General features: G+C 59.5%; 55 protein-coding genes, 1 pseudogene and 1 riboswitch (1 of these 57 only partly in view). Of the genes and pseudogenes, 29 read left to right on the top strand and 27 right to left on the bottom strand.

Annotated features, from left to right (window positions below; genetic code table 11):
- Together mdoH and ABD720_RS15670 are read right to left on the bottom strand one after the other, a co-directional pair.
- Window positions 1-1,439: the 5' portion of a glucans biosynthesis glucosyltransferase MdoH gene (gene mdoH / locus ABD720_RS15675; protein ID WP_344764969.1), read on the bottom strand. It extends 1,180 nt beyond the left edge of the window; the window shows 1,439 of its 2,619 coding nt (coding positions 1-1,439); its start codon is at window positions 1,437-1,439; its stop codon lies beyond the left edge, outside the window.
- The gene (locus ABD720_RS15670; RefSeq protein WP_344764967.1) at window positions 1,412-2,929 is read right to left on the bottom strand and encodes a glucan biosynthesis protein G; all 1,518 of its coding nucleotides are present in this window, start codon (window positions 2,927-2,929) and stop codon (window positions 1,412-1,414) included. The genes mdoH and ABD720_RS15670 overlap by 28 nt, the downstream gene beginning before the upstream one ends.
- A 450-nt stretch (window positions 2,930-3,379) precedes the next feature.
- Here ABD720_RS15670 and ABD720_RS15665 point away from each other — a divergent pair, with 450 nt between their 5' ends.
- Window positions 3,380-3,667, top strand: a complete 288-nt coding sequence (locus tag ABD720_RS15665; protein WP_344764625.1) for a hypothetical protein — start codon at window positions 3,380-3,382, stop codon at window positions 3,665-3,667.
- Between the two features lie 521 nt (window positions 3,668-4,188).
- On the opposite strand, the gene ABD720_RS15660 is transcribed toward ABD720_RS15665, so the two are convergent.
- Both ABD720_RS15660 and ABD720_RS15655 read right to left on the bottom strand, forming a co-directional pair.
- Window positions 4,189-4,830: an NrsF family protein gene (locus tag ABD720_RS15660; protein WP_344764624.1), complete on the bottom strand. Its 642-nt coding sequence runs from the start codon at window positions 4,828-4,830 to the stop codon at window positions 4,189-4,191.
- Window positions 4,827-5,519 carry a sigma-70 family RNA polymerase sigma factor gene (locus ABD720_RS15655; RefSeq protein WP_344764622.1) on the bottom strand — a complete coding sequence of 231 codons (693 nt, stop codon included), beginning with the start codon at window positions 5,517-5,519 and terminating at the stop codon, window positions 4,827-4,829. Before ABD720_RS15655 ends, ABD720_RS15660 begins: the two co-directional genes overlap by 4 nt.
- A 1-nt stretch (window position 5,520) precedes the next feature.
- Here ABD720_RS15655 and ABD720_RS15650 point away from each other — a divergent pair, with 1 nt between their 5' ends.
- The 4 genes from ABD720_RS15650 to ABD720_RS15635 all read left to right on the top strand — a co-directional run bounded on the left by ABD720_RS15650 (window position 5,521) and on the right by ABD720_RS15635 (window position 8,055).
- The gene (locus ABD720_RS15650; RefSeq protein WP_344764620.1) at window positions 5,521-6,300 is read left to right on the top strand and encodes a DUF1223 domain-containing protein; all 780 of its coding nucleotides are present in this window, start codon (window positions 5,521-5,523) and stop codon (window positions 6,298-6,300) included.
- Window positions 6,300-6,893: a cytochrome b/b6 domain-containing protein gene (locus ABD720_RS15645; RefSeq protein WP_344764618.1), complete on the top strand. Its 594-nt coding sequence runs from the start codon at window positions 6,300-6,302 to the stop codon at window positions 6,891-6,893. Before ABD720_RS15650 ends, ABD720_RS15645 begins: the two co-directional genes overlap by 1 nt.
- A gap of 61 nt (window positions 6,894-6,954) precedes the next feature.
- Window positions 6,955-7,686 (top strand): molybdopterin-dependent oxidoreductase, encoded by a 732-nt coding sequence (locus ABD720_RS15640; RefSeq protein WP_344764965.1) that lies wholly within the window; start codon window positions 6,955-6,957, stop codon window positions 7,684-7,686.
- A 72-nt stretch (window positions 7,687-7,758) separates the two neighbouring features.
- Window positions 7,759-8,055 (top strand): pentapeptide MXKDX repeat protein, encoded by a 297-nt coding sequence (locus ABD720_RS15635; RefSeq protein ID WP_344764616.1) that lies wholly within the window; start codon window positions 7,759-7,761, stop codon window positions 8,053-8,055.
- Window positions 8,056-8,254: 199 nt separating this feature from the next.
- Here ABD720_RS15635 and ABD720_RS15630 read toward each other — a convergent pair whose 3' ends face one another.
- From ABD720_RS15630 to ABD720_RS15595, 8 genes are all read right to left on the bottom strand, one after another.
- Window positions 8,255-8,530, bottom strand: coding sequence for a hypothetical protein (locus ABD720_RS15630; protein WP_344764615.1), 276 nt, complete (start codon window positions 8,528-8,530; stop codon window positions 8,255-8,257).
- A gap of 319 nt (window positions 8,531-8,849) precedes the next feature.
- Window positions 8,850-9,398 carry a peroxiredoxin-like family protein gene (locus ABD720_RS15625; RefSeq protein ID WP_344764614.1) on the bottom strand — a complete coding sequence of 183 codons (549 nt, stop codon included), beginning with the start codon at window positions 9,396-9,398 and terminating at the stop codon, window positions 8,850-8,852.
- 108 nt (window positions 9,399-9,506) lie between these two features.
- On the bottom strand, window positions 9,507-9,890 hold the full coding sequence (locus ABD720_RS15620) for a sigma-70 RNA polymerase sigma factor region 4 domain-containing protein (protein WP_344764612.1): 384 nt from the start codon (window positions 9,888-9,890) through the stop codon (window positions 9,507-9,509).
- A gap of 79 nt (window positions 9,891-9,969) precedes the next feature.
- On the bottom strand, window positions 9,970-10,698 hold the full coding sequence (locus ABD720_RS15615; protein WP_344764610.1) for a cytochrome c biogenesis CcdA family protein: 729 nt from the start codon (window positions 10,696-10,698) through the stop codon (window positions 9,970-9,972).
- Window positions 10,698-11,084 (bottom strand): thioredoxin family protein, encoded by a 387-nt coding sequence (locus ABD720_RS15610; protein WP_344764609.1) that lies wholly within the window; start codon window positions 11,082-11,084, stop codon window positions 10,698-10,700. Before ABD720_RS15610 ends, ABD720_RS15615 begins: the two co-directional genes overlap by 1 nt.
- Before the next feature lie 477 nt (window positions 11,085-11,561).
- The gene (locus ABD720_RS15605; RefSeq protein ID WP_344764608.1) at window positions 11,562-12,251 is read right to left on the bottom strand and encodes a glutathione S-transferase family protein; all 690 of its coding nucleotides are present in this window, start codon (window positions 12,249-12,251) and stop codon (window positions 11,562-11,564) included.
- A gap of 126 nt (window positions 12,252-12,377) precedes the next feature.
- Window positions 12,378-13,892 (bottom strand): CYTH and CHAD domain-containing protein, encoded by a 1,515-nt coding sequence (locus tag ABD720_RS15600; RefSeq protein ID WP_344764607.1) that lies wholly within the window; start codon window positions 13,890-13,892, stop codon window positions 12,378-12,380.
- Window positions 13,893-14,063: 171 nt separating this feature from the next.
- The gene (locus ABD720_RS15595) at window positions 14,064-14,372 is read right to left on the bottom strand and encodes a high-potential iron-sulfur protein (protein WP_344764605.1); all 309 of its coding nucleotides are present in this window, start codon (window positions 14,370-14,372) and stop codon (window positions 14,064-14,066) included.
- Window positions 14,373-14,672: 300 nt separating this feature from the next.
- On the opposite strand from ABD720_RS15595, the gene ABD720_RS15590 reads away from it, so the two are divergent.
- Both ABD720_RS15590 and ABD720_RS15585 read left to right on the top strand, forming a co-directional pair.
- A complete protein-coding gene (locus ABD720_RS15590) occupies window positions 14,673-15,350 on the top strand; it encodes a type 1 glutamine amidotransferase domain-containing protein (RefSeq protein ID WP_344764603.1) in 678 nt (225 codons plus the stop codon).
- Between the two features lie 116 nt (window positions 15,351-15,466).
- Window positions 15,467-17,056, top strand: coding sequence for an amidase (locus tag ABD720_RS15585; protein ID WP_344764601.1), 1,590 nt, complete (start codon window positions 15,467-15,469; stop codon window positions 17,054-17,056).
- Window positions 17,057-17,154: 98 nt separating this feature from the next.
- Here the strand turns inward: ABD720_RS15585 and ABD720_RS15580 are convergent, their stop codons facing one another.
- Window positions 17,155-19,686 carry a cation-translocating P-type ATPase gene (locus ABD720_RS15580; RefSeq protein WP_344764599.1) on the bottom strand — a complete coding sequence of 844 codons (2,532 nt, stop codon included), beginning with the start codon at window positions 19,684-19,686 and terminating at the stop codon, window positions 17,155-17,157.
- Between the two features lie 107 nt (window positions 19,687-19,793).
- A complete protein-coding gene (locus ABD720_RS15575) occupies window positions 19,794-20,123 on the bottom strand; it encodes a BON domain-containing protein (RefSeq protein WP_344764597.1) in 330 nt (109 codons plus the stop codon).
- Between the two features lie 328 nt (window positions 20,124-20,451).
- Here ABD720_RS15575 and ABD720_RS15570 point away from each other — a divergent pair, with 328 nt between their 5' ends.
- On the top strand, window positions 20,452-20,661 hold the full coding sequence (locus ABD720_RS15570) for a hypothetical protein (protein WP_344764595.1): 210 nt from the start codon (window positions 20,452-20,454) through the stop codon (window positions 20,659-20,661).
- On the top strand, window positions 20,658-21,983 hold the full coding sequence (locus tag ABD720_RS15565; RefSeq protein ID WP_344764593.1) for a hypothetical protein: 1,326 nt from the start codon (window positions 20,658-20,660) through the stop codon (window positions 21,981-21,983). The genes ABD720_RS15570 and ABD720_RS15565 overlap by 4 nt, the downstream gene beginning before the upstream one ends.
- A gap of 50 nt (window positions 21,984-22,033) precedes the next feature.
- On the opposite strand, the gene ABD720_RS15560 is transcribed toward ABD720_RS15565, so the two are convergent.
- Window positions 22,034-22,390: a carboxymuconolactone decarboxylase family protein gene (locus ABD720_RS15560; RefSeq protein ID WP_344764592.1), complete on the bottom strand. Its 357-nt coding sequence runs from the start codon at window positions 22,388-22,390 to the stop codon at window positions 22,034-22,036.
- A 170-nt stretch (window positions 22,391-22,560) separates the two neighbouring features.
- On the bottom strand, window positions 22,561-23,436 hold the full coding sequence (locus ABD720_RS15555) for a c-type cytochrome (protein ID WP_344764590.1): 876 nt from the start codon (window positions 23,434-23,436) through the stop codon (window positions 22,561-22,563).
- Window positions 23,437-23,643: 207 nt separating this feature from the next.
- Between ABD720_RS15555 and ABD720_RS15550 the strand changes: the two genes are divergently transcribed.
- The 9 genes from ABD720_RS15550 to msrA all read left to right on the top strand — a co-directional run bounded on the left by ABD720_RS15550 (window position 23,644) and on the right by msrA (window position 32,298).
- On the top strand, window positions 23,644-23,973 hold the full coding sequence (locus ABD720_RS15550; RefSeq protein ID WP_344764588.1) for an ArsR/SmtB family transcription factor: 330 nt from the start codon (window positions 23,644-23,646) through the stop codon (window positions 23,971-23,973).
- Window positions 23,970-24,398, top strand: a complete 429-nt coding sequence (locus ABD720_RS15545; protein WP_425547988.1) for a YeeE/YedE family protein — start codon at window positions 23,970-23,972, stop codon at window positions 24,396-24,398. The genes ABD720_RS15550 and ABD720_RS15545 overlap by 4 nt, the downstream gene beginning before the upstream one ends.
- Before the next feature lie 10 nt (window positions 24,399-24,408).
- Entirely contained in the window at window positions 24,409-24,873 is a 465-nt protein-coding gene (locus tag ABD720_RS15540; protein WP_344764586.1) for a YeeE/YedE family protein, read from the top strand.
- 91 nt (window positions 24,874-24,964) lie between these two features.
- Window positions 24,965-25,333: a hypothetical protein gene (locus ABD720_RS15535; protein WP_344764584.1), complete on the top strand. Its 369-nt coding sequence runs from the start codon at window positions 24,965-24,967 to the stop codon at window positions 25,331-25,333.
- A gap of 74 nt (window positions 25,334-25,407) precedes the next feature.
- Window positions 25,408-26,697, top strand: a complete 1,290-nt coding sequence (locus ABD720_RS15530; RefSeq protein WP_344764582.1) for a TolC family protein — start codon at window positions 25,408-25,410, stop codon at window positions 26,695-26,697.
- Window positions 26,694-27,923, top strand: coding sequence for an efflux RND transporter periplasmic adaptor subunit (locus tag ABD720_RS15525; protein WP_344764580.1), 1,230 nt, complete (start codon window positions 26,694-26,696; stop codon window positions 27,921-27,923). Before ABD720_RS15530 ends, ABD720_RS15525 begins: the two co-directional genes overlap by 4 nt.
- Window positions 27,920-31,087 (top strand): efflux RND transporter permease subunit, encoded by a 3,168-nt coding sequence (locus ABD720_RS15520; RefSeq protein ID WP_344764578.1) that lies wholly within the window; start codon window positions 27,920-27,922, stop codon window positions 31,085-31,087. Before ABD720_RS15525 ends, ABD720_RS15520 begins: the two co-directional genes overlap by 4 nt.
- Before the next feature lie 99 nt (window positions 31,088-31,186).
- Complete coding sequence (gene msrB / locus ABD720_RS15515) at window positions 31,187-31,690, top strand: peptide-methionine (R)-S-oxide reductase MsrB (RefSeq protein ID WP_344764575.1); 504 nt, start codon at window positions 31,187-31,189, stop codon at window positions 31,688-31,690.
- A complete protein-coding gene (gene msrA, locus ABD720_RS15510; protein WP_344764573.1) occupies window positions 31,687-32,298 on the top strand; it encodes a peptide-methionine (S)-S-oxide reductase MsrA in 612 nt (203 codons plus the stop codon). The genes msrB and msrA overlap by 4 nt, the downstream gene beginning before the upstream one ends.
- A gap of 82 nt (window positions 32,299-32,380) precedes the next feature.
- Here the strand turns inward: msrA and ABD720_RS15505 are convergent, their stop codons facing one another.
- Window positions 32,381-33,298, bottom strand: coding sequence for a GlxA family transcriptional regulator (locus tag ABD720_RS15505; protein WP_344764571.1), 918 nt, complete (start codon window positions 33,296-33,298; stop codon window positions 32,381-32,383).
- A 240-nt stretch (window positions 33,299-33,538) separates the two neighbouring features.
- Between ABD720_RS15505 and ABD720_RS15500 the strand changes: the two genes are divergently transcribed.
- From ABD720_RS15500 to ABD720_RS15490, 3 genes and pseudogenes are all read left to right on the top strand, one after another.
- Complete coding sequence (locus ABD720_RS15500) at window positions 33,539-34,609, top strand: flavodoxin family protein (protein ID WP_344764569.1); 1,071 nt, start codon at window positions 33,539-33,541, stop codon at window positions 34,607-34,609.
- A gap of 227 nt (window positions 34,610-34,836) precedes the next feature.
- A pseudogene (locus tag ABD720_RS15495) lies at window positions 34,837-35,802 on the top strand (methyl-accepting chemotaxis protein); the annotation flags it as partial.
- Window positions 35,803-36,210: 408 nt separating this feature from the next.
- Window positions 36,211-36,642: a hypothetical protein gene (locus tag ABD720_RS15490; protein WP_344764567.1), complete on the top strand. Its 432-nt coding sequence runs from the start codon at window positions 36,211-36,213 to the stop codon at window positions 36,640-36,642.
- A gap of 5 nt (window positions 36,643-36,647) precedes the next feature.
- Here the strand turns inward: ABD720_RS15490 and ABD720_RS15485 are convergent, their stop codons facing one another.
- The 4 genes from ABD720_RS15485 to ABD720_RS15470 form a co-directional block, all read right to left on the bottom strand.
- A complete protein-coding gene (locus tag ABD720_RS15485; protein ID WP_344764566.1) occupies window positions 36,648-37,052 on the bottom strand; it encodes a hypothetical protein in 405 nt (134 codons plus the stop codon).
- Window positions 37,053-37,121: 69 nt separating this feature from the next.
- Complete coding sequence (locus tag ABD720_RS15480; RefSeq protein WP_344764564.1) at window positions 37,122-37,406, bottom strand: hypothetical protein; 285 nt, start codon at window positions 37,404-37,406, stop codon at window positions 37,122-37,124.
- 178 nt (window positions 37,407-37,584) lie between these two features.
- Window positions 37,585-38,592 (bottom strand): helix-turn-helix transcriptional regulator, encoded by a 1,008-nt coding sequence (locus tag ABD720_RS15475; RefSeq protein ID WP_344764562.1) that lies wholly within the window; start codon window positions 38,590-38,592, stop codon window positions 37,585-37,587.
- Window positions 38,593-38,723: 131 nt separating this feature from the next.
- Window positions 38,724-39,554, bottom strand: a complete 831-nt coding sequence (locus ABD720_RS15470; RefSeq protein WP_344764560.1) for an SIR2 family NAD-dependent protein deacylase — start codon at window positions 39,552-39,554, stop codon at window positions 38,724-38,726.
- A gap of 544 nt (window positions 39,555-40,098) precedes the next feature.
- Between ABD720_RS15470 and ABD720_RS15465 the strand changes: the two genes are divergently transcribed.
- From ABD720_RS15465 to ABD720_RS15455, 3 genes are all read left to right on the top strand, one after another.
- Window positions 40,099-41,649 carry a hypothetical protein gene (locus ABD720_RS15465; protein WP_344764558.1) on the top strand — a complete coding sequence of 517 codons (1,551 nt, stop codon included), beginning with the start codon at window positions 40,099-40,101 and terminating at the stop codon, window positions 41,647-41,649.
- Window positions 41,650-41,920: 271 nt separating this feature from the next.
- Window positions 41,921-42,988, top strand: coding sequence for an alpha/beta fold hydrolase (locus ABD720_RS15460; protein WP_344764556.1), 1,068 nt, complete (start codon window positions 41,921-41,923; stop codon window positions 42,986-42,988).
- Between the two features lie 66 nt (window positions 42,989-43,054).
- Window positions 43,055-43,612, top strand: coding sequence for a hypothetical protein (locus ABD720_RS15455; RefSeq protein ID WP_344764554.1), 558 nt, complete (start codon window positions 43,055-43,057; stop codon window positions 43,610-43,612).
- Between the two features lie 45 nt (window positions 43,613-43,657).
- Here the strand turns inward: ABD720_RS15455 and ABD720_RS15450 are convergent, their stop codons facing one another.
- Window positions 43,658-44,638, bottom strand: a complete 981-nt coding sequence (locus tag ABD720_RS15450; protein ID WP_344764553.1) for an MBL fold metallo-hydrolase — start codon at window positions 44,636-44,638, stop codon at window positions 43,658-43,660.
- A gap of 373 nt (window positions 44,639-45,011) precedes the next feature.
- Between ABD720_RS15450 and ABD720_RS15445 the strand changes: the two genes are divergently transcribed.
- On the top strand, window positions 45,012-46,760 hold the full coding sequence (locus tag ABD720_RS15445) for an ABC transporter substrate-binding protein (protein ID WP_344764552.1): 1,749 nt from the start codon (window positions 45,012-45,014) through the stop codon (window positions 46,758-46,760).
- Window positions 46,761-47,168: 408 nt separating this feature from the next.
- Here ABD720_RS15445 and ABD720_RS15440 read toward each other — a convergent pair whose 3' ends face one another.
- Window positions 47,169-48,059: a DMT family transporter gene (locus ABD720_RS15440; RefSeq protein ID WP_344764551.1), complete on the bottom strand. Its 891-nt coding sequence runs from the start codon at window positions 48,057-48,059 to the stop codon at window positions 47,169-47,171.
- Between the two features lie 218 nt (window positions 48,060-48,277).
- A riboswitch (cyclic di-GMP riboswitch) is annotated at window positions 48,278-48,355 on the top strand.
- A gap of 64 nt (window positions 48,356-48,419) precedes the next feature.
- Between ABD720_RS15440 and ABD720_RS15435 the strand changes: the two genes are divergently transcribed.
- On the top strand, window positions 48,420-49,223 hold the full coding sequence (locus ABD720_RS15435) for a spherulation-specific family 4 protein (protein ID WP_344764550.1): 804 nt from the start codon (window positions 48,420-48,422) through the stop codon (window positions 49,221-49,223).
- A 3-nt stretch (window positions 49,224-49,226) separates the two neighbouring features.
- On the opposite strand, the gene ABD720_RS15430 is transcribed toward ABD720_RS15435, so the two are convergent.
- The 3 genes from ABD720_RS15430 to ABD720_RS15420 all read right to left on the bottom strand — a co-directional run bounded on the left by ABD720_RS15430 (window position 49,227) and on the right by ABD720_RS15420 (window position 53,077).
- The gene (locus ABD720_RS15430; protein WP_425547991.1) at window positions 49,227-50,252 is read right to left on the bottom strand and encodes a DUF1338 domain-containing protein; all 1,026 of its coding nucleotides are present in this window, start codon (window positions 50,250-50,252) and stop codon (window positions 49,227-49,229) included.
- A 156-nt stretch (window positions 50,253-50,408) separates the two neighbouring features.
- Window positions 50,409-51,914 (bottom strand): L-piperidine-6-carboxylate dehydrogenase, encoded by a 1,506-nt coding sequence (gene amaB, locus ABD720_RS15425; RefSeq protein ID WP_344764548.1) that lies wholly within the window; start codon window positions 51,912-51,914, stop codon window positions 50,409-50,411.
- 71 nt (window positions 51,915-51,985) lie between these two features.
- Window positions 51,986-53,077, bottom strand: a complete 1,092-nt coding sequence (locus ABD720_RS15420; RefSeq protein ID WP_344764547.1) for a saccharopine dehydrogenase family protein — start codon at window positions 53,075-53,077, stop codon at window positions 51,986-51,988.
- A gap of 186 nt (window positions 53,078-53,263) precedes the next feature.
- Here ABD720_RS15420 and ABD720_RS15415 point away from each other — a divergent pair, with 186 nt between their 5' ends.
- Entirely contained in the window at window positions 53,264-53,716 is a 453-nt protein-coding gene (locus tag ABD720_RS15415; protein WP_344764546.1) for an Lrp/AsnC family transcriptional regulator, read from the top strand.
- 37 nt (window positions 53,717-53,753) lie between these two features.
- Entirely contained in the window at window positions 53,754-54,092 is a 339-nt protein-coding gene (locus ABD720_RS15410) for a hypothetical protein (RefSeq protein WP_344764544.1), read from the top strand.
- Between the two features lie 84 nt (window positions 54,093-54,176).
- Here the strand turns inward: ABD720_RS15410 and ABD720_RS15405 are convergent, their stop codons facing one another.
- A complete protein-coding gene (locus tag ABD720_RS15405; RefSeq protein ID WP_344764542.1) occupies window positions 54,177-54,791 on the bottom strand; it encodes an OmpW/AlkL family protein in 615 nt (204 codons plus the stop codon).
- A 229-nt stretch (window positions 54,792-55,020) separates the two neighbouring features.
- Between ABD720_RS15405 and ABD720_RS15400 the strand changes: the two genes are divergently transcribed.
- Entirely contained in the window at window positions 55,021-55,662 is a 642-nt protein-coding gene (locus ABD720_RS15400) for an SOUL family heme-binding protein (RefSeq protein ID WP_344764540.1), read from the top strand.
- Window positions 55,663-55,905: the final 243 nt, after the last annotated feature.

Raw genomic sequence — 55,905 nt, 5'->3', positions numbered from 1 at the left:
CCGGCGAAAACGCCACGCCCCGGTAGCGGCGCCAGCGCGCAATGGCGCATGAACGGCGCCATCCGGATGATGGCGTTATGCCCCCAGTAATGCGACTCGCCCAATTGCCAGTAATGCATCCCCGCGGTGAACAATGGCCCGTACACGCGCGAAGAAAACTGCTGAATGCGCGCATACAGGGTGTCGCGCCCGGATGCGCGCGGCGCTGTCTGGATGATGCCGCTGCCGGGATTGGCTTCCATCAGGCGTACCAGCCGTGTCAGGCAGTGACCGCTCATCACGCTGTCGGCATCGAGCACAATCATGTAGCGATAATTGCTGCCCCAGCGCCGACAAAAATTATCGATATTGCCGCTCTTGCGCTTGACCCGCAGCTGCCGGTGTCGATAAAAAATATGGCCGAAACCATCGAGCTCCTGGCACAACTGGTTCCATGCCGCCAGTTCGGCCACCAGCAGGTCGGGCTCGTTGCTGTCGCTCAGGACAAAGAAGTCGAACTGCGGCAATTCACCGCTGCGCTGCACCGACTCGATCGTTGCGCGCAGACCGGCAAATACACGGCAGACATCTTCATTGCAGATCGGCATCACGATCGCCGTGCGTGCCGCAGGATCGATGGCTGGCTCGACACCGCCATCCGGCACATGGGTCGAAATCAGATAGCGGTCACCTCCCCGCAACAGCACCAGAAATCCCGCCATCGCAGTCCAGAACCCGACCGACACCCAGCAAAAAAGGATCGCGAACAACGCCAGCATGCCCATTTCCAGCGGCTTTGCGCCGTGGTAAGGCAATACCGCGCTCATGAAATACGTGCCCAGCGCGCTCTGGCCAACCATCAGCACCAGCAGGGTCAGCCGGCGCCACAGTCCGCCACGCTGCCAGTTACCGCGCGGGTCCGGTGCGTCGATCGGCGCGGCACGCTTGCGCGCATCCTGGCCGGTGCGCTCAGGCAGGCCGGTCAGTGTGCGGAACCAGCGTATCAACGGGTTCAGTTCGCCCCACGGTTGCGGCACCATCGACGTACGGTTCAGCGGCGGCGTGGTCGTGGCAAGCCGACGTTGATTCTCGCGGGGTTGATGGCTGTGGCGACCGGCCCGGTCAATGTCAATGGCCGGCAGGGTTGGCGGCGGCGGCGGCGGCGGTGCCGCCGCGAACAAGGCCAGTCGCGACGCAATCGATGCGTAGGCGGAATCGTCCGGATGATCGGCACTGCTGGCACCGCTGGTACCGCTGGTACCGGCCAGCGCAGCATGCAACGCTTGCATTGCCTGCCGGGGTTGCTGGTCACATTGCGCGGTGACAGCCTCCAGGCGTTGCCGTTGCTCCGGTGTGAGGAGAAGCTGATCCAGGTAACCGGCGCAGGCCAGCGCCCCCGGTGACTCATGCCCGGTCCTGGCCGGGACGATGCTTAGTTGGGCGGTAATATGTAGCTCCAGGTTTCGGACACAGTGTCGGTGCCATTACGCAAACGGCCGCTCAGTTCCACGGGCTTGGTGTCATCGGTGCGGTTCAGCCGCACTGCCATGCGCCAGCCACCCGTAACGTCATTGCGGTAGGTATTGGCTTCCAGCAGTTTGCCATTGGCGTCAAGTGTCAGGACACCTGCAACCTTCGCATCGGCCGGTAATTTCTTCAACGCCGGGCCTTCAAAATCGACAATTAGCGCGATACTTTCATCCACTTTTTTGGTGTAGCCATGGCCACGCCGGGTCTGACTGACCCACGATAGCGGCGGCTGGGTATCGGCCTCTTTTTGCCAGGCCATACGGTATTCGATATCGAACGGCTGACCCGGTTTAGGCGTAGCCTCCGGGACCCAGAATGCCACCGCGTTGTCGTTGGTTTCGTCGGCAGTTGGAATCTGAATCAGCTCGATGCGGCCCTTGCCCCACTTGCCCTTGGGTTCGATCCAGACACTAGGCCGCTTTTCGTAGCGCGCCTCAAGATCCTGGTACGAAGAAAATTCCCGGTCGCGCTGCATCAGGCCGAAGCCCTTCGGGTTTTCCAGCGCGTATGACGTCACCAGCAACCGCTTCGGATTGACCAGTGGCCGCCAGATCCATTCGTCGGTACCGGTATGTACCGACAGGCCGTCCGAATCATGCACTTCAGGCCGATGGTCTTCGACCGCGGAACGCTGGTTCTCGCCAAAAAAGTACATGCTGGTCAGCGGCGCGATACCCAGCGTGGTGACGTTCTCGCGCAAGTACAGCTGCGACTTCACATCCACGGTGGTCTCGGCGCCCGGCTTGATCGTGAAGCGATAAGCGCCCGTCGCCCGAGGCGAATCCAGCAACGCATAGATGGTCATGTCCTTGTCATTGGCCTGCGGTCGCTCCAGCCAGAACTCGGTGAACTGCGGAAATTCTTCACCGGAGTTTTGTGCGGTATCCAGCGCCAGCCCGCGCGCCGACATGCCATACGCCTGCCCTTTGCCGAGTGCGCGGAAATAGCTCGCACCGAGAAACACCATCACCTCATCCTTGTAGTTTTTCGAATTCAATCCGGTATGGATGCGGAAACCAGCAAAACCGAGTTGCTGCAGCTGCTGCGGATCGATATTGTTCTTACCGTAATTGAAGCTGGCCGGATCGAACTTGATCTCCCGCACTTTTTTATCCACCAGTTCATTAATCTTGACCGGATGATCGTAAAACAAGCCCTGGTGAAAAAACGCCACCTCGAACGGCAGCCTGGCGCTGCGCCAGAGCGATTTGTCGGTGTTGAAGCGGATGTCGCGGTACTGGTCGTAAGTCAGGCTATCGATAGCCTTGGGTAAATTGTTAGCAGGCTTTTTATAGCTGCCTTGTGACAGTAACTTGGCGCGCTGGGTGATATCGTTGAAGCCGAAGGCGAATGCGCCGGTGCTGGTCAATGCGAGGCAGAAAGCGAGCAATGGTGTTATCAACGGTGTCAATAACGGCATCAACAGATGCCGCAACGAGCGCGACGACAGTGTCGCCAAGGTGTTTTTCAAATGCATTGGAATCCTGTTCTAATTGCCTGAGTAGTGATGACGCTTGATCGCTGATCGGTGTGGTGCTGGCTGGTTGCCTTGCGGATCAACGAGTTAGTTAGCGAAATGCGCTTTTTGTTCCGCACCGCAAGACCTTGGTGTATCGGGTATGCCATTCGACCAGATTGTTTTATACACAACTATGATGCAGATCGAATCTTCTGAACAAACTGTTACTTAATGCAACCGCATGGGCGATTACTGCCGCAACTGATTATCACCATCACACCAGATATCTTGATTGACTTTTAACAACTAGTTTTGGGTGTGGTGGTGATGGGACGTTGATCGTGTCCAGGCGATCTGTGGGGATGCCGCGGACGACGGACAGGCATCCCTGATTGCCAGTTAGCAATCACCTTGATTGAAGAAGTCGCCGCAAGCGGCTGTCGGCGAGCACTGGCATGCGCGGCCCTGATCATCAGCCTGCGCACCCACCAGAGCTGGACGCAGGAAGGTGGCATGAGCAGTGAGGATGGACGCAAGACAGCATCGCGCACCGCACCAGCCAACAAGCTCAGCGAAGATGAGCGTCAGGCAATTCTGGCCGTAATCAACAGTATGGAGTTTGGCAGTCTGCCACCGAGTCAGATTGTGCCGACGCTGGTGGACCGGGGCGGGGATCTGGCGGCCGAATCGACGGTGTAATGCGCAATGAAGGCGGACGGGCCAACACACCAACGCGCAGAGTCGTGCAGAGTCACTGTATGACCGAAGCCAATCTCATGTGGTCGTGCGACATTACCTGGCGGCCAACTGCCGTGAAGGTGCTGTATTTTTACTGGTAAACGGTGCTCGATGTAACTAGTCGCAAGATCGCGGCGCATGAAGTGCCGATCGCCGAACCGACCGATCGGCCGGCGCAGTTGATTTGCAAGGCAAGTCTGTCGGAAGGATCGGCAGTATCGCGTGTAGAACTCCATTCTGATCACGGGAGTGCGATGAAAGGAGTGACCGTGTTAGCGACCTTGGAAAAACTGGTCGTTGTTCCCTCGTTCAGTCGGGTGTCACCCGAAACGCTGGTCGGGTGACACGCGCAATTGGCAACTGAAGAACGAAGTGTGGATCAATCCGGAACGGGCTGAAACTCAAGCGCTAAAGATTGCGGCATGAATTGACGCGGCATTTTGATGGACAACTACCGCAACCACAAATCAACAGATATCGCATCACCACGCTAGTGCCCTGCGCCCAATAAGTGCACCGAATACAGTGGGCACCAAAATCCCCAGGACGTACCAGAAACCAATAAAACTAGATGCCGTTTCTGGGCAATGCAGCGTATATACAAGCGCCGCAGAAGAACCTGCCGCGAAGCCGGCGGCAGCGCCTGCCAACGTCAGCCGGGTCGGTGCCGTGCGCCGCAAGACCAACATTATTGCGCCGAAAATCGGTAGCGATAACATGGCGATCAAAGCTGGACAGTATTTCCAAGTCTGCCCCCAGAACAATTGGGCGCGTGCATCGGGTTCGGCGTTTATTATTGTGACGAGACCCAGCGTCCACATCATCACCAAAGGTGCCGCGATCAAAAATGGCAGGCTGCGGACTCGCACTCCCGGCAGCGAGAGTCGCTCGGTAGCTCGCCAACCAAAAAGCGCAAGCGCGAGCACGAAAGTAACTTTTATCCAAAACGCTGGCAACGCCACTGCTTGAATCAGGTCCGCTCGTACACCAAGTGTTGCGACCATCAGTACGGTACTAATCAGGATAGCGGCAACGACTAGCGCAACGCCTTCGATGTTGGGCCGTAACGGCAAATCCACATCTGGCCCAGTCGCCAGCATTGTAATCAGATCGTCTGTTTTCATATACCCGTCCGTAATTTGGTGGCCAGCGCTTTCAAGCCGCGATGGACTGCAACCTTGACGCTTGCTTCCGATATGTTCAGTGCGCTCGACGTCTCACGCACCGACCAACCATCGAGCTTTGTATGCGCGATCGCTGCTCTTTGTTTTTCTGGCAACAAGGCCAATAATTTTTGCAGATCACGAGTAGCTTCTGCGGCATCCGTATCCGCGCTTGAAAATAGTTCATGCGCGTCATCGAAAGGTTCATTTCGCATTTCGCGCCGTGCGTGACGCCTCATCCAATCAATCAACTTGTACTTTGCAATCGCATACATCCACGAGGTCAGAGGTACTTCCGAATCGTACGTCAGACGCTGATTGTGAATCGCTAACAGGCACTCCTGCACCAGATCCTCCACGTCATCAGGCCAACGGTGCATGCGGCGACGCAGGAAAGCACGCAAATGCGTCGCTGTCGCCTGCAAAAAATTGCGATATGCCTTCGAATCTCCTCCAAGACCCTCCTGTAACAATCCATACAGGCGAATCTCGACGGCGTGGAGACCATCACTTGTAGGTATTCGTTGCACACTCGCCTTTGGTAACTTGATTTGAAAAATAAATAGTAAATAAAAAAAGATTTTAATTCTGTAACCAAACCCGCGATGCGCTCGAACTATCAGGTACATCAACGCAAAACGGCAGCGCATCATGCACCAAAATAAATTACTCGTCCTCGGTATTAGCCTTGTGATAGCCGCGCCATCCTATGCCAACAAGGTATGTGAGGTAAAAAGCGGTACGGCGACAGCCGCGCTGATTGAGCTTTATACGAGCGAGGGCTGTTCGAGCTGTCCGCCTGCTGATCGCACATTGAATGATCTGCGCCGGCAAGTTGGATCCGAGGCTGTGGTGGTTCCGCTCGCCTTGCACGTAAGCTATTGGGACAGCATTGGCTGGATTGACTCGTTCGCACAAAAGACATTTGATAGCCGACAGAGAAAATTGCTAGAAAACCAGCAGCACCGGGTCGTCTACACGCCGCAGTTTTTCGTTAATGGCAGCGAATTGCGCAGCTGGAGCGCAGATTTACCCGCTGCGATACGCCGCATTAATGCAAAAACAGCACCCGTGGAGATCGGTCTCAAGTCGACTCCGTCAGCGAATGGCACTGTACTCCTGGACGCGAATGTCACGGCCAGAGACGCCCACATTTCTGGGATGTTATATGTGGCCGTCAGCGAAAGCGGACTTGTCCGACGTGTACTGCGCGGTGAAAACAGTGGTGCGACTTTGCAACACGACAACGCGGTACGTTTATTGTTTGGTCCAATTCCTCTCGAGCACGGTTCAGCAAACTTGAGCAAAGAAATCTCGCTGCCAGCATCCTGGAATCGGGAGCATTTAAAGGCATCTGCTTTCGTACAGGATGGAAGCCGTATCCTTCAGGCGGTCAGCACGGCGCAGTGTGACGCGCCACGGGGCCTGTGATGAAAAAATCTCAGACCATCCATCCTGCATGGCTACGGGCTACCCATTGGCTGAATGCACTGGCCGTAATTTTGTTAGCCAGCAGCGGCTGGCGCATTTATAACGCCGCGCCGTTCTACCCGTTCACACTCCCGTCATGGATCACTCTGGGCGGCTGGCTAGGCGGCGCATTGCAATGGCATTTTGCAGCGATGTGGCTTTTAGTCGGTAATGGCCTGCTCTACCTGCTTATCAATCTTTTCTCGGGACGCTTGAAACAACGATTTTTTCCTCTCGCGCCAACCCAATTTTTTCGTGATTTGGCTGAAGCGCTTAAGGGAAAACTGACGCACGCCGACCCGCAGCAGTACAACACCGTTCAACGGTCTGCCTACCTGTTCGTGATGATCGATTGCATTTTGCTCGTTCTGTCGGGGCTGGTGTTGTGGAAATCGGTACAGTTTCCGCTGCTACGTGAATTGTTAGGTGGTTATGAAAATACGCGTCGCGTGCACTTCATCGCCATGTCGGCGCTGGTTGGATTCGTGCTTGTGCATCTAGCGATGGTGGCATTGGTGCCGCGTACGTTTTTACCAATGATACGTGGTCGGTGAAAGTCAGGAAAACACTATGTTTAAGAAAAAAATAATTCCGATAAATACAATCGGCGCCGCCATGCTGGTGGATGCGATCCGCGACACCCCTGGTGCATCACGCCGCGCATTTTTGCAGCGCTCATTGACGCTGGGAGGCCTTACCCTTCTGACCGGCTGCTCACTTAATGATGCCGGCAGCATTGAAGCTGCGCTGGCCAGCGTATCGCGCTTTAACGACAAGGCTCAGGGCTTGCTGTTTGATCCGAGCCAACTGGCGCCTACGTATCCGGAATCCATGATCACACGGCCTTTTCCTTTCAATGCCTATTATGGTATCGACGAAGTCCGCGAAATTGACGGTGATACCTGGCGGCTCGAATTGAGCGGCTTGGTGGCAGATCGCAAACCATGGACGTTGGCGCGCTTACGTGCGATGCCCCAAACAGACCAAGTCACGCGGCATATCTGCGTCGAAGGTTGGAGCGCAATAGGCAAGTGGGGCGGTGTGCCATTTTCAACTTTTCTTCGACAGGTCGGCGCCGATCTCAGCGCTAAATATGTCGGCTTCAAATGTGCAGACGACTACTACACCAGCATCGACATGAGTACCGCACTGCATCCGCAGACCCTGATGGCCTTAACTTACGACGGTAAAGAACTGCCATCACGCTACGGTTACCCGATGAAGCTGCGAATGCCAACGAAACTTGGCTACAAAAATCCGAAGCACATACAGGCGATTTTCGTTACGAATACGTACCCCGGAGGCTACTGGGAAGATCAGGGGTACAACTGGTTCGGTGGCAGCTGAATAGCCAGCTGCTCTGAAGTTTCAGCACTTGTAATTTAACAGTACGACAAAACCCACTCAAAGGAAAATATTATGAAGATCACTACAGTTGTACTTTCTGCCTGCCTCTTAATGTCTGGCACTGCTTTTGCTCAAGACGCGATGAAAAAAGATGCCATGGCGCCGGATGCCATGAGTAAGAGTGAAATGAAAAAAGACGGAATGATGAAAAAAGACAATATGGCCAAAGATGGAATGATGAAAAAGGACCATATGGCCAAAGACGAAATGAAGAAAGATCACATGGCCAAAGACGACATGAAGAAGGATCCCATGGCCAAAGATGCAATGAAAAAAGATCACATGGCCAAGGATGAAATGGCAAAGTAAGTGCGTTAGTACACATTAAATTTGATCGGCATAGGGGGCGGTAGTTAGCCGCTCCCCTGCCACACCATCTGGCATGCAGATCCGCACCAGGTGGTCAGAGAAGTTGAGGCCATGTGAGTCAAGGTTTCGGACGCTGTCAACAAAGATGTCACGTCAAATTATGCAGCTTGCATGAGTAATTCCGTCAGCGCTTCATACACTACGGCCTGTTCGACATCTGCGTCAGCGGGTTAACTCCACCCCATGCAAATTCCACGTTAATAGTGCCTCGATCTCCTCCACCGTATAGACGCTGACAAATCACGCAGCACGCGTCGCAACCAGGGATACGGCGCAAGCCGTTGGCTTTGGCTTTGTCTTTGTCTTTGTCTTTGTCTTTGTCTTTGTCTTTGTCTTTGTCTTTGTCTTTGTCTTTGTCTTTGTCTTTGTCTTTGTCTTTGTCTTTGTCTTTGTCTTTGGCCTTTTGTACCAGCACATAAATCGGGCAAATTCAGCACTGTTGGCCACTGCCAGAATTTTCTGTCGCCCGGCGTGTCCGAAATTACTTGACCACGGCACTGCAGTCGGGAGCCATGCCGACCACCCCTTTCAGTGAGCGGGGATACAGCGACTGAGGTAGGCGCATACTGGACTACGTCTTGGCTCTGCAATGGATTTCGTGCCTGAGGAGAAGACGACGTCAAGCGTGGCAGTCAAGTGCCATTAAGCCTAATTCAACTTGTCGGGCGACTCGATGTTGTACACCTTCTCCCGATGCCCCCTGCTTTCCCCATAAATTTCTTGAATTTTAAATTTCAGACCTGTTCTGCGTATTCTCCGCGGGCGGGATAATCGTTTGCGATAGCGAAGTCGATAGCACCAAGGAGGTCCTGAAACTGTGGTCGAGCGAATGGCATGGTTTGCGTCGCGCCGTAATAGAGCGTTCCGTCCGGCTTTACCAGAAAAACACCCGGCTCGCTGAATAATGCGGGCTCCTCGATTCCGCTGGACGTAAGTCCGCGCCCGGAGCTGATATACAGACCCCATTGGCGCGCGACTGATAACTCAAGTCCGTAGCCAAATTTCACGACCTTGGCCGAGGCCTTGTCGGACATCTTTTGAGCACGATCTGCATCATCGCTGCTGATGGCTATCAAGTGAATGCCACGCTTTTCAAACTCGGGAGCAAGCCGCTCAAGCTCCAACAGGTATTTGGCACAAATAGGGCAATGCATACCGCGATAGAAGACCAGAAGGTCAAACTTTTCGGCGGGTGCGGAACCTAACTCGAATCGGTCGCCGACGGTCAATGCAACATTCAAAGCTGGAACTTTCTGGCGCGGCATCAAGGGTGTTGGTGTCATTTTTTTATCCTAGTAATAAAGTAATTCATGCGGAGTAGTTCTTGGGTTTCGCCTGTGGTCCGAGCATGTATTCGCACACGAGTTTGCGCGCCCGGTGTAACCGGCCTTTCACAGTACCGACTTGCTCGTCAAGTCGCTGTCCAATTTCTGAAATGGTGGCTTATCAAAGTCGCGCAATTGCACCAGATTCAGATAGCGGGCGGGAGCAGATTCAATAGCAGCGAAAAGGTCGATTCTCAACTCGTTATCGGTCTTGCTTGACATGTGGTGCTCGGCCAAATCTTCGTCGAGGGATTCCATCTTGAACATTTTGCGATCGAGCCTGCGGCAGTCACGCTTGGTGCGGGTGCTTAGCCAGCCAGAGCACGCGGCGACAATATCGAGACTCATCACTTTGCGAGAGATGACGAGCAACGATTCCTGGATTGCATCATCCGCGTGCCCGGCGTAGCAATGCTTGCGGGTGTGGCTGCGTGCATCCGCCTGGCACATGGCTAAAAAATAGCCGATCGCAGTCTGATCGCTCCTTTGCCGGTGTTACGCTCCGGTTCAATGCGCGGAGGCTCATAGATTAAAACCGGGTAGTCAGCTGCGTTAACCAGGCCGGTGATTGATCCACTAACCATGTTTCGATCGGCTTGTCGGCGCCAGTCAAGATCACCACCGACAGCGCGATCATGATGGCTCCAAGGATCATTTTGCCGGTCTTGCCCGCCACCATCAGTTTGCCGCGCATCTTGAGCATGGCTCCCCGCGAGACATAGGCTAGCGCCACCACAGGTAACGCCGCACCAAGGCCAAAAATCCCCATCAGCAAGGCGACTTGGGGAAGTTGCGAGCCCTGGCTGGCAAGCACCACGGCCGCGCCCAGTGTCGGCCCCACGCAAGGGCTCCAAACCACGCCAAGCACCAAGCCAATTGCAAATTGGCCCAACAAACCATCCAGTTGCATCCTTGAAATCAGGTTGTTGCCTGCGTCGCCAATACTGGAGGTTGCCGAGGCAAAGCGCTGCTGGAGGCTCCCCGAAATCAGCACGAGGCCCAGCAGTCCCAGGACGGCGGCTCCGATGCCACGAAATATCGAAGTATCCAAGCCGAGCGCGGAGCCTGCCCAAGCCAGCGTGGTTCCAATAATGGCGTAGGAGATAGCAAGGCCTCCCGCAAGCGCTAACGGCGCTTTCGGATGAGCGTTGGTGGCTGATCCCAGCAGAATGGGTATGATGGGCAAAACGCAAGGCGATAGCGTCGAGAGCAGCCCTGCCAGAAAACCAAATCCGTAAGAGCCGATCCCGAAATCCATCAATTCACCGTCTTTTTAACCAGTCCCTCGATGCCTGCGGGCGTTGTGTCACCAATCGTGCGGCCTACTTCCTTCTCTCCTTTGAAGGCGACCAGCGTGCTTTGCATGTTGACCTTGAAGGCCTTCAGTGTGGGTTTGGCACTGTCAAAGTCGATAGTCATCAGCGTCACATCTTTGTAGGCGGGCTGCTTCATCAAGCCGTCAATAATTGGCTTTTGCTGTTTGCAGGTGGGGCACCATGTGGCGCTGATATCCAGCACAACCGGTTTGCCCTCTTTGGTGAGCTGGTCGAACTCCTGTTGGCTGAAGGGTTTGATGTCGCCAGCCATGGCAATCGAGGCCAGGGATGTGAGGGCGATAGTGAAAACAGTTTTTGCGAGGTTCATGAGAAGTGTCTTGGTGATTAATTGGCGGGAAAGCTTAAAAGTCATTTACAAAAACTGCCGAATGAAAATTGCGGGTCTGGATCATGTCATCCAGATGGGTGGTCTTGCGGTCTAGCTGGTTCTTGGTTACCACCAAGAGGCGCGCCGGAACCAAGCGGGTTCGCGGTTTTGCAAACATATTTCTAATTGGTCGGTGTGATTGGCGTTTTCTTACAGTTATCGCTTTTTTCGATTTTTTCGATTTTTTTTGGTTCGGCGCGAACGCAGTCGGCTAGTCGAGGCCTATTTTAGGAAGACGCATCCAATCGTGCCCTCCATTTATCCCTCCACTACTGAGGACAACTTAGATGACATCGTTCACATTGGTCATCCTGGCAGCATTGATGGACGCTACCCTGGCTTCAGCCGATGTCGATACCGCCAGTAAGTTCGCGCAAAAGGCGCCACAGCGGTACTTCGGTGAAGCCGCCCCCAGACTCAAGCCGACATCATCACCGGCCCACCTTTTTCAATCGCACGCTGATACGCCGGTCGCGCCGTCATTTTCTTTTTATATGCGAGCAAGGCCGGAAACCGGTTCGCGCCCTCCACCCGCGACAGCGCTGCCTCGACCGCAAAACTCATCTGAAAATCGGCCATGGTCAACTGGTCACCGGAAAACCAGGCGTGCGTGGACAGATGCTGTTCCATGAATGCCAGCGCCGTGGCGAGATTCGGATCGATCAGTTTTATCTGTACTTGTTCGCATAATTTGCGGGCGATGGGTCGCACGAAGAACGGCATCGGTTGCGTCGGAATGGTCATGAAAACCAGTTTCATGACCAACCAGTTCATCAGCGATCCCTCGGCAAAATGCATCCAGAAGCGGCACTGGCGATGCTCGGGTGTGCCGGTTGTTGGCTGCAAGGCGGCGACGTCGCCGCTGCCGTTAGCGCCGTAACTTTCGACCAGATATTCAATGATCGCCGCCGATTCGGCCACCGTGATACCGCCGTCGGTGATCACGGGTGATTTGCCCAGCGGATGAACGGCTTTGAGTTCGGGCGGCGCGAGCCGGGTTTTTTTGTCGCGCTGGTAACGCTTGATCTCGTAGGGGACGCCAAGCTCTTCAAGCAGCCAGAGGATGCGCTGCGAGCGGGATGTTTCCAGATGGTGGACGGTGATCATGGTGGCCTGATGGTGAGGGTTGAATAGACGTGGGCGAGCAGTGTCTCTGCTGCCCGGAAAATAACCGGGTCCGGTTGCACCAGCCGGTCTGGCGTCATGCTTCCCGCACCCGTAAAACCAGCGCGGCTACCCGGCCAGCGAGATCGCCGCAAGCTCTTCGCAGCGCCTGCGAACAGCTTTGTCATCGCGCTCGATCCCGACCGCCAGCGTGCCACGTACAAAGCCGATGCTGCCCGCCAGTTCCGGCTGGGCGAGCTGCAATTGCTGCAGCAGCCGACCGGCCACGGCCGCATCGTTTCTCGCGCCAAGCTGGTCCTGCAGACCCGCCAGTGCACGGGCATATCGACGCATGTTTTTTTCCGGGTAAAGCGACGAAAAAAATTCGGTCGCGTAACGTAGTTTTTTGATTGCGATGCGCAGGCGATGCCGCGCTTGCGGCGTGCCATCGCGCAACTGGTGACTGCGACGGGCCAGGCGCTCCTGATTGCGTGCAAGTAGATCGTGCACAATGAATGTCAGATGGAGTGGCGTTGCGGTCTGCTCATCGACGGCGGCAATACCAAAGAGCCAGCGCGCAAGACCCAGCATCAGTCGGGTGTAACGCGCCGTACCAATGGCGGCCGATGCGATGTCATGCGCGGCTTGCGCCGTGCGACGGGCGGCCAGTGTCATGCCGGCGATATCGATGTCGGATGGCATGTCAGCCATGGTCGACAGCGTGGTCCCGGCCAGCACGTCCCAGTCACGCGCCGGCCCAAGTTGCGCGGCGAGCCAGTCCAGTTCGTCGCGCAGTGACACCGGACACGGCTGCCAGCGCTGTAACAATCCGATTGCACCGAGCAGGCGGCGCAGACCGACGCGCATCTGATGCAGGCTTTCGGGATCGGACCTGCATTCCACGCCCGCCTCGTTGGACTGGATCTGCGTCAGGCAATTCGACGCGATGGTCTGGAACGCCTGAACCAGCGACATCTGCGTCGACAGGACGATCGGCGCGGCGGTGACTGCCTTGTCGGGTTGCGGTGCGAGCAAGGCATAGCCGCGTCCGGCCTTGCTGCGGTTGCCGATTCTCAGCGCAATATCCTGTTGCAGCGCGAGGGCAAAATCGAACAGGTGCAGCGGATCGCCTGATTTCAGTTCCAGTTCGATTTCACTGATCGGCACGCTCTGGCCGCCGCAATCGATACGGCCCTGGTCGAGGACGAATTCGATCTCGCCACCATCGGCCAGACGCAGGTCCCAGACTGTGCGCACGACGTCGATCTCGAACAGCGACTGCAGTCGTTCTTCAAATTCGGCAGAGCGCAGCAGTTTTCCCCACGGGCCTTTTTTCCCGACCAGCGCACGCAGTGCTGCCAGCTCCGGCAACGGGCCGGCGACGGGCGACTCCCACTCATGCCGGCTGTGCAAGCCACCGGCGACACTGCCGCCGGCCTTCAAGGTCTGTATCCATCCGCCACCGACACGGCGCACGCGCAGGCCCGCTCCGGCGGCGCGCAATTGCAGGTCGGGTGTATCGAAGTAACTGTCCTGCTGCGGCTGCTTGCGCGGCTTTGCCGTGGCGAGCTGTTTCAGTAAAGGATGCCTGCGCAAGGCCGCGACATCAGCCGGCTTGATGAGCAATTTCAGTTCCACTTCCATGATGGGTTCCTTCCCGAGACCAGACTTCCGTGCCAGTCATCCTAACAGCGCGGCGTACACACCCAGCCTATCAAAGCACCAACGCCGCGCCGGCACACCAATGCACCGGGCAAAAAAAAGCACGCTGACTGCGTGCTTTCTTGTCGGACCGACGGTGAAATAACCGGTCGATCAGGCCTTCTTGGCGTAGGCGCTGCACCAGCCGGCAGCAGCAACCTGCTTGCCCGGGAACAGTGCGCAGTTACCGTAGCCGGTAGCGCCGCCCTGGTACAACTGGCAATTACCGCAATGCTGGCCGGCAGCGTATTTCGGGAATTTGGCTTTGTCTGCCTTGGTAGCGTCTTCCTTGTAGCCCAGGCCGATCGCTTGCGGATCGGTCTCGGCTACCTTGGCTGCTTCAGCGCGGGTCAGTGTGGCGGCGGCCAGTGCGGCGGTGCCGACCAGCGAATGGATGACAAAAGTACGGCGATTCATGTTCATGTTAAATCCTCAGGGTGGGACATCAGTTGGCTAAAAAAAGGCTTACTGCCCAGGTCACGAAATGACGCCCGAGTCTAGCACTGTTATCAGGAATATTCACTGGCACCGGAGATGCCCGATGCGCAGCGCGCTGCGGCACCCGGGCACCGTCGACTCATATCGAATTGGCAAGTGTGCCAGCGCACGGACGGCGTTGCGGGAACGCGCTTATAGTCCTCCTGCGTGATGCAAGCAGCCGCAGTCCGCACCGCACTCCCGGTCCGCAATCCGGACGTTCACACCCTATTCGAAAGGCACGACATGAATCTATTAATGGTACTGACCTCGCACGACAAACTTGGTGACACCGGCAACAAGACCGGGTTCTGGCTGGAAGAATTTGCCGCGCCCTACTACGTCTTCAAGGACGCCGGTGCAACGATCACGCTGGCCTCACCGCTGGGTGGTCAGCCGCCACTGGACCCGAAAAGCGACGACCCGACCGCGCAGACCGACTCCACCCATCGCTTCAAGGCAGACACCGCTGCCCAGGCCGCACTGGCCACCACCGTCAAGCTCGATACCGTGACAGCGGACGACTTCGACGCGGTGTTCTACCCGGGTGGACATGGTCCGCTGTGGGATCTGGCCGAAGACAAGAACTCCATCGCACTGATCGAGACCATGCTCAAGGCCGGCAAACCGGTAGTGGCGGTCTGTCACGCTCCCGGCATTCTGCGTCATCCGAAAAATCCGGACGGCACATCGGTAGTCCATGGCAAGGCCGTCACCGGCTTCACCAATACCGAAGAGCAGGCCGTGGGCCTGACTGACGTGGTGCCTTTTCTGGTGGAAGACATGCTCAGGCAAAACGGCGGCACGTACTCGAAACTGGGGGACTGGCAGCCCTACGTCGTCACCGACGGAATGTTGATTACGGGCCAGAATCCGGCGTCGTCAGAGCCTGCCGCAAAAGCATTGCTCAAGCTGCTGGGCTAAAACCCGTTCCGCGCCGGAAGCCCGGCCTGCGACGACCGTCGCTGCTTGCCTTCCGGCAAACATGGTTCGTCAACCTGTGTTAACGTCTTGGCACCAAAACACAGGTTGGAGCTCGCATGCATCGCAGAAATTTCATCAAGCTGGGCGCCGCCGGCGCACTCGGCACCGTTGCCATTAGCGCCAACAGCGCCATCGCTGCGTCTGGCCAACTCAACCTGATCGATGCCAGCGTCGCCCAACTCCAGGCAGCAATGACCGCCGGCACGCTGACCGCGACCGCACTCACCAAACACTATCTGGCCCGCATCAAGGCCATCGACCAGGCCGGTCCGCACATCAACGCCGTCATCGAACGCAATCCCGATGCACTGACCATTGCTGCAGCGCTCGATGCCGAACGCAAAAGCAAGGGTCCGCGCGGTCCGCTGCATGGCATCCCGGTACTCATCAAGGACAATATCGCCACCGCCGACCGCATGCAGACCACGGCCGGCTCTCTCGCACTGGTCGGTGCGAAGGCGCCACGCGACGCGTTTCTGGTGACGCAATTGCGCGAAGCCGGCGCCGTCATCCTCGGCAAGACCAACCTCAGCGAATGGGCCAACATCCGTTCGACCCGCTCGACCTCGGGCTGGAGCGCGCGCGGTGGCCTGACCCGTAATCCCTATGCGCTGGACCGCAATACCAGCGGCTCCAGTTCCGGCTCGGCGGCAGCCATCGCAGCCAGTCTGGCGGCCATTGCCGTGGGCACCGAGACCGATGGATCGATCACGTCACCGGCCTCGATCTGCGGTCTGGTCGGTCTGAAACCCACGGTCGGATTGATCAGCCGCGACGGCATCATTCCGATTTCGCACACACAGGACACTCCCGGACCGATGACACGCAGCGTGGCCGATGCCGCCGTGCTGCTGGGCGCCATGACCGGCACGGACCCGCACGATAGCGCCACCGCTGGGATCAAGCGGCAGGACTACATGCGCTTTCTCGACGCGGATGGCTTGCGCGGCGCGCGCATCGGCGTGGTGCGCAATGCCACCGCCTCCCATCCGGCGGTGCAGGCACTGGCCAGCGCCGCGCTGGCAGTGATGGCGGCCAAAGGCGCGATTCTGGTCGACGTCGAACTGCCCAACATCAGCAAGTACGGTGACTCCGAACTGGAGGTGCTGCTGTACGAACTGAAGACCGGCCTCAATACCTACCTGGCCGAATTCGCCACCGGCGCGCCGGTGCGCACGCTCAATGACGTGATCGCGTTCAACCAGCAGCACCGCGCTACCGAGATGGGATTCTTTGACCAGGAATTGTTCCTGCGCGCCGAGGCCAAGGGCGGACTCGACAGCCCGGAGTATCTGGCGGCACTGGCCAACAATCGGCAATACTCCCGCACCGAAGGCATCGACCAGGTGCTCGCCGAGTACAAGCTCGACGCGCTGTTCGCCCCCACCGGCGGTCCGGCCTGGCTGACCGACACCATCAACGCCGATCACTTCGGCGACAGTTTTTCAACGCCGGCAGCGGTTGCCGGATATCCGCACATCACGGTGCCGGCCGGCTATGTCGCCGGTCTGCCGGTCGGCGTCTCGTTTGTCGCCGGCGCGTATGCCGAAGGCATGCTGATCAAACTGGCGTATGCGTTCGAGCAATCGACACTGCATCGGCGCGCACCGGGCTTTCCTGCCAGCGTGAAACAGCATGTTGGCTAGCGCACCATGACAGCCGCGTCGGCATCGATGACCACAATCACGCGGTCATCGATGCCGACAACCCCACCCGACTCCTGGGGCGCAGCCAGCGCAGCGCATTACGCCGCAACACGGCTCCTGAGCCCCCACTTGACCACCTCGAACCACAACAGACTCACTACCGCCGCACCGGCCCCTGCCAGCAGCATCCACGGCGGCGGCGTGGCAAACAGGAACAAGCCGCTGAGAAACGGAACGCCGATGATCGCGCCGAGCATGGTGACGGTCGCCACGGCGATCCAGACGAAGGCACGGTTCGATCCACCGCGTGCCAGCAACGCAGGCTGGTTCCAGAACCGGTTGGCAAAGATCAGCGCCAGGTTCGACAGCACCAGCACCGTGAACGTCAGCGCACGCGCCACTTCATCCGAACCGGAAAACTGGCGCGCCAGTGCATGCACCCCGAGCAGCAACGCCAGCAATCCCATGCCTTGCCAGAGGCCGCGAATCAATACTGTCCGGTCGAACAGGCGCGCATCCTGCCGGCGCGGCGGTACGGTCATCGCATCGGCTTCCAGCGGTTGCGCCTCGAACACCACCGAGCATGCCGGATCGATGATCAGCTGCAGAAAAAGGATATGCACCGGCATCAGCAGCATCGGCCAGCCAAGCAGCACCGGCAGGATCGACAGGCCGACGATGGGTACGTGCACTGCCACCACAAAAACGATCGCCTTGCGCAGGTTGGCAAAGACGCGGCGGCCATAGCGCACGGCCGTCACCAGCGACGAGAAGTCGTCGTTGAGCAGCACCAGCGCGGCAGCTTCGCGCGCCACGTCGGTGCCACGCGCACCCATGGCCACACCGATGTGGGCGGCCTTGAGCGCCGGTGCGTCATTGACGCCGTCGCCGGTCATGGCGACGATGTCGCCGCGCGCACGGAACGCCTGCACCAGCCGCAGCTTTTGCTCCGGCTGCACCCGGCAAAAGACGTGCGTGGCGGCAAGCCGTTTTGTCAGTTCGTCGTCGTTCAGAGTCGCCAGCTCGGACCCGGTCATGACCTCGCCGTCCGTAGTCAGCCCCGCCTGCCGCGCGATCGACACCGCCGTGACCGGATGGTCGCCGGTGATCATCACCACGCGGATGCCGGCGGCTCGGCACTCGGCGATGGCCTTGGGTACGTCAGGGCGAACCGGGTCTTCCAGCGCGACCAGTCCGAGGAACACGAAGTCGAAATCGTGTTGCTGGTCCGGCAGCGCGGCCGCGGCAAATGTGGCCCGCGCCACGCCCAGCACGCGCAAGCCATCGCCGGCCATGATCGCAACCTGCGCAGCGATCGCGGCCTGCCGTGTTGCATCCATGTGGCAGAGGTCGACAATGGCTTCCGGCGCGCCTTTGGCGGCGATCATCAGCGCCTGTTGATCCGGCGATTGCCAGACCCGGGACATCGCCAGCATCGCGCGCGATAGCGGATAGTCGTCCACCAGCGTCCAGTCGTCATGCAGATGTTCGGTACCGGCAAGCAGTCGTTTGCCGGACTCGGCGATGGCCGTTTCCATCGGATCGAAGGCACGCCGATGGCTGGCCAGCACGGCGAATTCGAGGACACCGTGCAGGGCTTCCTGCAACGGTGTCGCGTCGGCTTTGGCGCTGTCATAAGCATCCGCCTCTGTCCAGAGTCGGCGAACCGCCATGCGATTGGCGGTCAGCGTGCCGGTCTTGTCGACGCATAACACGGTGGTGGCCCCCAGCAGCTCGACCGCCGGGATGCTACGCGCCAGCACCTTCTCGCGCGACAGGCGCCACGCACCAAGACCCAGGAACAGCGTGAGGATCACCGGCAGTTCCTCGGGAAGGATCGCCATGGCAAGTGTCAGACCGGCCAGCAAACCATGCAGCCAGTCGCCGGTGCTGAACCAGTAGGCCACCGCCAGGCCCGACGCCAGCATCAGGCCGACGATCGCGACGCGCTTGACGACTGTGCGGGTCTCGTTCTGGATGGGGGTATCCTCGCCGCCCAGGGCCGCGAGTGACTTGCCGATCCGGCCCAGCGCGCTGCGCTCGCCGGTAGCCATCACGCAGCCTTGCGCCGTGCCCTGTGTGACCAGCGTCCCGGAAAACGCCTGACTTTCTGCTGACGCTGATGAGGATGGATCGACCGCGCCCGCAGTCGTGCCGGCCTGCTTGCTCACCGGCACCGATTCACCCGTGAGCATCGATTCATCGACGCTCAGATTGGACACCTCGATCAGGTCGAGATCGGCCGGCACCCTGTCGCCCTCGGCGAGCAGCACGATGTCGCCGCAGACGAGATCACGGCCCGCGATCTTTTGCGTTTTGCCGTCACGAAGGACTAGTGCTTGCGGGCTGGACATGTCGCGCAACGACTCCAGCGAACGCTCGGTGCGCCGCTGCTGCACGAAGGTAATGCCCATCACCACGAACACGAAACCCAGCAGCATCAGGGCTTCATTGCGGTCGCCCAATGCCAGGTAAATCACGCCACACGCCACCAGCAGCAAAAACATCGGCTCGGCAACCACATCGCCCAGCAGCCGCAGCACGCTGCGCGGGCGTGACACCGGCAACGCGTTCGGCCCATCACGCGTCAGGCGCGCCCGCGCTTCGGTATCGGTCAGGCCGCTACGCATTGTCAACGCCGGCTGGGGAACTGGAACGGGACGCGTGGCTTCGCCCTGAAGGCGTCGGGATCATGCTTCGGTGCGGGCCTGTTGCGGTATTGATCCTGTGACGTGGTTCATTTTTTGATGGTCAGTCCGTCGTGGATGGTGTGTACCCCGTCGACTCCGCGAATCAGTTTGATCGTTGTATCGATCCTGCTCTGGGTGTCGACAATGCCATCGAGCCGCACGTCGCCCTTGAGGGTGGTGACATGGATATCGAAGCCGTTCAGGATAGCGTCGTGCAGCAGCGCCGTTTTGACATTGGTCGTGACGTCGGCATCGGCGAGGTTGACGGAGCCCGACGACGCCTCTCCGCTTACTTTCGGGGTCTTGTTGCACCCACCCAGCCCGATCAGCGTGAACGCAGCAGCACTACATATTGCCACTCGAAATCTTGTATTCATGCGATTTTCCTTGGTAGCGGGCGGCGACGCCCGCCGTCACTTTTTCGAGCACGCTACCTGAACGCCGGATGTTTTTCTATGCGCTACCGAACTTAGGAAATCGTACCCGCAGTGGCCACGATCCGTTGCTGGATAACTTTAAGGTGCCAACGATCCTGTTGCGGTACAGATGACGGTCATTCCAGCCGCGATCCGGCATCACTCGCTGTCGACAGCCCTCGCCGAAAAGTGACTGCGTTGGCGGTCTGCGTGTGCTACCGCGCAGACACTGGCGGCGAGGAAGCGCACGGTGGTCCATTAATTTGCCATGTGCTATCGGAGAATATTGATGAAGACCCTGCCTGCTTTGGCCGTTGGTGCAACTGCACTATTCAAGTCTGGCATCTCGCTGGCACAAAACGGACACATGATGAACGGTGGTGGAATGAGCGGCGGCTGGATGGGTGGATACGGCTGGGGTTGGGGCATGGGCTGCATGCTGCTGGTCATCGCCGGTATTGCTCTCGTCGCATGGATCATCACCCGAGGTCGCCAATGACCGACGGCGAATTCGATTCGATCGAGATCCTCAACAGCGAATGCTTCTGCATCAGCCTGGACGACACCGCGCTGCGGCAGGCGCTGGAGTCCGAGATCGGTCAGCCCGGTCTGTTTGCCTTGCTGCAGCAGCGTTGCCCCTACCTGTTCGCAACACGTCCGGTGTTTTTGTCGCACGCGCACATGACGCGCATGGCGCAGGTGGTGCAGGCCATCGAATCGGTGGTCGCGCTGCCAGCCTATCGCGAGGAAGTCCTGGCGACGGCCCCGGCGATTGCGCGCCACCAACCCGGCGGTGTCAGGAGCGTGTTCTTCGGCTACGATTTTCACGTCACCGAGGATGGCTTTGGCCTGATCGAGATCAATACCAATGCGGGCGGTGCGATGCTCAATGCGGTGCTGGCGCGCGCACAGCGCAGTTGCTGCGCAGCGCTGGAAAGCGTGCAGCCGCCACCGGCGAGCGCCGATGCATTCGAAGCCAATCTGATGGCGATGTTTCGTCGCGAGTGGTCACTTGGCGGGCATGAGCGGCCGCTACGCAGCATCGCCATCGTCGACGAGAATCCTGAACAGCAGTATCTGTATCCCGAATTCCTGCTGTTCCAGCGACTGTTCGAGAGACACGGATTGGCGGCGGTGATTGCCGGTCCGTCCGAATTCAGTGTGCGCGACGGCGCGCTCTGGCACGGCGAACTGGCCATCGATCTGGTCTACAACCGCCTGACCGATTTTTCGCTGGCCGAGCCTGCCAGCGCAACGCTGCGCGAGGCGTATCTGCTGGACGCGGTCGTGCTCACGCCGCATCCGCAGGCACACGCGCTGTACGCCGACAAACGCAATCTGGCCCTGCTCGGCGATGCATCGCGGTTGCAGGCATTGGGTGTAGCACAGGCCACGCAGGACATTTTGCTGGCCGGCATTCCTCATACCGAACTGGTCGAGGCGCAGCATGCCGAGCGCCTCTGGCGCGAGCGGCGCCAGCTGTTTTTCAAGCCCTACGCCGGATTCGGCGGGCGCGCGGCGTACCGGGGCGACAAGCTGACCCAGCGGGTCTGGCAGGACATCCTCGCCGGCGACTATGTGGCACAGGCGCTGGTGGCCCCCGGCAGACGGGCCACCTCGAACGACGCCACGGCACAGCCACTCAAGTTCGACCTGCGCGCCTACACGTATGACGGCAGCGTGCAATGGGTGGCGGCGCGTTTGTACCAGGGCCAGACCACCAATTTCCGCACGCCGGGCGGCGGCTTTGCACCGGTCTACGAAGGGTCGTCGTCTATGCATTCTGGTGCTGGCTGGTGTTCGACAGCCAAGGATCAGTAAGCGGGCGCGCAAGCGCATTTGTGTATCACCCTGACCTGCTGCACCGGACCTTAACGAGGAGCAGAAAACTCCTCGAATGCCGCCAACGCATTCGCTGAATACATCAGCGACGGGCCGCCGCCCATATAGATCGCCATGCCCAGCGCTTCTTCCAGTTCGGCTTTGCTGGTGCCCAGCTTGACCAGGGTCTGGACATGGAAGCCGATGCACGCGTCACAGTGCGCCGCCACGCCCAGCGCGAGCGCGATCAGTTCCTTGGTTTTTTTATCGAGCACGCCGTCGCGCGACGCCGCGCGCGCCATATCCGCGAAGCCTTTCATGAGCTCGGGCATGTCGGTGCGCAGTGTGCCCAGCTGCGTCGACACCGACGTGGTCAACGCGTGGTAATCGGTGGATGAGGTGGTCATGTGATCCTTGTACGGTGGGTGCGATGGGTTAGTTTCTGGCGGCCCGGCCAGTGGCGTTATCCGACACCACGTAAGTCATGATCCATGTGGCAAGGCCAAAGAAGGTTCCGATCGAAATACGTGCATGCATGATGGTGCTCTGACGGTGGTTTCTGGCTTGGCGGTCCCGCTCAGGAGCGGGCATCCCTGGGTTTGTCGCCCTTCGGCCAGTCGTTGTTCTTGTGCGGATAAACCGGCCGCGGCTGATGCGTAAAATATTCCGCCACATCGAGTGCCTCCTGATCAGTCAGGCTTCCCCCTTGTCCGAGCGGCATGTTGTGTTTGACGAAGGCAGCGGCGGTGTAGGTGCGCGCCATGCCGGCGCCGTCATTGAAGGAATCCTTGCCCCACACCGGCGGGAACAGGTATCCGCCGGCCGGATTGGCGATGCCGGCGCCGGCTGCGCCGTGACAGCTGGCGCACTTGGCGCCAAAAACCTCTTTCCCGTGCGCCGGATCAGCGACGAGTTTCTGATCGATAGCGCCAAATCCCCGACCCTTGACGCTGGTGCCGGTAGGAACTCCGGTCGACAGCCATTGCATGTACGCGAGAATGTTGTTCATCTCGGCCGAATCGTAGGCAATGGGCTTGCCGTTCATCGAACGCTCGAAGCAGTCGTTGACGCGCTCCGGCAGCGAGATCACTTTGCCGCTGCGCGAGCGGTATTCGGGGAACACGCCCCAGATACCGATCCATGGCGATGCGTTGGCGGTGGTGCCGCCAGCCAGATGGCAGCTAGTGCAGTTGAGTCCGTTGCCGACGTTGTTGGGCAAGCGCTGGTGCGTCTCGGTGAGCAGCTTGCGCCCTTCCTGAATCGCGACGCCCTTCGGCCCGGACGGTATCGTCGCGTCGGCCGGTGCGACCAGCAGCGGTGCCGGTGCCTGCGCAAACGCATTCCAGGTCATGCAGGCCAGCAGCGCACTGGCAATCACGGTCATTTTCGTCGTCATGTTCTTCTTCATCATGTTCTTCTTCATCATGTTTTTCTTCATCATGTCTCTCTTCATCATGTCTCTCCTGATCTCTATTCTGTTGATGACTGCCTCTGTGATTGGGCGGTCGACACCTGCGCCTTGCCGACAGGATGATTTCTCCGGGCGTAAGCAATGTGCGTTGCATCAGTCCAGCCAAAATCATTAAAAACATATTATCTTAAAATAGTTTATTTAAGAATATAATATTAAAAATAATTCAACGTAAGGATTAAACGATTCATGAACTCCCCTATCGAACCCATAAACATGAACGCCATGCGCGACGGCGCGGCGAAAGCTTGCGCCCTGCTCAAAGTGCTGGCCAATCCGGACCGCCTGCGATTGTTGTGCCAGCTGACGCAGGGCGAACTCTGCGTCAGCGAACTGGAGACCGCGCTCGGGATCGTGCAGCCGACGTTATCCCAGCAACTGAGTGTGCTGCGTGACGAAAATATGGTCTTGACGCGCCGCGACGGCAAGCAGATTTATTACAGCATCGCCAGCGCCGAAGCGATGGCCGTCCTGCAGGTGCTGTACCAGCTTTACTGTCAACAAGGAGAGGCATCATGATCAATTGGGCGAGCTTTACCCCGTGGACATCGCTGGCGGGTGGCGCACTGATCGGCCTGTCGGCTGCGCTGTTCATCCTGCTCAACGGCCGCATTGCCGGTATCAGTGGCATCCTCGGCGGCCTGTTGCGTCCGGTACGCGGCGACATGGCCTGGCGGGTTGCGTTCCTGACCGGACTGGTCGCCGCCCCGCTGGTGTATGGCCTCGGTGGAGCGTTACCCGTGGTGCAGATCGATGCCGGCACCGGCACATTGATCGTGGCAGGGTTGCTGGTTGGCGTTGGCACCCGCTACGGCTCCGGCTGCACCAGCGGGCATGGCGTATGCGGACTATCGCGCTTGTCGCCGCGCTCGCTGGTCGCAACGGTCGCCTTCATGGCAGCCGGCTTCGCCACCGTATTCGTGGTCCGTCACCTCATCGCCTAAGGAGCCCATCATGCACATTGTTATTTCCGTACTCGTTTCCTTGTTCGTCGGCCTGCTCTTCGGCATCGGGCTGATCCTCTCCGGCATGACCGATCCCGCCAAGGTGCTCGGCTTTCTCGATCTGGCAGGAAACTGGGACCCCTCTCTGGGACTGGTCATGGGCGGCGCAATTGCCGTGAGCCTGCTGGCGTTTCGCGTCGCTGCGGGACGCAAGACATCGCTGCTGGGTGATGTCATGCGCTTGCCGAAGTCGACCCAAATTGACCGCCGTCTGGTACTCGGCGGGCTGGCGTTCGGTGCCGGATGGGGACTGGCCGGCTATTGCCCCGGTCCGGCGCTGGCGTCGCTCGCCAGCGGCAGCGCGAAGCCGATTATTTTTGGCGTTGCGATGCTCGCAGGGATGGTCATTTTCGAGGTTCTGGAGCATTTGTCGGCGCAAAAAAGTTATACATCGAAGGCTAACGCCAGGCGCTGATGACCACGCTCGCAATTGGCATTGCCCTGTCGGCCGGCGCACCCCAAATTTGCCTGCAAGCACGAAACAACAGATCAGGTAGACTCGCGCCATGAAAACATCCCCGCTGCGACGCTTGCTGGTCGCCTTCGTTGCCATTGTTGCCCTGCTGTTTGCACAGCTGGCGCTGGCATCGTATGCGTGTCCCGGCAAGACCACTGCGGTCGCAATGCAATCCATGTCGGACTGCGCAGGAATGGACATGGTGCAACCTTCGCTATGCCATGCCCACTTGCACGACGGCCATCAATCGCTGGATAAACCGGACGTACCGTACGTCGCGCTGTTTCTCCCGACGCAGCTGGTACTGACACTGGTACCAAGGGACCTGCACGCGCAACCGGGCGTGCTTCCCGCCACGGATCTGGTGCGCACGACGGCACCACCAAAACCCATCCTGCACTGCTGTTTCCTGATCTGATACTCCGCATTACCTAGCCTCTGTCGCGGCGTACTTTGTACGACCACGTGCCCTGTCTTCCGGAGAAATACATCATGTCTGTTCGTTTTCTGGCGCCCTCGCGCCTGTGTTCCATCCTGCTTGTCCCCCTGTTGTGGAGCAGTCCGCTGCACGCAGCCGATCTGGCGCTGACGCTACCGGCAGCGCAGCAACGTGCCCTGCTGTATTCGCGCCAGTTGCCCGCCTTCGATGCGGCCACCTCGTCCGCGCAATCCCTCGCAGTCGCCGCGGGTCAGCTACCGGACCCGATCCTCAAACTGGGTATCGACAACCTGCCCGCCAACGGCGAAGACCGCTTCAGCCTGACCCGCGATTTCATGACCATGCGGCGCGTCGGCGTGATGCAGGAACTCACCGGCGCCGACAAACGCCGGCTGCGCCGCGACGTGCAACTCAGACAGGCCGATAAGTCGACCGCACAAAAATTCGCCGCTGCCGCCGAGCTGCGCCGGGCTACCGCCATGGCATGGCTGGAGCGCTCATTTGCCGAGCAGAAGCTCGCGCTCGTCGATGCGCAACTGGAGCAGGCGCGCCAGGAAATCAGCGCCGCAGAAAGCGCCTACCGCAGCAATGGCGGCCGCCTGGCCGATGTACTGGCAGCCCGCAGCACGCTGATACTGATCGACGACCAGCAGCGCGATCTGTCGCGCAAGGTGCGCAACGCCGGCACCATGCTGGAACGCTGGACCGGTCCGCTCGGACCGACCACGCTGGCCGCCTCACCCGACATGCATCAGCTGTCCTGGAATCCGGCCACGCTGGACCGCACGCTGGCCAGCGAATCGCAGATCGCCGTGCTGTCGGCACAGGAACAGGTGGCCCGCACCGATGCCCTGCTCGCACAGGCCGAGAAAAAAAACGACTGGACCATCGAAGTCGGCTACGCCCAGCGCGGCCCGGCGTACTCGAACATGCTCTCGGTCGGCGTGTCGATTCCGCTGCCGTGGGACCAGGCCAACCGGCAGGATCGCACGCTGGCCGCGCGCCTGGCGACTGCCGACCAGGCCACCGCCGAACGCGACGAAGCGCTGCGCGAACGCATCGCCCAGACCCGTATCCTGCTCGATGAATGGCAAACCGATCGCGCTCGTCATCGGCGCTATCAGGACGAACTAATCCCGCTGGCAAAGCAGCGTACCGAAGCCACGCTGGCCGCATGGCGCGGTGGCAAAGCGACGTTGCCCGAGCTGCTGCTGGCGCGGCGCAATGAAATCGATGTTGCGCTAATGACGCTGGACCATGAAGCCGCAACCGCACGCCTGTGGGCACAACTGAATTTCTTGCTGGCCGATGCGCCGGCAGCATCGCTCGGAGAGACACCATGACAACCCGCCGCAACCTCCTGATCATGGCGATGATCGCTGTCGCCGTCGCTGCCGGAACAAGCCTGTACCTGCTCGGCAAGCACCAGTCGATGGCACCGCCAGCGCCGGTCGCGGCCACCACCGCCGAAAAGAAAGTCCTGTACTGGCACGATCCGATGGTGCCGGGACAGCGCTTCGACAAACCCGGACCGTCGCCGTTCATGGACATGGCACTGGTGCCGGTCTACGCTGATGCCGGCAGCGACGACGGCCAGATCGTCATCAGTCCGCGCATGCAGCAAAATCTGGGCGTACGCACGGCCGAGGTCACGAGCGGCACCTTGCCATCGGGCTTCAGCGCGGTCGGCAATGTCGCCTACAACGAGCGCGACGTGGTGCTGGTGCAGGCGCGCGCCGCCGGCTTTGTTGAACGGCTGTATGTGCGCGCCGTGCTCGATCCGGTACGCCAGGGCCAGGCGCTAGCCGAGCTGTATGTCCCGGACTGGGTTGCAGCGCAAGAAGAATTCCTGACCGTGCGCCGCATGACCGGCGCCAATACCGATGTGCTGGTCGATGGCGCCCGCCAGCGCATGCGACTGGCCGGGATGAACGCGGCGCAAATCCGCCAGGTCGAGTCGACCGGCAAGGTCCAGGCGCGCGTGACGATCCAGGCCCCGCGCAGTGGCGTGCTGACCGAACTGTCGGTGCGCGAAGGCAGTACCGTGATGGCCGGCGCACCGCTGATGCGGCTCAATGGCACCGGCACGGTCTGGATCAATGCCGAGATTGCGGAAAGCCAGGCGGCGCAGGTGCGTCCGGGTATGACAGTCGAGGCGCGCACGGCGGCGCTGCCAGCGGTGGTTTTCAAGGGCACGGTCAGTGCGCTCCTGCCGCAAGTCACGCAGGCCACGCGCACCCTGATCGCCCGTATCGAACTGGCCAACCCGTCCGGCCAGCTCGCCCCCGGCATGTTCGTGACGCTGCAGTTTGCAGCCACGACCACTGCGCCAGTGCTGCTGGTGGCATCCGAAGCCGTGATCCGCACCGGTACGCGCACCGTCGTGATGGTGGCCCAAGGTGATGGCAAATTCGCGCCGGTCGATATCGAGGCCGGCACCGAATCGAACGGACAGACCGTGGTGCTGAAAGGCCTCGCGGCTGGACAGAAAGTGGTGACATCTGGCCAGTTTCTGATCGACTCCGATGCCAGCCTGAAAGGCGTCGGCGCACGCATGGCCGCGCCATGATCGCGCAGCTGATTCGCTGGTCGATTTTCAACCGCGTGCTGGTGATGCTGGCGACGGTGTTCGTCACCGGCTGGGGCGTCTGGGCGCTGAACCAGACCCCGCTCGATGCATTGCCGGACCTGTCAGACGTGCAGGTCATCATCCGCACCACCTACCCCGGCCAGGCCCCGCAACTGATCGAAAACCAGGTCACCTATCCGCTGACCACGACTATGCTGTCGGTGCCGGGGGCGAAGACGGTACGCGGCTATTCGTTCTTTGGTGACTCCTTCGTGTATGTACTGTTCGAGGATGGCACCGATCCGTACTGGGCCCGCTCGCGCGTGCTGGAATCGCTGAGCCAGGTGCAGGCGCGTTTACCGGCACAGGCAAAAACCGCGCTCGGTCCGGACGCAACAGGTGTCGGCTGGATTTATGAATACGCGCTGGTCGATCGCAGCGGCAAGATGGACCTGTCGCAGCTGCGCGCGCTGCAGGACTGGTTCCTGAAATATGAACTGAAAACCGTACCCGATGTGGCCGAAGTCGCCAGCATCGGCGGCATGGTGCGCCAGTACCAGATCGTGCTGGACCCGGACAAACTGCGCGCTTATGGCATCGCGCATGGCAAGGTGATCGAGGCGGTGCGGCGCGCCAACCAGGAAGCCGGCGGTGCGGTGCTGGAAATGGGCGAAGCGGAATACATGGTGCGCGCCTCCGGCTATTTGCGCACGCTGGACGACTTCCGGGCGATTCCACTTTCCACCTCCGAGGCCGGCGTGCCGGTCAGACTGGGTGACGTGGCGCGCATCCAGCTCGGCCCGGAAATGCGCCGCGGCATCGCCGAACTGAATGGCGAAGGCGAAGTGGCCGGCGGCGTGATCGTGATGCGATCCGGTAAAAATGCCTCGCACACCATCGCTGCCGTGAAAGCCAAACTGGCCACGCTCAAGCGCAGTCTGCCCGCCGGCGTCGAGATCGTCACGACCTATGATCGCTCGCAACTGATCGAACGCGCCGTCAGCAATCTGCAAGAAAAATTGCTGGAAGAATTCCTGGTGGTGACGCTGGTCTGCGGGATCTTCTTGTGGCATCTGCGCTCTGCGCTGGTGGCGATCATCACGTTGCCGATCGGCATGCTGATGGCCTTCATCGTCATGCATTATCAAGGCGTGAATGCGAACATCATGTCGCTAGGCGGGATTGCGATTGCCATCGGCGCGATGGTCGATGCCGCAGTCGTAATGATCGAAAACGCGCACAAGCATATCGAGGCCTGGCATCTGGATCATCCCGAAGAAAAACTGGAACCGCAGCAGCGCTGGCAGGTGATTGCCGATGCCGCCGCCGAGGTCGGGCCGGCGCTGTTTTTTTCGCTGCTGATCATTGTGCTGTCGTTCGTTCCGGTCTTCACGCTGGAGGCGCAGGAAGGCAAACTGTTCGCGCCGCTGGCCTTCACCAAAACCTATGCCATGGGCGCGGCGGCGCTGCTGTCGATCACGCTGATTCCGGTGCTGATGGGTTACCTGATCCGCGGACGGATTCCGGCCGAGCACAGCAATCCGCTGAACCGCTGGCTCAGTGCCGTGTACCGGCCGCTGCTCGATGGCGTGCTGCGTTTTCCGAAAGCCACGGTGGCCGGCGCGGCCTGCATCGCGCTGCTCACAATCTGGCCGGCGCTGCAGCTGGGCAGTGAATTCATGCCGCCGCTGGACGAAGGCGATCTGCTCTACATGCCGTCCGCACTGCCAGGCATCGGTGCCGGCAAAGTGGCTGAACTGCTGCAGCAAACCGATCGCCTGATCAAGACCGTACCCGAGGTCGCCACCGTCTTCGGCAAGGCTGGCCGCGCCGAAACCGCCACCGATCCGGCGCCGATGGAAATGTTCGAAACCACGATCCGCTTCAAGCCGCGCGACCAGTGGCGCGCCGGCATGACGCCGGACAAGCTGGTCGACGAACTCGATCGCATCGTGCGCGTACCCGGCCTGTCGAACCTGTGGGTGCCGCCGATCCGCAACCGCATCGACATGCTGGCCACCGGCATCAAGAGCCCGGTCGGGATCAAGGTCGCCGGCATGGATCTGAAGGAAATCGACCGCATCACGCAACAGATCGAAGCCGTGGTCAAACCGCTGCCGGGCGTGTCGTCGGCGCTGGCCGAACGGCTCAATGGCGGGCGCTATATCGACATCGATATCGACCGCGCGGCCGCCGCACGCTACGGCATGAATATCGCCGATGTCCAGAGCATCGTCGCCGCCGCAATTGGCGGTGACAATATCGGCGAAACCGTCGAAGGCTTGCAGCGCTTTCCGATCAACCTGCGTTATCCGCAAGGCTTGCGCGACTCGGTCGGTGCGTTGCGGGACTTGCCGGTGCTGACCGAACGCGGCGCGCAAATCCGGCTCGGCGATGTGGCAGCAATCCGGATCAGCGACGGCCCGCCGATGATCAAGACCGAAAATGCCCGGCTCTCCGGCTGGGTCTATGTCGACATTCGCGGGCGCGACCTGCGCTCTGCGGTGCACGAGATGCAGCAGGCCGTGGCGCAACAGGTGGTCCTGCCGGCTGGCGTATCGATCTCGTGGTCGGGCCAGTTCGAGTATCTGGAACGCGCCACCGCCCGCCTGCAAATCGTGGTGCCGGTCACGCTGCTGATCATCGCGGTGCTGTTGTACCTGACCTTTCGTCGCCTCGATGAGGCGATCCTGATCCTGGCGACGCTGCCGTTCGCGCTGGCTGGTGGCATCTGGCTGTTGTGGTTGCTGGGTCAGCATGTGTCGGTCGCCAGCGGTGTCGGGTTCATTGCACTGGCCGGCGTGGCGAGCGAGTTTGGCGTGATCATGCTGCTGTATTTGCGGCAGGCGTGGGATGCCAGTCTGGCACGCGGCGCTGATACCGACGCCGACCTGCTCGACGCCATCCGGGCCGGCGCGGTGCAACGGGTGCGGCCAAAAGCGATGACGGTAGCGGTCATCATCGCTGGCCTCCTGCCGATCCTGATCGGCGCCGGTACCGGTTCCGAAATCATGCAGCGCATTGCGGCACCGATGGTCGGGGGCATGATTACGGCGCCGCTGTTGTCGATGTTCGTGGTGCCGGCCGTGTATTTCCTGCTGCGCAAACGCAGGTCCGGAATGGGCCGAATGGGCCGACAAGAAGGCCAACAAAAAGAAATGTAAGCAAAGCTGGCATGCCGACGACGAATCGGCATCGCAGTTAAACTTGGTCTGAATCCGTTGCTGCACTCTGTCCGTACCAACCTGTTTCAAGGAGTCATCATGAATCGACGTCAACTCATCCAGCGCTTGTCCGGCCTGTTCGGCGGCGCAGCACTACTGCAATTCGGCGCGACCTCGTTCGCCGCCACTTTTCCGCTCAACAAAACCCACGCCCAGTGGAAGGCCTTGCTGCCGGCTGCCAGCTACGATGTCCTGTTCGAAGAAGGCACCGAGCGTCCCGGCAGCAGCGCGCTGAATGCCGAAAAGCGCGCTGGCACCTTCGTTTGCGCCGCCTGCAACAACCCACTGTTCAAGAGCACCACCAAGTTTGACAGCGGCACCGGCTGGCCGAGTTTTTTCGACTTCATCCCGACGGCACTCGATACAAAAAGGGATTTCAAGATCATCCTGCCGCGTACCGAATACCACTGCGCACGCTGCGGCGGTCATCAGGGCCACAAATTTGATGATGGCCCGAAACCGACCGGCCTGCGCTATTGCAATAACGGCGTCGCCTTGACGTTTGTCGCTGCCGACCAACCACTTCCGGAGTTACGTTCATGAACCGTCTATCCCTGTTTCTTTCCATGCTGCTACTGAGCGCAACAGCCCATGCGCAGACACCGCCAGCAGCGGTCGCGGCCGCACCAGCCAGCGCCGTCTTCGGTGGCGGCTGCTTCTGGTGCATCGAAGCCGACTTCGAAAAATTGCCGGGCGTATTGACGGTCGAATCCGGCTACAGCGGCGGTAAGGTGGTCAATCCGACGTACCAGCAGGTCAGCGCCGGTAACAGCGGCCATATCGAGGTGGTCAAAGTGAATTACGACCCGGCCAAGGTCAGCTACGCCACCCTGCTCGACTACTTCTTCCACCACATCGACCCGACCGTCAAGGATCGCCAGTTCTGCGATGTCGGCAATCAGTACCGGAGTGCGATCTTTGTCGAAAATGATGCACAACGCGCCGCTGTCGACGCCAGCAAGGCAGCCATCCTGAAGGCTGGCAAGGTGAAGGAGATTTTTACCGAAACCATTCCGCTGACGAAGTTCTACATGGCCGAGGACTATCACCAGGATTACTACAAGAAGAATCCGATCCGCTATGCGTACTACCGCAATGGCTGTGGCCGGGATGCGCGGGTGGCGGAAGTCTGGGGCACTGCGAAACATTGAACGACGATCGGGCAATGAGGGAAATTTCAGTCGTGCGCAATGTCTGCGTTCAATCGTGCCGCTGAAATTTCACGCCATCCCATCAAGTCCGACGCTGCCGCTGTTCCCGCGGCGTCATGCCAAACAATCCCCCATACGCCGTCGAAAAATGCGAGCCCGACGAGAAGCCGCATAACAGCCCGACCTGCACGATCGAGTGATTCGATTCCAGCAGTAACTGGCGCGCCCGCTGCAAGCGCAGGTCGAGGTAATAGCGCGATGGCACGCTGCCCAGATGCTGCTTGAACAGGCGATCCAGCTGGCGTCGCGACAGTCCCACCAGACTGGCGATGCCGTCGGTGCCGAGCGGCTCTTCCAGATTGGCTTCCATCAGCGTGACGGCTTCGGTCAGCTTCGGTTGCGAGGCACCGAAGCGCGCCTGCAAGGCTACCCTCTGGCGCTCGCTGGCGCCGCGTACGCGATCGATACAGAGTGCTTCCCTGATCTGCGCAGCCAGCGCCACACCGAAGATCTGCTCGATCAGCGTCAGCGCAAAATCGATGCTGGCGGTACCGCCACAACAGGTCAGCACCCGGCCATCACATTCAAACAACTGCGGTGTCAGGATGGCGCGCTCGGCGGCGTCATCGGTCTCCGGATACAGCGCCCACGGTAACGCGGTACGCACGCCATCGAGGACGCTGGCACGCGCCAGCCACAGCACGGCACTACCGACCGCGCCCCAGCAATCGGATTGACGACACAGTGTAATCAGGTCGCGCAGGTTGGCGGGTGGATGCACTTCATCGTCCGCGACCAGCAGGGTCAGGCCATCGCTGGGACACGCTGTCTGCGGGCTGGTAATGGTGAGGATCATGCGTGTCGCGCCGAGCAGTTTTTCGGCCAGACGCAAAGGGTGGAGCAGGCCGGAGAGCGTGATGCTGCCGGGCTCACCGACGGCGATGAGCTGGATGCGCAGGGGCACGTGACTCGACAGGCGCGACAGGTCGGCAAACGGCATGGGCGGTTAATGGAGCAGCGGGATGATCGGGGCTTGAGTATCGCACCATCAGACAGTGGTGTGCTACTCGACAGCCATTCCAGTGGGAATGCGTAGTTTATTGAACTGTTGCTGAAAAAGTACCGGAAAGCGAAACAGCGAACATACCCAATCCACGCAAAGGACTATCGTAAGAAGTACGCTGTCCCTACTCGACTGTTGCGCACCCGCGCGCGAGGCCAGCATCTGATGGGAATCCTCATGACTGCACCGCGCAAAGGGCAAGCGGCGGCACCGCTGGCCCGTAACGAATTCCACCTCGAATTTCATAAGTCGTTCCTCGACCCCGCGTTTGACAGCGTGGCAAAACAGTTGGCCGCAGTCGAAGAAATCGCCTGGGACAATTATGAAAGTGGCCACAAGGCACCGCTGACCGAAAAAGCCGGGAGCGAATTTTCCGATCCTGACTACGATCTGTCGATCGAATGGAAAGTAACCCGCGACCGCTTAATTGCCGCAGAGACCGTACAGAAAGATCACGCGACCCGCTCACGCGTTTTACTTGTCTGCGGTTCTGCGCGCAACGACGGTAGCTGCCCCGGCGAGATTTCCAAGACCTGGCGGCTGTCCGTAATGGCGCAGGAAATTCTTGAGCAGGCCGGCATCGAAGTTGATCTGCTCGACCTGAGCCGACTGACATCCGATTACGATCACCATATTCATCCCTGCAAGGGATGCGTCTCAACCGCCATGCCGCTGTGCCATTGGCCGTGCAGCTGCTACCCGAATCATGGGCAGCGCCAGACCAATGACTGGATGGCGGAGATCTACGAAAAATGGGTCGCGGCGCACGGCGTGATCATTCTCACGCCGGTCTACTGGTATCAGACCCCGGCCGTCCTGAAGCTGATGATCGACCGCCTGGTCTGTGCCGACGGCGGCAACCCCGATCCGACCGCGACGCACGGCAAAAATGCGGCCAAGGCAAAGGAACTGGAACTGGCTGGCTGGCCGTATCCGAAACATCTGGCTGGTCGCACGTACGGTCTGGTGGTACACGGCGACGTGGCCGGTATCGAAGGCGTACGGCGCGGATTATCGGACTGGCTGGACTGGATGGGGCTGATCGATGCCGGGGTCCAGTCGCGGCTGGATCGGTTCATCGGCTACTACGAATCGTATGCAGAAAGCCATGAGACGCTGGACAAGGATTTTGCCGTTCAGGAGGAAGTACGCAATGTTGCGCGCGCAGTGGCCGAAGCGGTGGCTGCATTGCGGCGGGGCGAGCTTTCGGTGCCGGACCACGGGCTGGAAAGACCGCGGCCTAAATGACGAAGGTGCGCGATGCGCGATGACACCATCGCTGTTTGAAGCTGGACAATGTGATTCGGCCGCATTCCAACTGATATTTTCGCGCTGGCTCTACGCTGACTCAGGTCATTTTTTTAATAAACGGCGTCTGTATCACGGTTGACGCTTGCCGCATCAATTACGTCAGCCGCGAGCGAATCCAACGTCGCGGTTCCGACCGTGCGCGGCATTCGACGCGAGATCGTTGAGAACCAGACTTGACGGCCGACATTGCTGCAAGGATCGCGGCTAGTGGTCTGGCCGTGTCGATCGAACTCAAAAAAAATGATCGCTCCAGCCTGCTGTTCGCCATGAAATCCATGCGCGATAGTCTGGCCGACCTGGTCGGCCGGGTCCGGGCCAATAGCGATACGATCGCCACCGCGTCCAGTCAGATCGCTGCTGGCAATCTTGATCTGTCTTCCCGTACCGAGCAACAGGCCAGCTCACTCGAAGAGACCGCTTCGTCGATGGAAGAGCTGACCGGCACCGTCACGCAAAATGCCGATAATGCGCGTCAGGCCAATCAGCTGGCAGTGACTGCTGCCGAAGTTGCACAGCAAGGTGGCGCGGTCGTAGCGCAGGTGGTCGGCACAATGAGTTCGATCAATGCGTCGGCGCGCAAGATTGTCGACATCATCGGCGTCATCGACGGCATCGCCTTCCAGACCAACATCCTGGCACTCAACGCCGCCGTCGAAGCGGCCCGCGCCGGTGAACAGGGGCGCGGTTTTGCGGTAGTGGCCTCCGAAGTGCGTACGCTGGCGCAGCGCTCGGCCGCTGCCGCCAAGGAAATCAAAACGCTGATCGGCGATTCGGTAGAAAAAGTTAACGCCGGTTCGAAACTGGTCGATCAGGCCGGTGCGACGATGGAAGAGATCGTGGCCAGCGTCAACCGCGTGACCGACATCATGAGCGAAATTACGGCTGCCAGCAGCGAGCAGACCGCCGGCATCACGCAGATCAATCAGGCCATCACACAGATGGACTCGGTCACCCAGCAAAATGCCGCGCTGGTGGAGCAAGCCGCCGCTGCCGCGGAATCCCTGCAGGACCAGGCGGGTGGACTGACAGAGCTGATGGCTGTGTTCAAGCTGGCTGGCGAGCGCGAAGCCGCTGGCAAACAAGGCGGCCAGATGCGGCTTTCCGCACATCAGCCGGCTCTTCTACAGTAAGTTGATCGCCAACCGGCACGTCGCACTGACCCGCGACCTGCCATTACCCTGTGGACACAAACACGATCTGCAAGTAGGCTGACTTTCCGCGCATCCTGAAAGGCACGCGCATGAACACCTCTGACGCAACGCTCTGCGCCGCACTCGCTCTGACCACCCTGCCGACAATAGCGGCCCACTCCCCTGCGCTCGCGGAGTGGTGACTGGATTGCGCGATTTTCGCTTCCGTTCCGGTGAAGTCCTGCCTGCACGATCAAATGATTCGATTCCAATAGTAACTGGCGTGCCAACAGCAAGTGCAAGCGACGCATCCTGACGCACGGTGCGTTTAGCCTGTGAACACGGCACATCTACATCGCGCCCGCAGTGTCGGTTCTTCAGGGTTTGCACTTTTAATAAAAGGTAGTCATGGATACGCTCGACCGCTTTTTCAAGCGTCTTGGTTTCTTGGTCAACCTCGCTGGACTTGTTTGCCTGGTGATGATCGGTTTATATACCCTGTATCGGATACCGTTCCATTGGCGCAGGCGTCGTGATGCCACATCGGAAGCTGAACGGAACTATTTTGAATGCAAGCTCTACGCTTGCTGCCTCGGTGGGTATGCCTTCGTCGTGAGCTTGATGCTCCTGCTGGCGGGTGACTGGTTCGCAACCTATTGGCCTGCAATTTGCGCCAACTGGACCGACCACGGTGCGATCGGACAGGTGGGGCACCACGACGCTGTCGCAGGAGACGCAGGTCTGGCTCTGGTGGGATGTGCCTTGCTTTACTGGGTCGCGTCAACCATGGGGAAGACGCTCATCGACTGCGATGGCGAGGAGATGTTTTTTCCGAACTGATCGGGCTAAAAATCCTCCCATACCTTCTCCCAGAACCCGGGGGCATCATGTTCGGCATTCTTCATCGCCTCTGCCAGCGTGTAATAGCAGAACCGCGCACCTGGAAATTTGCAGGAACCATCGGGGTTTTCCAGGAACGCGCATAAGGTCATATAGTCCGGATTTGCCAGATCAAACGGTACGTCGATATAAATCTCGCCAAGGTAGCGTCCGAAAAATGTCGTACTTCCGACATGACCGCACGGTCGCCAGTGCATACCGTTCAGATCGAGCCAGGTAATGATTTGCTGTCGAACAGGAAGTGCCGCCCAGTCCAGCCGCTGACGGAGATCGTCATGGAAAATCACGTACAGGGCATCGCGACCGCTTTGACGCGCAATCGCATCGATGTGCTCTATTTCTTGCGGCATGTCTGTCCATTTCTGATGTCTGCAAAATCGGTTTGAACTCCACGCTGCGCCACAATCATGCCGATGCGCTCAGGCATCTGCGTGCCAGACTTCCAGCACCGAACGCGTTGCGCTGTCGTTGAGCAGTTGCAGAAACCGGTCACGATGGATTGGTCCCTCGCTGAAACTGTAGATCAGCGCCGGCTCACCTGATTGCGAGCTGACATAAATGTCCGCGTCGATCGTATCGGTCAGCACGAGGATCTGATTCACTTTTCCGTCGCTGCCGATGGCAGGCTGGAGAGCTGACTTTTCAATAATTCGAAGTATCTCGGCAGGGTTGAACAGCTGAAGAATGCTTTGATGAAAATCCATGATCGCTTGCCCCTATTTTTCGTTATCGGCACCCATCGATGCGCAGGGCGGACTCGAAGGCTGTCGAGAGAGAGTCACCTTTACAGGCTGGTCCGACAACCGGTGTCGCAGAAAAAACAGGCAGCCGGTCTGGGCTGGAGCGAACGAAACCCGGCCATGTCAAACCCGCCCCGCCACGCTAGGCGTACAAGGCATGCATGCGCTCGGCTGATTCCTTCATCTGTTGCCGCAGTGCCTTTGGACCGATGACTTCGACGCCATCACCGAGCCCGAGCAGCCACCAGCACAGCTGTTTCGTATTCGGCACAGTTGCCCGCAGCGTCAGTCGGCCATCATCCAGTTCCGTCACCGTCTGGTCGGTGGACAAGCGACTTTCCAGCAGGTGCTCACCTGCAGCCGCGCTGAAAATAGCTGTCAATGAAATGGTATCCCCCGCACCGACCCCGAACGCGCCTGTGGCGATATACGCATCGATCGAAAACCCTTTCGGCACCCGCGACGGCAGGTGCAGCATTTCTGCCTTTTCCACCCGGTGCAACGGCAGGAAGCGGATGTCCTGATAGTCCGCAAACAGACAGACCAGATACACGACTCCGCCGCGCTGGACCACCGAAAGGGGATGTACGGTGCCGTACACAGTAACTTGCCTGGCCGCGCGCTTGCGGTAATGAAGCGAGAGTTGCTGGTCGCACATCAGGGCTTGATAAATCGTTTGCTGGCAGACCGGCGCAATGACAGGCGCCAGCAGCGGCTGCGTTGCAGGGATGGTGCGCGCCTTGTTGAGCCAGGCTTTCGCGTTGCCCCGGGTTTGCGTATTGGCCAGCGTTTTTGCAGCCGATTGGAAGTACGGTGTGAGCGCGGCAAGCGTTGATGGCGGCAGCTGGTTTTGCAGTTGCTGTTCAACCATTGTCAGCATCAACGCCTCATCGAGCTGCAGCCCGGGCAGGTCGAAGCTTTGCGCATCCCGCTGCCAGCTCCATCCGAACGGCTTATTCCGGTCGTCGACCGTCAGCGGAAAGACGGCAGACAATTCATTCAGATCCCGTTGCAGCGTACGCAGCGTCACCGTGAATTCAGCCTGACGCAATCGCTCACACAGATCCTGCGTCGTGATCTTGCCCGGAGCGCGCGGAATGCATCGCAACATATTCCATTGCCGCATCAGGGTTTGCTGGTTCGTTGCCATCAGCGTGTGTGCGGCCAGTGTTTGGCAGGATAGCCTGTAGGTTGAACGTTCACGGCACGCCTTTGCTAGGTGGATTATGTTGCATTATTGCAATTTTTTTCTCTAATCGCAATAGCGCCTTTTTTGTCGAATCAAGTTCGCGCCACAACCCGACTCTGCAGCGCCTGCAAGGCGTCCAGTGCGCCGAGTGCAATCCCAATTTCCTGCGGTCCGCGTACCTCGGCTTCACGCAAGTTGATGCGGATCAGCCTTGCATGTTGCGATTCGCCTTTGCGGCGTGCCGAGGGGATGGCCGTGCCCGCGCCGATTTCGATCACCACCAGTCTGGCCATCATTTGCAGCCAGTGCGCCATTCGGCGTTGCTGCAACTCGGTGCGTTCCGGCAGCCAGGTCCAGTCGTCGAACATCAAAATAGTCGGGCGCGCCAAGCCACCACACTGTGGACAGACCGGCAAATCCGACAGTAGACGGCAGTTCTTCTCGTCGACTACCGGATGAAAGTCATCGGCCGACCAGATAGCGGTCGAACAGGCTGCCAGGCATTGCAAGTGGTGAATCGAACCATGGCACTCAACCATGCGGGCGGCATCAAAACCGGCCTGCTCAAACTGCCCGTCGACATTGCTGGTGAACACGAACACGCCGTGCGGCATGCGCCTCCCCAACTCCCGCAGAATTCCAAAGCCTTCATGCGGTCGGGTACTGCGATACAGCTGTAGCCGGTGTCCGTAAAAACCCCACGCCTGCCTGGGGTCACGCTCGAAGGCCTGTTGATTGGCGATGTCTTCGAAGCCGAGGCCTGGCTGGCGCAATCCGGGATACGCACCCCAGAATCCCTGTGGTCCACGGAAGTCGGGCAAGCCGGAGTCGATCCCGATGCCAGCACCGGCCGTGATCAGCAGGGCATCGGCATCGTGAATCCAGCTGGCGGCAAGATCGAGGCTGGCTGGGAGGTCTGGCATGGTGGCTTTCTGCATTGGTGTATTTGGATTGCAAGGTGTCGCACCACAGTGTCGCGTTCGATGCGACAAATTGTGTCGCAATGGTCAAGGCGGATGTCCGGAGTCGACGGTGACGCGAGGCGCAACCTTATCGCAGGGATCGGTCAACGACGCAAATTGACTCTCGCAACATCGGAGGCGATCAACGCCCGGACTCGTCGGATTCCGGGCCTGCGACGCGATTTGTCGCATCACTCCGCAATAATGACATCTGCACTTTGCGAGGTGGTCGATAGTTTCGGAAAGGAATTTGCGGTGCGGTGTTCCCATTCGACCAGACGCTGGTTAACGGTTTGCGGCACTGCGTGTCCTGCCAGTACAGGAAGACGACTAAATAGCAGAACACAAAGTTTCTTCATGGTAATGTGAGCGCAGCACTGTTTCGAGGTCAAGCGGCCAAGTTTCAACGCCTTTATGTACCGAGTACGACGATCCCGCTTTTTGGAACGACTGAACGAAAAAAATTAACGTTAGACAAGTCGGCGCCCTACTGAAAAGGAACACGATGAAGCGCGATACATTCATGCAACAACCCGATGTGATTGCTTTTGTTACCTGGCTACGCGACACGTTGCCGAAAAGACAGTTTCAGTTAAACATGAAAAGCAGCCGCTATGTACCGGGCGGTCTGAAAATGAATCTGACCGGACTCGAAAAAGTACTGGAGCAGTACCGCTGGAAAACCAGCGTCACCGGCACCGATGACGCGGACAACAACGCTGGAAATTGGGCCAGTACGACGGCACTGCTTCAATCGTTCCACATCGCGCTTGACACTGCCGTTCAGGCCGGCGATGAAGATGCGGCACTTGCCACCTGCATGGCTATCCTGCGCTGGGGCGGTGTGCGCGGCGCAGTCCCATTCATCCATCGCCTGCACGGCAAAAAAGCCCTGACCGGCTACCTGAAGGAAATCGGCACATTGATGGCGCTCGACGCGCATCCGTCGCAAGAATTGAACGACTTGAATGCCACCACGGTAAAACGGTTCGATGCCGGTCTGACCAAGATCCACGCGATCCTGAGTAACGATGGATTACCCATCGTCGATAGCCGCGTTGGCGCAGCCGTGTCCATGCTGTACGAACTGTATCGGCGCGAAACGGCGACCACCGTCAAGCGTGCCCTGAAATTTCCTACGGGATCTGCACGCGGCAAGCAGATCCGCAATCCAGGGGAGTTTGGCGGCGAATTGAAAATGGCACCGACCTTTTACACCAGGGCAGTCAGTCATGAAAGCTGGGCGCGCAGTTCCGTACAACTGGGCTGGATCATGCGCGCTGTGCTGGGGTCATGCGAGTGGTTCAAGGCTCCTGGTAACGATGCCAGCCTTGCCGCGCGCTGCCATGCGTTTGAAGCGAGTCTGTTCATGATCGGGTACGACTTGCGCTGCTTCGGAGCGGTGCCCGAACAAGTTGAGGCGGCGCCGGTTGACGGCATTGCTGCTGCAGCCGAGATCGCGTCGAGAGGGTGGGTTCCCACCGGCAGCACGTTATCGATAGTGCTCCCCAGACTTGTCGAATTTCGTCGAATGCACGGTGCAGCAAGCATTGAAAAGTTCTACCTGAGCCTCGAAATTTTGAGTAAAGCCAAGGATAAGAGGGCCGCGTCGCCCACCGACGAGAAACTGCGAGACAAGAATCGGCGCGCAGCTGCGCGCAGCGCATGTTTTCCTTTGAGTGAGAATGAATTTGATTTGTTCAACCGTGATCTGGCCACTCTGAAGAAAATTACTGTCGGCGGAGAGGCAGGATTATTGGCTGCAACGCATGGAGAACCCTGGTCTCACTCGATGACAGAGCGAGAGCAAGTGTGCCTGGTCGATGTGCGGATTGCCGGAGCTGTCGCCTCTCTCACTAAGGCCGAACAACAGACTTACCTGATCAGCAGGGGATGGGCCGGTACGCCAAACGCTGCAAATACCTTGATCAGCATGGGAAGAAATGTTGGCAAGTATTTTGGATTGCTTGATAAGCAAGGGAAGCCGACTGAATGGTACTACCGCTTTTTCCAAACGACACCCGACACCGCTCTCGAAAACGACATTGATACGTGAGTGTAGACATCAGGGCGATGATGGGGATGGGGCTGGCGCTTTAGGCCTGCCGACATTGTAAAGAACGATAGGGAGTGCGACACCGCTCGCATTCCCGTCGACAAGTCGGCGTTCTCAACCATCAGGCGCGCCTCCCTCTTCCGACGATGTCCAAAACGCTTCCCTCACCGACTCGGCCAGACGCCCTCATCCTCGCAGTGCAATTGTCCTCTGGACACAATCGTCATCTCTCAGTACGCTGCCCTTTCCGCGCATCCTGAAAGGCACCCGCATGAAACCCTCCGCCACACTGCTCTGCGCCGCCCTGACAATGACCCTGACCGCCATGCCGGTGCTGGCCGCCGACTTCCCTGCGCCCACCGAAGGTGACTGGATCGTGCGCGACTTCCGCTTTCGTTCCGGCGAAGTGCTGCCCGAACTGAAGCTGCATTACACCACCATCGGCGCGCCCACCGGCGAGCCGGTCCTGCTGTTGCATGGCACCACGCAGTCGGGCAGCAGCCTGCTGTCGCCGCTGTTCGGTGGCGAACTGTTCGGGCCCGGCCAGCCGCTGGATGCGAGCAAGTATTACGTCATCCTGCCCGACGCCATCGGTCACGGTAAATCCAGCAAGCCCTCCGATGGCATGCGCGCCAGCTTCCCGAAATACAGCACCGAAGACATGGTCGATGCGCAAAACCGGCTGGTCACCGAGCATCTCGGCGTGCGGCATTTGCGCATGGTGCTGGGGTACTCGATGGGCGGGATGGAAACCTGGATTTACGCGCAAAAATATCCCGGCATGATGGATGTCGCAGTGCCGATGGCGTCGCTGCCAATCGAGATGTCGGGCCGCAACTGGATGTTGCGACGCCTCATCATCGACACGATCCGCAACGATCCGTCCTGGATGCATGGCAATTACACGACCCAGCCACGCAGCGCACAATTTGCGTCGGTGTTCTTTGGGCTGGCCACCAATGGCGGTAACCAGGCGCTGCAAAAAGCCGCACCCACCCGCGAAAAAGCCGACGCCCTGCTCAATCAGCGCCTGGCCGCGCCCTTCCCGGCTGATGCCAATGATGTGCTGTATCAGTGGGAATCCTCGCGCGACTACAACCCGTCGGCCGGACTCGAACGCATCACCGCCACGCTCCTGGCCATCAACTCGGCCGACGATGAACGCAATCCGCCGGAGCTGGGAGTGATGGAACGGGAGCTGCGCCGCATTAAAAATGCACGACTGCTGCTGATACCGGGCAGTGACATGACGGCTGGTCACGGCACCGGATTCCAGGCGAAGTTGTGGAAAAAAGAATTGGCGACGTTGCTGGAAAATGCGCCGCGACTGGCAAAATAAGCGGGCGGCAAGTCCTGCCCGATAGCGCAATCATTGCCCCCGCCTGCAACGCAACAGGAGAACATCATGTTTGACAAGGAACGCTTTATTCAGGATTGCCAGTCCGCGCTGGCTGACGGTCAGGCAGCCATCAGGGAAGTCGTGGCAGAAGCCGTGTCTGACCGCGCAGGCATCATGGCCGAACTCGGCGAACCGGAACACGCCGGCATTGTTCCGCTGTACCGATCGGCAGACCTGACGATCATCAATTTTGTCTGGGCGCCCTACATGAGCCTGATGCCGCACAACCACCAGATGACGGCGGTGATCGGCATCTATTCCGGACGCGAAGACAATATCTTCTGGCGCCGTACCGACACCGCCATCGAAGCCGCCGGCGCCAAGTCCCTTGGTGAGGGCGAAGTGGCGACGCTCGGTCGCGACATCATTCACTCGGTCCTCAATCCGATCGGAAAAATGACGTCGGCGATCCATGTGTACGCCGGTGATTTTTTTGCGTCGCATGCACCGCGCAGCGGCTGGGACCACGAGACGCTGGTCGAAGGACCGTGGGATGTCGAGAAGGTGAAACTGATGTTCCAGGAAGCCGAGGAACGCTTCGGCGCGACGATGGAACGGCGCTGACAGAGGAGTACGGTTTTCCGTACTCCTCTGTCACACCATCAACGATCAGCAACCCGCGACGCACTTTCCTTCCGCATCAAAGTCCATCGACTTGCCGCTGACCGGCAGGTAGGTCGGTACCTTGACGGCTGCCTTGAACATCATGGTGCGTGTTCCCGGCAGCAGTTTTCCGTCTTTGGTGGCGGCTTCGTTGGCATGCGAGGCCAGCACGGCATTCGGCTGCACCAGATCGTTGATCACGTACGCCGCTTCCACCGGACCGGTTGAAAACGTGCCACCGATATTGAGCACGGCCAGTTTCGCTTTATAGAAACGCCGCACCACCATATCCTGATCGGCAATGATGCCGGTATCACCCGACAGATACACGGCCAGTCCGTTCGAGAACGTCAGCACATAACCACCCGGCGGACCGACGTAGGCAGTCAGCGCATTGTCGGTCAGTTCGTCGGCCAGATGGCCATGCAGGAATTTGGGATCGAGGCCGTTCGAATGCGCGGCCGGCACGCTGGCAATGCTCACGCCACCGATCTTGCTTTGCCCACCGAAGCGGACCAGACGCACCTGATCGGCAGTGCCGCCTGCGGCCTTGATCCGGTTGCTGAAAAAGCTGCCCATCTCGCCGCCGACAAAAAATTTGGCTTTTTTTGCCAGTACCACTTCTTCGCTGACCGACGATGGCGTGCTCTTCACCGAAAAATCCGGCGCAGCGCAGGTGCCGGCATTGGCCGCGGCCTGGTGGATGTCGCCGAGGTGGTCGCCGTGGACGTGGCTGAGCAGGACCGCGTCGATTTTGCCGAGGCGCGGATCGCTGCCGCCACGCACTGTGCGACCAGCGTCGTAAAGAATGCGCGTGCCATCCGGATCTTCAAAAATCAGCGCCCGGTCGGCGGCGCAGAATTCGCCGTCGTGGCTGCCGAGCGGCGTGATCCTGACAGTGGCTGAGTCGGCGGCGTTCGCCATCGACATGGCCAGAGTGCAGCAAGCTGCCAGTAACAGGGGGTTCACTACAGGGAGTTTTTTCATCAGGAGATCCTCAAGGATGGAAGGTGGCTGCCGCTGGATAAGCAGGCAGCGTCAGCCATTGAAGACAATATTGTCGGGAGCACAAGAGTACCTGTTCTGGCGGACATGGGTATGTGTTCGATCAGACATGGCTTTGACCGGGCGCTTGAGCGAGACATCAGGCACGCTTCGCGCAGTCGGATTTCTCAGCGCCGCTGTTCGAGTCTGACCGCGATGATTTTTTGCAAGGACCTGATTTCTCCCGATCAGGACGGTCATGGTCGAAGAATGATTCGCCAAGCCGCGCCTGAATTCGGGCTAAGATTCTGGCTCGAAAATAACGCAGCCGCGACAACGCGCTACGACCTTCATCCCCTGCCCTGAAAACCATACCATGATCGCTGCGCGCCTCACCTCCCTGCGCTGCTTCGCTGCAGCGTGCCTGCTATCGCTGTGTGTCCCCGCGAGCGCCGCAGACCCGTCGAAAACCCTGCACGTGGTGCTGCAAAACAGCGAGACCGTGCTCGATCCCGCGCAAGCCTCCGATATCAGCACGCTCAGCCTGATCGAAAACATTTTCGATGCCCCGCTGCGCTACGACTATCTGGCGCGACCGCTGACATTGCAACCGAATCTGACCACGGCAATGCCCGCCATCAGCGCCGACCGCAAGACCTATACGCTGACACTGAAGCGCGGCATCCGTTTCACGCCCGACCCCGCCTTCGGTGGCCAGCCGCGCGAGCTGGTGGCAGCTGACCTGATCTACAGCCTGCAGCGACATTACGATCCGGCGTTGAAGTCACCCTGGCTGTTTTTACTTGACGGAAAATTGGCCGGCGATACCCAACTCAAGCAGGGCAAGTTCGATCCCGACCGCGCCATCGCCGGCTTGACGGCACCGGATCGCTACACGCTGCAGATCGTCCTGAACCAGCCAGACAACAATTTCCTGTACCTGCTGGCGATGCCGGCGCTGTCGGTGGTGGCGCACGAAACCATCGCAGCGAAGTCCGCGCTTCCGGTCGGGACCGGACCGTATCGATTGACGCAATGGCAGCGCAGCAGCCGCCTGGTACTGGAGGCCAATCCGGATTTTCGCCCGACGGTATTTGGCGACAGCGGCACCGCCAATCCCGGAATTGCGCGTGCGCTGGCAGGCAAGTCACTGCCGCTGATCGGTCGTATCGACATCAAGGTGATCGAAGAACCGCAAGCGCGGGTACTCGGGTTCCTGAACCGTGATGTGGATTATCTGGAGCCGGTGCCGGCAGCGCTGGCGAAGCTGGTGCTGGAGGATGGCAAGCTCAAGCCCGAACTGATCGCGCAAGGCATCCGGCTGGCGCTGTTTCCGGAGATGGCACTGGATTATCTGTGGATGAACATGGAAGACCCGGTGCTCGGTGGCTATGCCTTGCCGCAGATTGCATTGCGCCGCGCCATCAGCCTGAGCTACCACCGCGCCGAAGATATCCGTGTGCTGTCGCAGGGGCTGGCGATTCCGGCTATGTCGCCACTGCCACCCAATGTCTTTGGCCACGACGCGGCCCCGGCCAGCGCGAGCGAATTCAATCCGGCACTGGCACGCGCCCTGCTCGACCGCTTCGGTTACCGCGACCGCAATGGCGATGGCTGGCGCGAGCAACCGGACGGCACACCGCTGATCCTGACGATGCATAGTCTGGCATCGAGCACCGGACGCCTGCGCGACGAACTGTGGGAACGCAGCCTGAAAGAGATCGGTATCCGGGTGGTCTTCAGCAGTGGCAAATTTACCGACCTGCTGAAAGCGGCGCGTCTGGGCAAGGTGCAGATGCTGGAATCGCAATGGATCGCGGACTTTCCGGATGGCGAGAATTTTTACCAGCTGCTGTACGGCCCCAACAGTGGTTCGGCGAACCGGGCGCGCTTTCGATTGCCGGCATTTGACCGGCTGTACGAACAGGCACTGCTGCTGCCGGACTCGCCGGCACGCAATGCGCTGTATCGCGAGATGAACCAGCTGGTGCAAGCGTATGCCCCGTGGGTGCTGCGCACCTATCCGCTGGCGGCCGATGTGCATCACCCGTGGCTGCAGAATTACCAGCGCCATCCGGTGATGCTGACGACATGGCGCTATCTGGATGTGGTGCCACGGCATTGAGTTGCGCTGCAATTTCGGGCGAGCGTGCTGGCGTCAGGAGAACAATATCAACAGGCAAAAAAATGCCCGCTACGAGAGCGGGCAAAATCTATATCAATTTGGGTAGACATAGAGGAGACAGGCAAACTATAAGGGTTGAGGCGGGGCAATGCTAATTTCCATTTGCAATATCAGTTATATGCTTTGCGAATGACAGCAACGATCAGGATAACGACGCGACCACCTTGCTTGAACCCTGCCACCCAGCGGCCAGCGACTGCAACAGCCAAAAAAAAGCCCGCTAAGAAAGCGGGCTGAATCTACATCAATTTGGGTAGACATAGAGGAGACGAACAAACTATAGGGGTTGCGATGAATCACCGCCAATTTTCTTTCGCCATATCTGATATGCGGACAACGCATAGTAGATCAGGCCGTTACCACCCCACGTGGACGCGCAGGCATCCACTGGCTGACGATCATTCCGGCAATCAGCAACGCCGCCCCCGCCAGACCACGCCAGGTCATGGTTTCACCCAGCCAGAAATACGCGGCGATCGCAGCACAGGCGGGCTCGAAAGCGTAAATGACCGCCGCTTCGTTGGCGCTGCTGTGGCGTTGTCCCCAGGTTTGCAATGAAATGATTGCCGCCGTGGCGAGTACCCCGAGATAGATAAAATTGACGGCGTTGTCGCGCATGGCCGCCTCCATGACGGGCCAGGCGACCGGATTGCGTGGCAGTTCCCACACCGACAACCAGAGCAGCGAACATAATGCGACCACCATGATCTGTACCGTCGTGAGCACCATCAGGCTGCTGGCCCGGCGGGTCAGCACTTCGAGCAGCTTGACGTAGACCCCGAAAAAAAATGCGCCGATCAGCGCCAGCGTATCGCCCGCGCTCCATGCGCCGCCATCCCAGCACAAGGCAAACAACCCGAGAATCGCCAGCGCGATGGCGATGACGATGCGCCGCTCGGGCGCTTTGCCGGCCAGCAGTCCCAGCATCGGCACCACCAGGACATTCAAGCCGGTCACGAAGGCGTTGCGGTTGGAACTGGTCAGCGCCAGTCCTTCGAGCTGCAACATGTAGCACAGGAACAAGGTCGCGCCGAGCAACGCGCCCAGCGCGCAATCGCGCAGGCTGGCGCGCAGCAGGAAAGGCGAGAGCAACAGGCCGGCCATCGCAAAACGGATCAGGATGATCCAGACCGCAGAAAAATGCTGCGTCAGGTCTTTCATGGCGGGGAATGTGGTGCCCCATACCAGGGTGACGATCAGCAGAGCCAGAATTCCGCGCAGGCGATGTGGGAAGAGCATGGTGGTTGGATTTTTTCAAAAAGAGGGAAGTATGCATCCGGAGATGCACTTCAGACATCAATGTCTGGCGAAAATGACCGAAGGGAATCAGCTAATGATGATCAAACATAAAATCAAACAAAGAGAATAATTTCTCAAAAGAAATTTATGATATATTTCATGGATGCAATGTTTAGTGATCTGATCAGATAGTACCGTCGTCACACAACACAGCGATCAAGTAACACCGGCAAACCTGGAGTAATCCAGCGACGCAAAGCTACAGGGGCTTCTCCGGAAGTCAGCCAGCTACCTGACAGCATCCCGCTGCCAGGCCAACCTTCAGCGCGTCCATGGGACGGCTCGAAAAAAGGCAAAGTCATGACCTCCGTTTCCCGCTCCTTCACACCACTGCATCGCATTGTCCGCGCTGTCTATTCGGCGCTCTGCCTGATGTTGTTTGCCACCGGCACCCAGGCGGCAATCTATCGCGAGGCACTGGTGCCGGCGTATTTCTATCCCAGCCCGAATAGCACGGCGTGGCACAGCCTGAACCTGCTGGCCAAACAAATGCCAACGACCGCGATCATGAATCCGAACAGCGGTCCCGGCACCCGGCTCGATCCGAACTATGTCACGGCGATTGAACGGCTGCATGTCGCTGGCGGCAAAGTGATTGCCTATGTCTCGACGTCGTACGGCAATCGCCGCCTGTCGGACGTCACGAAGGACATCAATACCTATCTGGCGTTTTACAAGGTCGATGGCTTTTTCATTGATGAGATGACCAACGATAGTAGCCGGGCCCATTTGCAGTACTACCAATCGCTGTACAACTACGTCAAAGCGCTGTCGCCGACCTACACGGTGACCGGCAATCCGGGCACCAATGTGCCGGAACAATACGCCACGTTGCCGCTGGCCGATAAATTCGTGGTGTTCGAAGACAGCCTGCAAAATTTCAAGCGGTATGTCGCACCAGCCTGGATGGCGCGCCATCCGGCCAGCCGTTTTGCCAGCATCGTCCACACCAGCCCGAGGACGCAAATGGCCGTGGTCATGAAACTCAACAGCACCCGTGGCATCGCCGGATTGTTCGTGACCTCGCTGGGCATGCCCGACCCGTACTTCAAGTTGCCGGCCAGATGGGGCGCAGACGTGTCACAGGCAGTCTCGCTGCAATAGCGTTCAGGACCCGGCGGCAGTCATTCTGAAAATACCCTGCGCGTTTCCGGTATCAAAACTCAGGTCTAGCCGCGTACCCGCCGCATCGTGAATCAGGTCGCGGCTGATGAATTCATAAAAGCTGCCCGGCACGTCGCGCTCGACCAACGTGCCGTCGGCAGCAATGAACTGCCGCGTCACGCTATCGGCCAGAAACGCGGTCTGGCGGACCCGGCCATTGGCCGACACTTCCACGCTCTGCTTCATCGGACGCCGCAATCCCTGTTGCGCCAGCGCTACCTGCGCCACATCCGCCACACGGTCGGTCACATGATTGAACATGTTGCCCTCGGTCGTGATCCACGCCATTTCAGCCGATTCAGCCCGCAGGATCTCGTAGTCGGCCAGACTCGGCGTGGCGTGCTGACGTGCAAAACAGCCACGCAACGCCGTCAGTAAGGTGATCGCATCGGTCACCGACAAGCGGTCATTACGGCCGATGTCCTGCAACAGCGCCTGCGCTTTCGGCGACAGCGGTTCCTGCGAACTCGCTACCACGCGCGTCACGGCAGCCTGGAAAGCTGCCGAAAATTTCTCCGGATGCAGTTCGCTGACGAAGAACTGCGCAATCTGTTCCGGACTGTCCTGCTGCGCATACGAGCGCCCCGTCATGCCAATGCGATCCAGCGGAAAGACGCCATTGAGGCGGTACCCGAGCGGCTCCAGTATCCGCGTGAACGCAGTCTCGCCCGGCGGCAGCGCACCGTTGTCCTGCCACAGCACCGTGCGCAAGGCGCCGTGGTCGTGGAACACCTTGCCGCCTCGCGCTGCGACTTCTTCGGTGTAGCGGCGACCGGTCGGCACCCGCAACAACAGATCGTGGAACAGCACCATGTTGAGGGCCTGGGCCATTTCCTTGCGCGAGACCTGGCCGCATTCCCAGTTCGAAAAGAGCGCCGGTATCGTCATCAGCCGATTGACCTGCGCTGCGCCATCGGCGCCGATGACCTTCTCGACCAGGTTGGCGAGATTGGTATTGTTGGTGCTCATGAAGAGTTCCTGTGTAACGGAATGACAGTCTGCGGGACCAGTGGTCTCGCAGCCGGAATGACAGTGACCGAGGCGACGGCGCGACAATTCGCGGCGGCCCCGGTCGACCAGTACTTCGCCGATGGCGGGAAAGTCGATACGCATGGTCGGTCCGCCTTACAGATCAAAACTGATGCCCTGCGCCAGCGGCAGGGAATGGCTGTAGTTGATCGTGTTGGTGGCGCGTCGCATGTAACCCTTCCAGGCATCCGAGCCGGATTCGCGACCGCCGCCGGTTTCTTTTTCACCACCGAACGCACCGCCGATTTCGGCACCACTGGGTCCGATATTGACGTTGGCGATACCGCAATCGCTGCCGACCACGCTCAGAAAGGTTTCGGCTTCGCGCAGGTCGGTCGTGAAGATGCTCGATGACAGTCCTTGCGGCACGGCGTTGTTCAGCGCAATCGCCTGCTCCAGGCTCTGGTAGCGCACCACGTATAGGATGGGCGCGAAGGTTTCGTGATGCATGATGGCCGATTGCGCCGGCAATTCGACCAGCGCGGGGTGGACGTAGTGACCGCCCTCGCCACCAGCGACTTCGGCCCGCGTGCCGCCAAACACCGCCCCGCCCTCGTCGCGTGCCTGCTGCAGCGCGGCCTGCATCGCCTCGAACGCCTGGGCATCGATCAACGGCCCGACCAGCGTGGCCGGGTCGGACGGATCGCCGATCGGCAGCGTGCCGTAACTGGCTTTCAGGCGCGGCAACAGCGCGTCGTAAATGCTGTCGTGTACGAACAGGCGGCGCAGCGTGGTGCAGCGCTGTCCGGCCGTGCCGACCGCTGAAAAAACAATGCCGCGCAGCGCCATGTCGAGGTCGGCGCTGGGCGCGACGATCATCGCGTTATTGCCGCCCAGTTCCAGGATCGTGCGTGCCAGACGTTGCGCGCAAGCGGCTGCCACCGCGCGTCCCATGCGCGTGCTGCCGGTGGCGCTGATCAGTGGCACCCGTTTGTCGGCGACCAGCGCGGCGCCGCAGCGGGCGTCGCCGATGACCAACTGGGCCAGCCCGGGGGGCGCATCGCTGCCAAAACGCGCTACGGCATTCATGAACAGGGCATGCGTGGCGATCGCGGTGAGCGGGGTTTTTTCGGACGGTTTCCAGACCACGCTGTTACCGCAGACCAGCGCCAGCGCCGCGTTCCAGGCCCACACCGCGACCGGAAAATTGAACGCCGAAATCACGCCGACCACACCCACCGGATGCCAGGTTTCCATCATCCGGTGACCGGGCCGTTCCGAGGCGATCGTCAGGCCATACAACTGACGCGACAGACCCACCGCGAAGTCGCAGATATCGATCATTTCCTGCACCTCGCCCAGCCCCTCCTGCAGGATCTTGCCGGCTTCGTGTGTCACGACCTGGCCTAGCGCCTGCTTGTGGGTGCGCAGTTCATCGCCGAACAGGCGGATCAGTTCGCCGCGACGTGGCGCCGGCACGGTGCGCCAGCGCTCGAATGCGCTCCGGGCATCGGTGATTTTTTGCGTGACCTGTTGTGGCGTATCCATGCGCAGGGTAGCGTGGACCGCGCCAGTGACCGGGGTACGGCACGGCAGGTCCTGGCCCTGATACGTCGTCATGTCGACGCCGAATCCGGCCAGCAAGTGGGGTATCGATTGCATTCATGTCTCCTGTTGTTGCACTGCCTGTGTCGGCAGCATCAAGTTGAATTCAGGTTGAACTCGGTTTGAATTCAAGCCGAATAATACTGGCCAAAGCGATTCGCAAGGAAGTCATCCAGCCGGGCCTGTTCCTGCCGCACCAATCCGTGCTGCGGCAGCTTGCCCTGCACCACCAGATCGACCATCGCGCAGATGCCGGACGCGGTGGTCAGCTGGATCGCCGAGAGCAGCTGGCCGTTGACGGTCTGGCTGTAGATTTTCTTGGCATAGGTCTGCTGTTCGAGGCGTCCTTCGCGCATGCCGACCACGCTGACGAATACCAGCACCACATCCTGTTTGGTAATCGGTATCGACGCCTCCATGACTTCCTTGAGGATGTGGCGACGCTCGGGCTGGCCCAGTTGCAGGTCGCGCACCAGCATCTTGATGATGTCGCGATGCCCCGGATAGCGCACCGTCTTGTAGTTCAGGTTCTGGACTTTTCCGGCCAGGCTGGCGCACAGCGTGCCGAGGCCACCCGAGGTGTTGAACGCTTCGTAGTCGACGCCATCGAGCGAAAAATGCTCCATCTCTTCTAGCGGCGAAGTCTCGCGCAACTGGCCATCGACGATCGCTTCACACGGATTGCAGTACTCGTTGATCAGGCCGTCGGTGCTCCAGGTCAGGTTGTATTTCAAGGCATTGCTCGGGTAGGTCGGCAGCGCGCCGACGCGCATGTTGACGTCGCGCAGGGAATCGAAACGGCGCGCCACATCATTGGCGACGATCGAAATAAAGCCGGGTGCCAGTCCGCATTGCGGCACGAACGCCGTCGCTGCGCCTTCGGCCAGTTGCTTGACGATGCGGGTGCTTTCGACGTCCTCGGTCAGATCGAAATAGTGCGAGCCAGCCTGCTTGGCCGCCGCCGCAATCAGCGGCGTCAGGAAGTACGGGCAGGCCGACAGGGTCACGTCATGTCCCTTGATCAGATTGGCTACCACCACCGGATCGGACAGGTCGGCGTCGACCGTGGTCACGTTGGCAAATCCGGCCTGCTGCACATGCGCCATGCGGGCCGGATCACGGTCGGCAACGGTCACGATGTAATCGCCGGTATGCGACAGCAGGTTGAGAATGGCATCGCCGATTTTGCCGGCGCCGAGCAGGATGAGTCTGGTGGTCATGACGAACTTTCTTGATGTTGGTGATGAAGATGGAGCGGCCGCAGCCTTGCCCGTGGAGCACTGCCGAAACACTGCGTCCGATGCCAAAAGTGTAGAGGCAAGTGATGTCAGGAAATAGCGTCCAAGCTGTCGTCACTGCGGTGTAAACTCCGACAGATCGACGACCACTTCCGACAGATTGACCAGATGACTGCGCACCTCGACGACATCGACAATAAAATTCTTGCGCTGCTGATGGATGACGCACGCATGCCGACCTCGTCGATTGCACGCCACGTATCGATTGCGCGTACCACCGCCATCGCCCGCATCAGCGCGCTGGAAAAACGCGGCATCATCGCCGGCTATGGCGTGCGGCTCAATGACGCGCTGTACCAGCCGGCGGTGCGCGCCTATGTCGGCATCTCGCTCGATCCGCGCAGCGCCGCCGGCTTCGTCAGGACGCTGCAAAAAATGCCGGAAGTCGAAACCCTCTGCGCGGTCAGTGGTTCGGTGGATTACATGCTGACGCTGCGTTGCCGCTCGACCGCCGAACTCGATCGCCTGCTCGACCAGATCGGCGCCACCGACGGCGTGCGCCAGACCTCGACCTCGATCATCCTGACCAAGCGCATCGACCGCAGCCCGCTGCAGGAATAATCGACAACACGCAACACCACCCCCACCAAGGAACGTTATGGACTTCATCGCCGAATCAAAAAAGAACCATGTCTGGCGCAAGACCGTCTGGCACACCAACCCCGACGAACATCCGCTCTCGGCAGCACATTCGGTCGAGGTGTACTGCTGCGAAGAGGTCAATGGCTATGCGGTCTGGTATGTCCGCAAGCTCAAGCGCAGTGATGGTCGCGGGCTGGACACGGTCGAGAATGGCGACTACCTGCTGCGGTTCTTTGCGAAAGACCGGCGTGACGATGCGATCGAATGGAGCGTGCTGATTGCCAACAATGCGACCGGCGAAGACGCCGTGATTGTCGGGCTGGATGCCTTGGTGGCGGGTGGGCAGAAGGTCTGACCCGACCTGCGATGCAGTTTTGCCGGTCTCCGGGACGAAAAAAAACCGGCCACGCAGGCCGGTCATTCGATCAGGCAAGCCGACTCAGAAGCGGTAACCCAGGCCCACGCCGACCATCAGCGGATCTACCTGCAACGCGCTGGCCTTGACGCCATTGACCATCAGATCGCTGCGGATCTGGACTTTTTTGATATCGAGGTTCAGCGACCAGTTCTTGTCGAGCTTGAAGTCGACGCCAGCCTGCAGCGCCAGACCGACGCTGCTGTTTTCCAGACTACCCGCGCCACCCAGCAGGTTCACGCTGGAGATGCGGGTGTAATTGACACCGGCGCCGACATACGGACTGAACTGGCTGGCCGGGGTGAAGTGGTATTGCAGCAGCAGGGTCGGTGGCAAATGCTTGAAGCTGCCGACGTTGGTGCCATCCAGATAGACATCATGCTTTTGCGGATAGGTCAGGACCAGTTCGGCCGCGATATTGGGTGTAAAGAAGTACGAGATGTCGACTTCCGGAATGGTTTTTTTGGAGACGGACAGGCGGTCCGTCGCGCCGACGCCGCCGACCTGATCCGAATTATCGGCCGGAGCCAGATTGACGACGCGCGCACGTACCAGCCACGGACTTTGCTGCTGTGCCATTGCTTGGCCGGCAAACATGCCCAATGCGCTGACTGCAAGGACTGCGACTGCTTTTTTCATGATCACTGCTTTCATCGGTAGTTGAGATATTGCAACCGAGTCTAACGATGCAATGCGGCAAAAAAAATGATGCAGATCAAAAACGTCTTACTGTCACGAATTAAGTTTATGCACACGATGTACGGCATGTTCCTGCACTGTCGGGCCGCATCAAAATCGGCGCACCGAAGCCGGGTATGATCAACCGACCGTATCTCGACATCCCCCCAACCTGTTACCGGAGACTGGCATGACCTCACGCCACATACTGCCGCGCCTGCTGCTCCTGTTCACCTTGACCCTCACCGGAGCAACCGCCATGGCAACCGAAGAACCCGTCCACACCGTCTCGTTGAAAGAAGAGGCGTTTGAAGTACGCGATTATCCGGCACTGATTGCCGCCGAAGTCACGGTCGGTGGCGAGCGTAGCGAGGCGGTCAGCGCCGGCTTCCGTTTGCTGGCCGGGTATATTTTTGGCGGCAATGTGCGCAAGCAGAGCATTGCCATGACGGCCCCGGTGGTGCAGGCAAAATCCGGCGGCGAGTCGATCGCCATGACGGCACCTGTCACGCAGGTCGCCGCCGGCAGTGGCTGGGTAATCCGGTTCATGATGCCGGCCGGTTACACCCTCGATACGCTGCCAACGCCGAATGATCCGAAAGTGCATCTGGTGACCTTGCCGCCGACGCGTTTTGCGGTGGTGCGTTTTTCCGGACTGGCAGGCGAAGACAGCATCACCGAAAAAACAGCCGAGCTGACCGCGTTCATCACCAGCCATCAATTGCATGCCATCGGCACCGCGTCGCTGGCCCGCTACGATCCGCCATGGACGCCGTGGTTCATGCGGCGCAATGAAGTGATGGTGCCGCTGGCGGTGGCTACGGCGCCGTAAACCTGGCCCGGCGGCAAAGCCCAAGATGCATGGTTACCGCAATCACTGCATCGCAGGTTGGACCGCCAAGCCAACTCTTTCAAGGTGGGTTTCGGGCGTCAAACAAAGCGTCGATTACGTTGCCGAATCGTTGGGCTGCCAAGCCCAACATGCGTCAAGCGTCCTGTCAGGTCGTTGTGCGGTCGTCGGTAGCTAAAACGGGTTGCGCTCCGTTGATGCAAGCCGGGGGCGGCCCGGCAGCCG

Origin of the sequence: Actimicrobium antarcticum, assembly GCF_039536745.1 — a bacterium.
Lineage (GTDB): Bacteria > Pseudomonadota > Gammaproteobacteria > Burkholderiales > Burkholderiaceae_D > Actimicrobium > Actimicrobium antarcticum.
Note: the sequence above shows the minus strand (reverse complement) of the source record. Positions and strands in the feature narration are given on the sequence as shown.

Bases quoted from the DNA above. Each gene is read 5' to 3' on its own strand.
- ABD720_RS15670 (WP_344764967.1), bottom strand. From the start codon at position 2,929: ATGCCGTTATTGACACCGTTGATAACACCATTGCTCGCTTTCTGCCTC.
- ABD720_RS15660 (WP_344764624.1), bottom strand. From the start codon at position 4,830: ATGAAAACAGACGATCTGATTACAATGCTGGCGACTGGGCCAGATGTG.
- ABD720_RS15655 (WP_344764622.1), bottom strand. From the start codon at position 5,519: ATGCGCTGCCGTTTTGCGTTGATGTACCTGATAGTTCGAGCGCATCGC.
- ABD720_RS15650 (WP_344764620.1), top strand. From the start codon at position 5,521: ATGCACCAAAATAAATTACTCGTCCTCGGTATTAGCCTTGTGATAGCC.
- ABD720_RS15645 (WP_344764618.1), top strand. From the start codon at position 6,300: ATGAAAAAATCTCAGACCATCCATCCTGCATGGCTACGGGCTACCCAT.
- ABD720_RS15640 (WP_344764965.1), top strand. From the start codon at position 6,955: ATGCTGGTGGATGCGATCCGCGACACCCCTGGTGCATCACGCCGCGCA.
- ABD720_RS15635 (WP_344764616.1), top strand. From the start codon at position 7,759: ATGAAGATCACTACAGTTGTACTTTCTGCCTGCCTCTTAATGTCTGGC.
- ABD720_RS15625 (WP_344764614.1), bottom strand. From the start codon at position 9,398: ATGACACCAACACCCTTGATGCCGCGCCAGAAAGTTCCAGCTTTGAAT.
- ABD720_RS15620 (WP_344764612.1), bottom strand. From the start codon at position 9,890: ATGTGCCAGGCGGATGCACGCAGCCACACCCGCAAGCATTGCTACGCC.
- ABD720_RS15615 (WP_344764610.1), bottom strand. From the start codon at position 10,698: ATGGATTTCGGGATCGGCTCTTACGGATTTGGTTTTCTGGCAGGGCTG.
- ABD720_RS15610 (WP_344764609.1), bottom strand. From the start codon at position 11,084: ATGAACCTCGCAAAAACTGTTTTCACTATCGCCCTCACATCCCTGGCC.
- ABD720_RS15605 (WP_344764608.1), bottom strand. From the start codon at position 12,251: ATGATCACCGTCCACCATCTGGAAACATCCCGCTCGCAGCGCATCCTC.
- ABD720_RS15600 (WP_344764607.1), bottom strand. From the start codon at position 13,892: ATGGAAGTGGAACTGAAATTGCTCATCAAGCCGGCTGATGTCGCGGCC.
- ABD720_RS15595 (WP_344764605.1), bottom strand. From the start codon at position 14,372: ATGAACATGAATCGCCGTACTTTTGTCATCCATTCGCTGGTCGGCACC.
- ABD720_RS15590 (WP_344764603.1), top strand. From the start codon at position 14,673: ATGAATCTATTAATGGTACTGACCTCGCACGACAAACTTGGTGACACC.
- ABD720_RS15585 (WP_344764601.1), top strand. From the start codon at position 15,467: ATGCATCGCAGAAATTTCATCAAGCTGGGCGCCGCCGGCGCACTCGGC.
- ABD720_RS15580 (WP_344764599.1), bottom strand. From the start codon at position 19,686: ATGCGTAGCGGCCTGACCGATACCGAAGCGCGGGCGCGCCTGACGCGT.
- ABD720_RS15575 (WP_344764597.1), bottom strand. From the start codon at position 20,123: ATGAATACAAGATTTCGAGTGGCAATATGTAGTGCTGCTGCGTTCACG.
- ABD720_RS15570 (WP_344764595.1), top strand. From the start codon at position 20,452: ATGAAGACCCTGCCTGCTTTGGCCGTTGGTGCAACTGCACTATTCAAG.
- ABD720_RS15565 (WP_344764593.1), top strand. From the start codon at position 20,658: ATGACCGACGGCGAATTCGATTCGATCGAGATCCTCAACAGCGAATGC.
- ABD720_RS15560 (WP_344764592.1), bottom strand. From the start codon at position 22,390: ATGACCACCTCATCCACCGATTACCACGCGTTGACCACGTCGGTGTCG.
- ABD720_RS15555 (WP_344764590.1), bottom strand. From the start codon at position 23,436: ATGAAGAGAGACATGATGAAGAAAAACATGATGAAGAAGAACATGATG.
- ABD720_RS15550 (WP_344764588.1), top strand. From the start codon at position 23,644: ATGAACTCCCCTATCGAACCCATAAACATGAACGCCATGCGCGACGGC.
- ABD720_RS15545 (WP_425547988.1), top strand. From the start codon at position 23,970: ATGATCAATTGGGCGAGCTTTACCCCGTGGACATCGCTGGCGGGTGGC.
- ABD720_RS15540 (WP_344764586.1), top strand. From the start codon at position 24,409: ATGCACATTGTTATTTCCGTACTCGTTTCCTTGTTCGTCGGCCTGCTC.
- ABD720_RS15535 (WP_344764584.1), top strand. From the start codon at position 24,965: ATGAAAACATCCCCGCTGCGACGCTTGCTGGTCGCCTTCGTTGCCATT.
- ABD720_RS15530 (WP_344764582.1), top strand. From the start codon at position 25,408: ATGTCTGTTCGTTTTCTGGCGCCCTCGCGCCTGTGTTCCATCCTGCTT.
- ABD720_RS15525 (WP_344764580.1), top strand. From the start codon at position 26,694: ATGACAACCCGCCGCAACCTCCTGATCATGGCGATGATCGCTGTCGCC.
- ABD720_RS15520 (WP_344764578.1), top strand. From the start codon at position 27,920: ATGATCGCGCAGCTGATTCGCTGGTCGATTTTCAACCGCGTGCTGGTG.
- msrB (WP_344764575.1), top strand. From the start codon at position 31,187: ATGAATCGACGTCAACTCATCCAGCGCTTGTCCGGCCTGTTCGGCGGC.
- msrA (WP_344764573.1), top strand. From the start codon at position 31,687: ATGAACCGTCTATCCCTGTTTCTTTCCATGCTGCTACTGAGCGCAACA.
- ABD720_RS15505 (WP_344764571.1), bottom strand. From the start codon at position 33,298: ATGCCGTTTGCCGACCTGTCGCGCCTGTCGAGTCACGTGCCCCTGCGC.
- ABD720_RS15500 (WP_344764569.1), top strand. From the start codon at position 33,539: ATGACTGCACCGCGCAAAGGGCAAGCGGCGGCACCGCTGGCCCGTAAC.
- ABD720_RS15490 (WP_344764567.1), top strand. From the start codon at position 36,211: ATGGATACGCTCGACCGCTTTTTCAAGCGTCTTGGTTTCTTGGTCAAC.
- ABD720_RS15485 (WP_344764566.1), bottom strand. From the start codon at position 37,052: ATGCCGCAAGAAATAGAGCACATCGATGCGATTGCGCGTCAAAGCGGT.
- ABD720_RS15480 (WP_344764564.1), bottom strand. From the start codon at position 37,406: ATGGATTTTCATCAAAGCATTCTTCAGCTGTTCAACCCTGCCGAGATA.
- ABD720_RS15475 (WP_344764562.1), bottom strand. From the start codon at position 38,592: ATGGCAACGAACCAGCAAACCCTGATGCGGCAATGGAATATGTTGCGA.
- ABD720_RS15470 (WP_344764560.1), bottom strand. From the start codon at position 39,554: ATGCCAGACCTCCCAGCCAGCCTCGATCTTGCCGCCAGCTGGATTCAC.
- ABD720_RS15465 (WP_344764558.1), top strand. From the start codon at position 40,099: ATGAAGCGCGATACATTCATGCAACAACCCGATGTGATTGCTTTTGTT.
- ABD720_RS15460 (WP_344764556.1), top strand. From the start codon at position 41,921: ATGAAACCCTCCGCCACACTGCTCTGCGCCGCCCTGACAATGACCCTG.
- ABD720_RS15455 (WP_344764554.1), top strand. From the start codon at position 43,055: ATGTTTGACAAGGAACGCTTTATTCAGGATTGCCAGTCCGCGCTGGCT.
- ABD720_RS15450 (WP_344764553.1), bottom strand. From the start codon at position 44,638: ATGAAAAAACTCCCTGTAGTGAACCCCCTGTTACTGGCAGCTTGCTGC.
- ABD720_RS15445 (WP_344764552.1), top strand. From the start codon at position 45,012: ATGATCGCTGCGCGCCTCACCTCCCTGCGCTGCTTCGCTGCAGCGTGC.
- ABD720_RS15440 (WP_344764551.1), bottom strand. From the start codon at position 48,059: ATGCTCTTCCCACATCGCCTGCGCGGAATTCTGGCTCTGCTGATCGTC.
- ABD720_RS15435 (WP_344764550.1), top strand. From the start codon at position 48,420: ATGACCTCCGTTTCCCGCTCCTTCACACCACTGCATCGCATTGTCCGC.
- ABD720_RS15430 (WP_425547991.1), bottom strand. From the start codon at position 50,252: ATGAGCACCAACAATACCAATCTCGCCAACCTGGTCGAGAAGGTCATC.
- amaB (WP_344764548.1), bottom strand. From the start codon at position 51,914: ATGCAATCGATACCCCACTTGCTGGCCGGATTCGGCGTCGACATGACG.
- ABD720_RS15420 (WP_344764547.1), bottom strand. From the start codon at position 53,077: ATGACCACCAGACTCATCCTGCTCGGCGCCGGCAAAATCGGCGATGCC.
- ABD720_RS15415 (WP_344764546.1), top strand. From the start codon at position 53,264: ATGACTGCGCACCTCGACGACATCGACAATAAAATTCTTGCGCTGCTG.
- ABD720_RS15410 (WP_344764544.1), top strand. From the start codon at position 53,754: ATGGACTTCATCGCCGAATCAAAAAAGAACCATGTCTGGCGCAAGACC.
- ABD720_RS15405 (WP_344764542.1), bottom strand. From the start codon at position 54,791: ATGAAAAAAGCAGTCGCAGTCCTTGCAGTCAGCGCATTGGGCATGTTT.
- ABD720_RS15400 (WP_344764540.1), top strand. From the start codon at position 55,021: ATGACCTCACGCCACATACTGCCGCGCCTGCTGCTCCTGTTCACCTTG.